We start from the raw sequence: 56,120 nt of genomic DNA on the forward strand, positions 1-56,120 counted from the left end.
GGTTACATTCCGAACCCGGAAGCTAAGCCTCACAGCGCCGATGGTACTGCAGGGGGGACCCTGTGGGAGAGTAGGACGCCGCCGAACAATTCTTCTGAAAAGGCCCACCCAGCTTATCGGGTGGGCCTTTTCGCGTTCACCGGCCGGGGTCGGCGGTCAGGGCCTCGGCGGGCTCCCAGTCGGGCGGCCGCAGCGGGAGGTTGACTGGACAACAGTTGGCCGAAAGCTCATGCGGCGTTCAGTGGAAGACTGTGGCCTGCTCGGACCCATGCATTCACGACTGGGAAGGACATCACGTGGCCTCCATCGACAGGCGCCGACTCCTCCAGCTGGGCGGCGCGTCCGTGGCCGCTGCGGGCCTCGGGGCGTTCCTGCCCGCGATCAGCAAGGCTCTGGCGTTGCCCGCGATCAGCAGGGCCCGTTCGATCGAGGACGTCGAACACATCGTCATCCTGATGCAGGAGAATCGTTCCTTCGACCATTACTTCGGCACCCTCCGCGGTGTGCGCGGGTTCGACGACCCGCGGCCCACGCTGCTGCCCGACGGCCGGCCGAACTGGCACCAGCCTGCCGCCGCCGTGAAGACCGGCCGCTACCACGACCGCGGCCTGCCGGCCTCCGAGCAGGAGGTGCTGCCCTGGTACATCGACCCCCGGAACACCACCGAGTACCAGGCCGGTACGGATCACGGGTGGAGCAGCGGCCACCTCGCCTGGAACGAGGGGCGCCACGACCAGTGGGTGAACCAGAAGCAGGACGTCATGACGATGGGTCACCTCAAGCGTCAGGATCTGCAGTACCACTTCGCCCTGGCCGACGCTTTCACCGTCTGCGACTCGTACTTCTGCTCCGTCCACGCCGACACCGCCCCCAACCGCATCCACCTCTGGACCGGCACCAGCGACCCGCGCAACGTGTACGGCCGCAAGCCCAACGGCCCCGGCCTGTGGGAGCGCAACGGCACCAACGGCTACACCTGGACGACGTACCCCGAGCGCCTGGAGGCGGCGGGCGTCAGCTGGAAGCTGTACCAGGGCGGCTCAGGCGAGCCGGGCACCCCCACGGACAACTACACCGACAACCCGCTGATGTTCTTCCAGCGGTACCAGGTCGCCGAGGGCGCGTCGGGTCCGCTCGTGGACAAGGGTGCCACCGACCACACGCTCAAGGAGTTCCGGGCCGACGTCGAGCAGGGCCGGCTGCCCCAGGTGTCGTGGATCGTGCCGCCGTACCAGTACAGCGAGCACCCCTCGGCCACGCCGACCGACGGCGCGTACTACATCAACCTCGTGCTGGACGCGCTCACGTCCAACCCCGAGGTCTGGGGCAAGACCGTCTTCCTCATCAACTACGACGAGAACGACGGCCTGTTCGACCACGTCGTCCCGCCGATGCCGCCGGTCGTCAGCCGTCCGGGCGGCCCGGGCATGGTCTCGTCCGACCTGGAGGCGAGCCTCGGCGACGAGCTGCTGGACCTCGCCAAGTACCCGGGCGAGATGGGCCCGTTGGTCCCCGGCGCCGACCCGGGCGGGCTGCAGCCGATCGGCCTCGGCCCGCGCGTGCCGCTGCTGGTCATCTCCCCGTGGTCGCGCGGCGGTTGGGTGTGCTCGGAGACCTTCGACCACACCTCCGTGCTGCGGTTCCTGGAGACCCGGTTCGGCGTCGAGGAGCCCAACATCAGCGCCTGGCGCCGATCGGTCTGCGGCGACCTCACCTCGGCGCTGGACTTCTCCGGCACGGACGGGCGGAAGGTCTCGATCCCGGTCCCGGCGCCGATCGCCTCCCGGGGCAAGCCCTACCAGGTGCCGCTGCCCCAGCGGATGCCCACCCAGGAACCGGGCACCCGTCCGGCCCGGGCCCTCCCGTACGACCTGCGGGTCAACGAGGAGGAGACCGACACCGAGGGGCAGTTCCTGCTCGAACTGGACAACCAGGGCTCGGCGGGCGCGTGGCTCTACGTCTACGACCGGACGGCGCCGACGGTGGCTCCTCGCCGCTACACGGTCTCGGCCGGTGACACCCTCGGTGACCACTGGCCGCTGACCGGTGGCGGCTACCACCTCGTCGCCCACGGACCGAACGGCTCGGTGCAGGAGTTCGAGGGCAAGGCCCGGGGCGAGCTGGTCGCACGCTTCGATCCGTCGAAGGCCCAGGTGCGCGTCACCGTCTCCAACAACGGGTCGGCGGCCCGGACGGTGACCGCCGAGAATGCCTACGCGAAGGGCTCGAAGCAGAGCCGCGTCATCCACCCCGGCGACGAGGCCCGGTTCGCCTTCGACCTGCGCGCCGAGAGCCGCTGGTACGACGTCACCGTCGCGGCCGCGGACGGACCGACCTTCCGCCGCCGTTGGGCCGGACACCTGGAGAACGGCCGCCCGGGCACCAGCGACCCCGGCCCGCGCTGACCGCTCCCGCCCCCGGCCGCACACCGGTACCGTGCGGCCGGGGGCGACGGCGCACCCGCGGCCCAAGCCTCAGGGCAGTGGTCTGCGGTCAGCCGGTCGGCTGCCAGGGGCGACCCGGGACCCACAGCGGGACGGGGCCGCCGCGCGGCATGGCGCGCGCCGCGTCCTCCTCCAGCCACCCGTCCACCCGCGCCGGATCGCCCTCGCTCAGCTCCACCAGGGCGGCCGCGGCGATGCGGGCGCAGCACAGGACGAGGGCGAGGGTGTCCTGGCGGCGGTGCCGCTCCCGGATGTAGGCCTCGCCCCGCTCCTCGATGTGCTTGCCGTGGGACGGTCCGTCCCCGCCGGCCAATGTCTGGACGCCGTGCCACACCAGGGCCAGCGCGCAGGGTTCGGCCGGGTGCGTCACATCCTCCCGGTGTGCCTGCTCGCGGGCCTCGGCCGATCGCCGCCCGAGCCACTCCAGGGCCGTCGGCCCGTCCTCCCCGCAGGAGCGGAGGAGAAGTTCGGCGGCCTGTTCCGCGACGGACCGCAGGACCGCCGAGGCCGACACCCGCAGGCCGGGCGCGGGGGCGTCGCCGAAGGACAGCCACGCGTCGGCGAACGAGGCCGCGCGCAGCCCGCCCACCCAGGCCGGGGCCTCGCCGGGCGCGCCGAGCCAGTCCCGGGTCCCCAGCCGGACCAGTCCCACCGCGACCAGGCGCGCCGCGTCCCCGTCCAGGCCGAGCAGCCGTCCACTCCGCACCACGCACCCCCACCAGCGCTCGTCACCCTGTCGGGCACATCCCACCACACCGGGATGCGAACGAACTAGACAGGGTCACGTCACGAATCGGGACCGATGCGGTGCCGGCCGCCGAACGACCCCCGCGCCGGGCGACCCGGCCTCTGCCACCGGTATCACCCGGCCGACCCCGACCCCGGTCCCTGTGCGTCCGAGGGGGCTCGGCCGCCCCGGACACCCGGAGCCTGCCGGTCGGCTCGACCGTGACGGGCCGCTGCCCGACATCGAGGGCGCCGTGATCCGCCCGACTGACGCCCGGCCCCGCGACGGACCGGGTAACTGCCGGGTCGGCTCAGGCACCTGCCTCCCCGAGAGCTCCGGCCGACACGAACCATCCCGGCCGCACCTCGACCAGCGGGTGGTTGATCCCGCGGACTGCGGAGCCGAGTCCCGTCTGACTGGCGGACAGACCTCAGCAGCCTTGACCTCAACCGGGCTTGAGCTTCTAGCGTCGGCGCATGATCTTCACCGAGACAGAGTGCGAGTACCTCGCCGCCCAGTCATTGGCCCGACTGGCCACCACCGGTCCCGACGGCGGTCCGCAGGTCCGCCCGGTGGGCTTCCGGCTCAACGGCGACGGCACCATCGACATCGGCGGGCCCGCCATGGCCCGCAGCCGGAAGTACCGCAACGTGCAGGCGCGTCCCGATGTCTCCGTGCTGGTGGACGACCTGGCTCCGGCCGACGACCCGGTCGCGGGCGGATGGGGGCGCGGCGTCGAGATCAGGGGCTGGGCCGAGGTGCTGACCGTCGACGTGCCGCCCGTGGCACCCGACCATTTCAGCAGGGACATCATCCGCGTCCACCCGCGGCGGGTGATCACCTGGAACCTGGAGTCACGGGGGGCCACCGCCCGCGCCGTCGAGTGACGCGGGGGCGGTCGGCGTGGCGGCCGGACCGCGCCGGAGGCCATCGATGCGGCCATCGCCACCCGGCGGGCGCCCCAGTGGGACCGGTCACCAGTCGGCCGAGGCCGGTCGCCAGCCGTGCGGCGGGTTTCGGACAAGCCGGCCGCCCGTCCCGGCTTTCATGGAATTTCCATCAAATTCTCACCCGATCTCCGCGTAGGGTGGCTCCCGCTCCCGTTGCCGAACCCCCGGCGGCGGGAGTCTTGCCGGTCTCCAACTCGACTGGAGTGGATGGAACATGATGGTTCGTCAACTGTGGAAGCGTGCCAAGCGCGCGACGGCCGTGGTCACCGGCCGGGGGATCGGGGCCGCCGCGGCGGCGTTCGCGCTGGTCGCGGCCGTCGTCCTGGGCGGTACGGTCTCCGGGATGTCCGTGGCGGAGGCCAAGCCCGCGTGGGGCTTCTCGGGCAAGTGGGCGTGCTCCGGGCAGCCGGTCGCGGCCGGGTGGGTCATCACGGACCACGACGGCAAGGGCTGCGGCGGCTGGGGCTCCTGGTACCAGCAGCCGGCGAAGGACGGGATCTGGACCTGCTCGGGCTCCCCGGTGGTGGCCGGCTACGTGATCACCGACCACATGACCTCCGGCTGCGGGGGCATCGGCTCGTGGCGCCACAACCTCGTCCATGACGGCATATGGACCTGTTCCGGTTCGCCGGTCGTGCCCGGGTACGTCATCAGCAACCACTTCCGGGCCGGGTGCGGCGGCATCGGCAGCTGGCAGCACAGCCTCCCGCACGACGGGATCTGGACCTGCTCGGGCTCCCCGGTGGTGGCCGGCTACGTGATCACCGGACACACCACCTGGGGCTGCGACGGCGCCGGTTCCTGGCGTCACAACACCGCCCGCGCGGGCCTGTGGGCCTGCCCGGGCTCGCCGGTCCCGCCCGGCTTCCGCTCCACCAGCTACAACGCCGGCGCCTGCGACGGCCTCGGCGGCTGGCAGCTGGCCCGCGCCTGACGGCCCGGCGGCTCCGCCCCCGCCCCCGTCCCCGCGCCCGGGTCACGCCCGGCGTGCGGGGACGGTCGGCCGAACGACCTCACCTGGGTTCGCTCTCACCTGGGTTCGGCCTCAGATGCGTTCGGCGGACCAGTGCGGGTCGCGGCCGGTGAGGGCCAGCAGCCGGTCCTGGGCGTCGGCGCCGGGGACGGTCATGAGCGGGGGGTCGAACAGGCCGGTGTCGGCCAGGTTGCGGTAGCCCTCGAACTCGGCGAGCGCGTACCGGGCGGCGCCCGGCGGCATCCGGCCGCTCTCGCCGAGCGCCCGGGCGAGGTCCCAGCAGTGGACGACGGTCTCGGCGGTCAGTTCGCGGGCGTACCCGCCGACGTCGCGCAGCCCGTACGGCAGGTGAACCAGGCGGTCGGGGGCGCCGGGCTGGTGGAGGGCGCGCACCGCGGTGTCGGCGGCCATCGCCCACACGCCGACGGGGTTGCGTCCCAGGACGTCGCCCGCGAAGCGGTGGCCGATCGCCTCGAAGGTGTAGCCGGCCACCGCATGGCAGACCCAGAGGTGTTGCGCGGCCACATGGTTCACCAGGGCGCGGACGTCCCAGTCGCGGCAGGGTGTGGGTGCCGTCCAGCGGTCCTCGGGGACGGCTCGCAGCAGGCGGGTCACCTCCGCCGCGGCGGCGATGTAGCGTTCACGGACCTCGGCGTGGAACCCGGGTGGGTGTGGACATTCCATCGGAGGGCCTCCCTCCTGCCCCGCTCACTCTCAGTAAACCGCTACTGGGAGTGACCTGCCAGGTTTACGGTGGCCGGGCCCAGTATGGGCCGGACGGCCATCAGGCGATTGCCGTGGGTGACCGTCCGCCGAGTCCTGTCAGCGGGCCGGGTCCTCCAGGACGGCCCGCGCCGCGTTGTGCCCGGGGATGCCGCTGACCCCGCCGCCCCGGACGGCTCCCGCGCCGCACAGCAGGACGTTCGGGTGGGCCGTGGCCACGCCCCAGCGGGCGGCGGCGCTGCCGGCGTCCTCGGCGCGGAACGGGCCGGACTCGGCGGCGAACGGGAAGGACAGGTCGCGGTGGAAGATGTGGCCGCCCGGCAGGCCGATCTCCCGTTCCAGCTCCGGCGGTGTCCTGGCCTCGACGCAGGGCCGGCCCTCGGAGTCCGTGGCCAGGCAGTCGGCGATCGGCTCCGCCAGCACCGCGTCCAGCTGCGCCAGGCAGGCGGCCAGGGCGCGTTCCTTGGCCGCCGGGTCGCCGAACAGCCGGGCGGGCATGTGCAGGCCGAACAGGGTCAGCGTCTGGAGCCCCTGCCGGACGGCCTCCGGGCCCAGGATCGACGGGTCGGTCAGGGTGTGGCAGTAGATCTCGGACGGCGGCGCCGAGGGCATCCGGCCGGCCAGTGCCTCGGTGTACGCGGTCTCCAACTGGCCGTAGCCCTCGGCGATGTGGAAGGTGCCGGCGAAGGCCTCGCGCGGGTCGGCGGCGGTGTCCCGCAGACGCGGCAGGCGGCGCAGCACCATGTTGACCTTCAGTTGGGCGCCCTCCGGCGCGGGCCCCGGGTCCTCGCCCAGCAGCCGGGCCAGGGCGGCCGGCGCGGCGTTCACCAGGACCCGGCGTGCCGCCGCCGTCGCCTCGCCGTCGCGGTGCCGGTACGACACCTCGGCGTCACCGCGGCCGTCGGTGGCGACGGCGGTGACCTCGCAGCCGGTCCGGATCTTCGCGCCGGCCGCCAGCGCCGCCTCGGCCAGTGCGCTCGTCACCGCGCCCATCCCGCCGACCGGGACGTCCCAGTCGCCCGTCCCGTTGCCGATCACGTGGTACAGGAAGCAGCGGTTCTGCCGCAGCGACGGGTCATGGGCGTGGGTGAAGGTGCCGATCAGCGCGTCCGTCAGGACCACGCCGCGTACCAGGTCATCGGCGAAGCCGCGCTCGATCGTCTCGCCGAGCGGCCGCTCGAACAGGTCCGTCCAGGCGGCTTCGTTCCCGACCCGGCGGTGCAGCTCGGCGCGGGTGGGCAGCGGTTCGGTGAGAGTCGGGAACACCCGCTCGGCGACCTGCGCGGTCATCCCGTAGAAGCGCTGCCAGGCCTGCCACTCCCGGTCGGCGCCGGTCAGTGCCCGGAACGACTCCCGGGTGCGGCCGGGGTCGGTGGCGTCCACCAGCAGGCCGGTGGGCTTCCCGTCCCGGACGGTGGGGGTGTACGAGGCGATCCGGCGCCGCCGCAGGTCCAGCCGCAGCCCGAGGTCCCGCACCACCTGCCGCGGCAGCAGGCTGACCAGGTAGGAGTAGCGCGACAGCCGGGCGTCCACACCGGGGAAGGCCTGGGCGGAGACCGCGGCCCCGCCGACCCGGGGCAGCCGTTCGAGGACCAGCACCCGCCGCCCGGCGCGGGCCAGGTAGGCGGCGGCGACCAGTCCGTTGTGCCCGCCGCCGACGATCACGGCGTCGTACCGGGAGGACGCGTGCGTGTTCATGCGGCCACGCTACGGCGTTTCGCGGGGGTGGGGAACAGCCCCGCACGGGGCGGCCGGCCGCCGGACCCGTCCCGCCGAGCCGGATGTCGGTGCCGCTGGCTAGGGTCTGCGCCATGGCGACAGTGACCTTCGTCGACGAGACGACATCGGGGCTGCGGTGGGATGCCTGGCGGCTGCCCGTCGACGAGGAGCGGTTGACGCTGCGCGAGCTGATCCGCCGCCGGGTGCTCCAGGAGGCGGCCGAGCACAACGCCCGCCGCCTCGAGGTGTTCCACGGCCTGGTGCAGCCGACCGAGGCCGAGCGGACCCTGAACGGGTACCGGCTGCGGGCACCGGACCACGCGATCGACCCCGAGCGGCAGTTCCTGAGCGCGGTCGAGGCGTTCGGCCGCAACGGGTTCCTGGTGCTCGTCGGCGACCGCCAGGTCGAGGAGCTGGACGCCGAGTTGGACCTGCGCACCGACACCGAGGTGTGCTTCCTGAAACTTGTTCCGCTGGTAGGTGGCTGAATGACAACGACCGAACTGCTCGACCCCGCCGTCGGGCGGCTGCTCGACGCGCTCGACACCGGGGACGTGGACGCGATCGGCAGCGCGCTGATGGAGGTCGACACCGCCGTCGGGGGCGACTGGTCCGCCGAGCGCGTGGTGCCCGTCCGCGAGCGGGTGCTGGAGCTGCACCGCAACACCCGGGGCGCGCTGGTGGCGAGTCTGGTGCGCTGGATGCTGATGCTCTGGCGGCCCGTGCTGACCGACAAGGCGGCACAGCAGCGCAGCGCGCTGATCCGGCTGGCCTCGATGGTCTCCCAGGGCTTTCCGCAGGGTCCGGCCCGCGAGCTCCGCGAGGACAGGCTCCACCTGATGGGCCGCCAGTGGCACCTCACCGAGCTGCACGAGGCCGAGCGACTGATCAGCGACGAGCTGGAGGCCGGCCGCCCGGTCGACGGTGCGGTGGTCGCCGCCGTGCGCCGGTCGGCGCTGATGGTCCGGCCCCACTACAGCCTCGTCATCGACCTCGCGGCCGCGCTGCCCGAGCCGCTGCTCAGCCCCGGCGAGGCCTGGGCCGACCAGGTCCTGGCCGCCCTTGACGAGCCTGGTTCCCCCGGGAGCACCGACCGGCCGTGGATGGACCTGGTCAAGCACGCGCTCCAGGCCAAGTCCCCGAAGCCGAACGCCCGTTGGGAACGGACCGGGCGCGCCCTGATCGACGCGGTCGGCCCCGAACGAGCCCGCGAGCGGATCGCCGAGTGGCTCTCGCTGGTCGGCCGCCCGCGCACCCTCGACCTGGTCGCGGACCCGGACGGCGAGGGAGCCGATCAGCTCGACCCGCACAACCTGGACGCGCTGCGCGGACTCGCCCTGCTGCTGGCCCTGACCCCGGCCCATCCCGACACCGCCCGGGTGCTGGCCCGGCTGGTCGAGTCCGCGCTGCGCAAGGCGCCGGGCATCGGCCCCCGGGCGCCCAAGGTGGCCAACGCCGCCGTGCATTGCCTCGCCCGTCTGGACGGCGAGGACGGTCTCGCCCAACTAGCCGTCCTCACCACCCGGGTGACGTACAAGGGCACCGTCAAGGAGCTGGACAAGGCGCTCCGGGACCGGGCCGCCGCACTCGGCCTCAGCCGGGCCGAGATCGAGGAACTCGCCGTCCCCTCCTACGGATTGACCGACATCGGCGGGCGCGTCGAGTGGTTCGGCGAGGCCCGGGTGGAGCTGGTGGTGGAGGGCTCCCGGGCCCGCCAGACCTGGTACAACGAGGTCGGCCGTGCGGTGAAGACGCCGCCCGCCGTCGTGCGCCGTGAACACGCCGATCAGCTCAAGGAGTTCAAGGCCTCGGTCAAGGACCTGGAGAAGATGCTGACCGCCCAGTCCGAGCGGCTGGACCGGCAGTTCCTGGCGCGGCGCAGCTGGCGGTACGGCCCCTGGCGGCAGCGCCTCGTGGACCACCCGCTGGTCGGCACTCTGGCCCGTCGGCTGATCTGGACCGTGGACGGTACGGCCTGCGCCTGGCTGGACGGCGCGCTGCGCACCGTGACCGGCGACGAACTCGCGCCTGCCGCGGACGCCTCGGTCGAGCTGTGGCACCCGGTCGCCTGCCCGCCCGAGAGCGTGCTCGCCTGGCGGGCCGTGCTGGAGGGCCACGGCGTCGTGCAGCCGTTCAAGCAGGCGCACCGGGAGGTGTACCTGCTCACCGCGGCCGAGGAGCACACCCGGGTGTACTCCAACCGCTTCGCTGCGCACGTCCTGCGCCAGCACCGGTTCCACGCCCTGGCCGCGGCCCGGGGCTGGCACAGCCAGCTGCAGCTCGCGGTGGACAACTCCTTCGCCGTCCCGAAGCGGCTGCTGCCGGAGTGGGGGCTGCGCGCCGAGTTCCGGGTGCACGGAATGGACGCCGACTGGGGGGAGAACTACGACCACCTGGGCACCGACCAGGTGCGGTTCTACCCGATCGACGCGCCGGAGAGCCTCACCCAGGCGGGCACCGGCCGCTACAGTCCGGTCAGGCGGGCCGGAGTGCAGGAGGCCGACCCGGTACCGCTCGCCGAGGTGCCGCCGCTGGTGCTGAGCGAGGTGCTGCGCGACGTCGACCTGTTCGTGGGCGTGACCAGCGTCGGTAACGACCCGACCTGGTCGGACGGCGGACCGGAGGGCCGGTACCGCGACTACTGGCAGTCGTACAGCTTCGGCGAGCTGTCGCAGAGCGCCCGCGAGCGCGGCGAGTTGCTGGCCCGGCTGCTGCCCCGGCTGGCGGTGGGGGACCGCTGCACGGTGGACGGCCGCTTCCTGGAGGTCCGCGGCGAGCTGCGGACGTACCGGATCCACCTGGGCTCGGGCAACATCCTGATGTCGCCGAACGACACCTACCTGTGCATCGTGCCCGGCTCCGACGGTCCGGCCGACGGGCAGCCGCAACTGCCCTTCGAGGGCGACCACATGATGGCGGTCATCCTCAGAAAGGCGCTGCTGCTGGCCCGTGACGGCGCCATCACCGACCCGACCATCACCAGTCAGATCGCCCCGTGCTGACCGCCTGAGAGGTCGGATGGAGCAGCCCCGCCGCCTGGACGATGAGCCGGACGGCGGGGCTCGGGGCGGGGGCTTCGGAAGCGGCAGTTGTGGGAATCCCGTCCGGGGGCCGGAGGCAACGGCGGTGCTGACGGCCCGCCACCCTCAACCCGTTTCCATCCGGAGGAGATCAGCCGTGTACGCACGTCCACGTCGCGCCACGCTCAGATCCCTGATAGCCGGCCTCTGCGCCGGGGTCACCGCCCTCGCCCTCGCGGTGGGACCGGCGCAGGCGGCGCCGGTCGACACCCGCAGCTCCGCCCAGTCGACCGGACATCAGAACCCCTCTGCCGGGCTGAGCGCGTCCTACGCGATCAGCACCCCGGTGAACATCTCGGCCTCGTGCGCGGGGCAGAACGCCGAGACCATCCAGGCCGTCGACCCGGCGGTGAACGCCGTGTACGACACCTGGATCGGCTGCAAGGGCATCGGATTCGCCGGCTCGCTGGACGGTGGGGCGACCTTCGGTGCGCCGGTCACGCTGCCGGGCAGCGTCGGACAGAAGGGCAGCCGCAGCTGGGACCCGGCGATCACCGTCGCGCCGGACGGCACGGTCTACGTGGCGTTCATGGTCTCCCGCTCCGGCCTGACCTACCCCGTCGTCGACGTCAGCACCGACCACGGCGCCAGCTTCAAGACCGCGGGAGCGATCACCCCGCCGGACGCCAACAACTGGGGCGACCGGGACTTCATCACCGCCGGCCCGGACGGCACGCTGTACCTGACCTGGGACTACGGGCCGAGCGCGGCGGCGGTGACGTTCATCTGCGCTCCGAGCGGCAGTTGCGCCTTCGCCACCGGCGACGTCAACGCGGTGATGCAGAAGTCCACCGACGGCGGCCGGACCTGGAGCCCGATGTCGCACATCAGCCCCGGCTACCCGAACAGCGGCGCCGACAGCGCGCCCGTCGTGGTCGAGCCGGACGGTTCGATCGACGTGCTCTACCAGGGCTACGTCGTGACCGACGTCCCCACCGACAACCTGACCGTCGCCTACACGTACGCGACCCGCTCCACCGACGGAGGCGCGACCTGGTCGCAGCCGGTGCGGATCGGCGCCGACGCCGGGACGATGAACAACGGCGAGTGGTGGATCGACGGCGCCGAGGCGCTCGGCCCGGACGGGACGCTGTACGCGACCTGGGACACCCAGGGCGCCACCACCGACACCGGATGGCTGTCGTACTCGCAGGACCACGGCGCGACCTGGTCCACCCCGGTACAGGTGCCCGCGGACACCCTGAACGCCCCGCACGTCATGCAGGTCGTCGCGGGACCGCCCGGGATCGCGTACGTCGGCTGGCTGTCGAGCAGCGACCCGCGCGGCTACGCCCAGTACCTGCGGACCTTCTCGACGACGAAGGGGTGGCTGTCCGCCCCGGTCCAGGTCTCGCAGAACTTCGGGACCGGCACGGTGTGGCCCGGTGACACCTTCGGGTTCTCCGCGATGACGCCCACCCGGCTGGTGCTGGCCTGGGGCAGTGCCGTCGCGCCCACGGCCTCGAACGACACCATCTGGGCCGCGACGGTCGGGGTGACCCTGCCGTAGCGCCCCTGACCCGACCTGCGGCGTGGTTGCCCGCGAACGCCTCTCGACGCGGGCAACCACGCCGTATTTCAAGCGAGTTACCGGATCAGGGGGCATGGCGAAGGCCCGGTCGGCGTCGGCGGACCGGGTTTGACGGCGGTTCGGAGTTCCACCACCCTTCCACTAATCGAATAGTGAAAGGGTACTTTGCCGATGCCTCTGGCCCTCTCCCCACTCCGTCCGTCCCGCCCGCCCCGACCGCTGCCGCGCGCGGTGCCCCTCCGGCGCCGACCGGCCGTGCTGGCCTGGGGCCTGGCGGCGGGGTTCGCCGCGCTGTACGCCTGCGTCGCCGTCAACCGGCACCGACGTGGCCTCACCAAGGCCTATGACCTGGGCATCTTCGAGCAGGCAGTGCGGGCGTACGCGCACGGGCAGGCGCCGATCGTGCCGCTCAAGGGGCCCGGCTACCACCTGCTCGGGGACCACTTCCACCCGCTGATCGCCGTGCTCGCCCCGGTCTACCGGGTCTTCCCGAGCGCGCTCACCCTCGTGGTCGCCCAGGCGCTGCTGATGGCGCTGGCCGTCGTCCCGCTCACCCGCTGGGCGCACGAGGTGGCCGGGCCGCGGGTGGCGCTGGTGATCGGCTGCGCCACCGGGGCCTCCTGGGGGATAGTCCGGGCGGTGGCCGACGACTTCCACGAGATCGCGTTCGCCGTCCCGCTGCTCGCCTTCGCCGCCACCGCGCTGGGGCGGCGCCGACCGCTGGCCGCCGCGCTCTGGTCGCTGCCGCTGCTGCTGGTCAAGGAGGACCTGGGGCTGACGGTGGCCGCCGTCGGACTGCTGATCGCCTGGCAGGCCCGGCGCCGCCGGGGCGGTGCGCTGCCCGGGCTCGCCCTCGCCGTCGTCGGTGCCGCCGCGACCGCGCTCACCCTGCTGGTCGTGCTGCCGTCGTTCAACCCGAGCGGGAGCTTCGACTACTGGCAGCAGCTGGACGGCGGTGCGAAGCCCTCGCTCTGGACGGTGCCCCTGCGGCTCGGGTGGCCGCCGCTCAAGTGGCTGCTGCTGTTCCTGCTCGCCGCCACCGGCGGCTTCCTCTGCCTGCGCTCGCCGCTGATCCTTCTCTGCGTACCCACCCTGGCCTGGCGGCTGTTGTCGACCAACCCGCACCACTGGGGCGTCAGTTACCACTACAGCGCGGTGCTGATGCCGATCGTGTTCGCCGCCCTGGTCGACGCGCTGCGCCGCTGCGACGCCCGCCGCGTCCGGCGCGGGCTCGGTGTCACGGTGCTGGTGGCGGCCGTGACGCTGCCGCTATACCCGCTGCACGAGGTGGTGATGCCCGAGGCCTGGAGCACCTCGCCCCGGCTCACCGAGACCCGGGCGGTGCTGCGCCTGATACCCGACGACGCCGCCGTGGCCGCCTCCAACCGGCTGGCGGCCCAGCTCACCGGCCGGGCCGAGGTCACCCTGGTGTGCCAGGTGCCGGCGGCGCCGACCCCGGAGTGGGTGGTGGTCGACCTGCGGGACCCGAGCGTGCGGTCCCCGTGCGCCACCGCCGACACCGCCCGAATGCTGGTGGCCTACCAGGACCTCGGCTACCGGCGGCTGGTCGACCAGGACGGCCTGTTGCTGCTGAAACGTCCCTGACCGCCCCCCGGGTTCAGTTTGACCCGCGCGCCACAGTGGGCCACCATTCCACTATTGAACTAGTGAAAGGCCGCAACGGGTGTGATCGAGTACCGCATCGAGCGGCGCAGCGGCGTCTCCACCTACCAGCAGATCGTGCAGCAGACCAAGCAGGCCCTGCGGCTCGGACTGCTGCAGCCCGGGGACAAGCTGCCGACCGCCCGTGAGGTGGTCGAGCTGACCGCGATCAACCCCAACACCGTGCTGAAGGCCTACCGCGAACTCGAACGCGAGGGGCTGGTCGAGCCCCGCCCGGGGCTCGGCACCTTCGTCCGGCGCTCGCTCGCCCGGCCGGAGGCGGCGGCCGACGGGCCGCTGCGGGCGGACCTGGTCGGGTGGGTGGACCGGGCCCGGGAGGCCGGGCTGGAGCGCGAGGACATCTCCGCGCTGATGGCTTCCGTACTGGAGCAGCGCTTTGACACCGGGGTCTCCCCGGCAACACCGAACTGAGAAACTCTGGGGGACCGGGTGGATGACGACCCGACGACCATGACGCCGGCGCTGGAGGCGGTCGGCCTCGGCAGGCGGTACCGGGGCGGCTGGGCCCTGCGCGACTGCGACTTCACCGTCCCGGCGGGCCGGATCTGCGGCGTGGTGGGCTCCAACGGCGCGGGCAAGAGCACCCTGCTCTCCCTCGCCGCCAGCCAACTCGACTCCACCGAGGGTGAGTTGCGGGTGCTCGGGGAGCCCGTCGGGACACCCGGGCTGCGTGCCCGGGTCGCCTACGTGGCGCAGGACAAGCCGCTCTACCCGGGCCTGACCGTCGCCGACACCCTGCGGATGGGCCGCGAGCTCAACCCGCTCTGGGACGAGGAGGCGGCCCGACGCATCGTCGATCAGGGCGAGTTGAAGCCCGGCGCGCGGATCCGCTCGCTCTCCGGCGGCCAGCGCACCCGGGTCTCCCTGGCACTCGCGATCGGCAAGCTGCCCGACCTGCTGCTGCTCGACGAGCCGATGGCCGACCTCGACCCGCTCGCCCGGCACCAGCTGATGGGCACCCTGATGTCGGTCGCCGCCGAGCGCGGCACCACCATCGTGGTGTCCTCGCACATCCTCCCCGAGCTGGACGGCGTCATCGACCACCTGCTGTTCGTCGAGCGCGGGCGGATCCGGCTGGCCGGCGACCTGGACGACATCCTGGACGGGCACCAGCTGCTCACCGGCCCCGCCGAGGCGGCCGGCCTCCCGGCCGAGCTGGTGGTCGAGCAGCGGGTCGGCGGGCGCCGGGCCACCGCGCTGGTGCGCACCGGGGAACCGCTGGACGGCCCGTGGGAGAGCGAACGCCCCAGCTTGGAGGACCTGTTGCTCGGCTACCTCCGCGCACCGGCCGACCCGGGCCCGGCCGCCACCCGCGCCGCCGAGCGCCGCAACGAGGGGGTCGCCGCATGAGCGCGGACGCCCTGACCCGCGACCGATCCGCCGCCCCCGCCGCCGCGAGCCGCCCGGCCGCTCCTCCGCTGCGCGGCCTGCTCTGGCTGTCGTTCCGTCAGAACCGTTTCCTGCTCTGGACCTTGGCCGCGCTGCTGGCCCTGACGGCGGCCGACCTGCTCTGGATCCACATCAGCAGCCAGCACACCGTCGGCGTGCTGCGGCGGACCGGCTGCTACAGCCCCGAGACCTGGTCCAGCACCCACTGCTGGACCCTCCTCGCGCCGATCAACCGGCCGACCTTCTGGTACGTCCAGATCCTCCAGCCCGCCGTCACCGCCGTCCCGCTGCTGATCGGCGTCTTCATCGGCGCGCCGCTGCTGGCCCAGGAGTACGAGCGCGGCACCATCCGGCTGATCCGCGCGCAGTCCGTCAGCCCGGTGCGCTGGCTGGCCGCCCGCCTGGCGGTGCCCGGTGCCGCCGTGCTGGCCCTCTCCGGTGTGCTCGCCGGGCTGATGAGCTGGGTGTGGTGGGTGGACATCGTGCATGGGCCGATCGCCTTCGACCCGCCGTTCCAGTTCTTCACCTACCCGGCCCTCGGGATCGCGCCGGTCGCCTGGTCGCTGTTCGCGCTGGCCCTGGGCGTGCTCATCGGCCAGTTGGTGCGCCGCACACTGCCCGCGATGTTCCTCACCGCCGCGCTGGTCGCGGGCGTCCACGGCCTGATCCGTCGGGGCCGGCCGTCCTTCTACCCCGTGGTGGACGAGGTGACCGGACTGAGGGACAAGGCGACCGGACTGGGCGCCGCGCAGCCCACCAACGCCTGGCTGATCGACCGAGGCGCCGTCATGCCCGACGGCAGCCGCATCGACAGCGACCAGTGCCTGTTCGGGCACCGGTGCGACGGGGCCACCGCCTCCTGGCTCAAGTACCACCCCGCCGATCACCTGGTGCCGATCCAACTCGTCGAGGCCGGCATCCTGTTGGGGCTCACCGCGCTGCTCCTGGTGGCCGTGTTCCGGCGGATCCGGGGCTGACCGGTCAGCTGAGCAGCGGGAGCCCGCCCACCTCGTGGACCTCCACGGCGGGCGCACGGCGCACCGGAATCCCGAGCGGCGCCCCCGACCGGGCGCCCTCGGGGTGAACTCCCGTGCGGGGAAGTCGGGGTACTGAGGCACGTCCACCGTGTCGTCGCTGTCCACCCTGGTGGGATTGCTGCGTACTGCCTGTTTCAGCCGCATGCCGGACAGCCCGGACGCCGCACCGGACCGCCGGGGCCACAAGGGCATCTTCCTGATCATCGATGAGTTCCATCTGGTCGCCGCCCACGACGATTTGCTGCAGCCCCTGGTCGAGTACCTCCCCCTCGCCCGGCAACTGGGCCTGCGCGTGATCATCGCCCGCCGTTCGTCCGGCGCCGGCCGTGCCCGCCCGGTCGGGTCGTTCCTGCGCGCCGTGTGCGACCTGGGCCCCCACGGTGTGGTGCTCTCCGGGGACGTCGGTGAGGGCGTCCTGCTGGGCACCGTCGCACCTCAACCACACACACCGGGCCGGGGCATGTACGTCACCCCGAACCGGCGCCACGGCAGGATGGTCCAGACCGGCTGGCTGCCGACCTCCTGACCGGAGGCCGACGCACGCCCCAAAGGGTTTCCGCCCGAGTACCGGCGCCGCCACAATGGGGCGGTCGGGCACGAGAGTGGGGGGACCGGGTGGAGTGGCTGCTGGGGATCGGGGGAGCGCTGCTGCTCGGGGTGGTGACCAATCTGGTGTATGACTTCGCGAAGTTCGGCGGGTCCCGGATTCCGTTGGCGCGGGTGCGGCGGGCGAGTCTGACGGCGGCGGCGCGGGCGCACGATGTGGAGGCGGACGGGCTGGTGCCGCTGATCACCTGGTCGGCGACGCGGCCGTTGACGCCGGGGACGTTGGTGACCGGGTACGAGGGGCGGCTGCAACGCCCGCACGTGCTGGACGGCGTCGGCTGGGCCGAGGAGGTGGCGCGGCAGCGGGCGGCCGGCGCGGCGGGGCGTACCGCGTACATCGCGCGGTTGACGGTCGATCACGGTGAGCACAGTGCGGCCCGGGTGTGCGAGGTGGGCATCGCCGAGAGCGACTACGCGGAGTGCATGGCCACCACCCGGCTGGGGCGGGAGGATCCGGAGTCCGGCCGGCTGTTGCGGGAGACGCTGGGGCAGGGGCTGACGGCGTTCGTCGCGGTGGCGCCGCCGACCATGGTGAGTGCCTGTGTGGCCGTGCGGGACCGGGCCGGGAGGCTGCTGCTGCTCCGGCGCTCGCTGGCCGTCAACACCTTCCCGGCGCAGTGGACGGTCGGGATCAACGAGACGATGAAGTACCGGGACGAACCGGGGGCGGCCGAGGACTTCTACGCGCTGGTGCACCGGGCGCTGGAGGAGGAGTTGGGCCTGCTGCCGGAGGATGTCGGGCCGCCGGTGATCGGCTGGCTGGGCTGGAGTGAGCCGGCCTCCTGCTACACGCTGGTCGCCACCGTCCGGGCGCGGCTCGACGCCGTCGAGGTCGACCGGCGTCGCGAGGCCTGTCACAGCACCTTCGAGCACGACATGGCGGTGTGGGTGCCGTTCACCCGCCGGGCGGTGTCGGAGCTGGTCGAGGGCGGGGTCTGTCCGGACGGTTCGCGGCGCTGGTCCTACCTGGCGCCGTTGGTGGCGCGGGAGGCCTGGCGGGCGGCGCAGCGGGAGCGGGGGTGAAGGGCCTCAGCGGTCGTTGACCAGGGACGTCAACGCGCCGCGAGTTGCCAGTCCGCCGGGCCGGACGGGGGGAGGTGCCCGGGCAGGCCGGGCGTCCAGCGCTTCGTCCCGTCCGGCAGCACGGCCAGCGCCTCGACGCCCGGTCGCCGGGCGGCCCACGCCAGCGCGCGCTCGGGGCCCATGGCGAAGGCCGCGGTGGCCCAGGCGTCGGTACGGGCGATGCCGGTGCCCGGGGTGCCGACCAGGGTGAGCGAGGCGAGGCCGTCCGCCGGGCGGCCGGTGTGCGGGTCGAGGATGTGGGCGCCGCGTTCGGCGGTGCCGGAGGTGGCCACCGCGAGGTCGCTGCCGCTCAGGACGGCGGCGAGCCGGCCCGGCTGCCGGGGGTCGGCGACGCCGATCCGCCACGGTCCGCCGGAGGTCTGCACGTCCCCGCCGCCGCTGACGCAGTACTGCCGGGCGCCGGAGGTGCGCAGCAGCGCGGCCGCCTCCTCGACCGCCCACCCCTTGACCCAGCCGCTGGGATCGAGCCGCCCGCCGGGCCGTTCGGTGAAGTAGCCGTCCGTCTGAGCGGCTACTTCACGGCAGGCCGCGAGTACGGGACGGACCTCCGGGTCGCAGTCGTCCAGGGCGAGTTCACCGCGCCCGAGCCGGCTGATGTCGCTCTGCGGCCGGTACGTCGAGAACACCGCGTCGATCCGGTGCAGCCGCTGGGCGATCCGCCGCAGCACCTCGGGTGTGTCCGGGACGGGGTCGCGGACGACGATCGAGAAGACGGTGCCCATCACGGGCTCGGCGTGGCGCAGCACCGGGCCTCAGCTCTTCGCCCGGTCGAGCGCGCTCTGCAGCGAGCGGACGTAGCCGTCGCTGGTGTAGGTCGCGCCGCTGACCACGTCGATCTGGGCGCTCTGCGCGGAGATCGCCTCCTGGTTGAGCATCGGCAGGGCGCTGCTGTTGATCTCGCGGTCCCTGCGGTCCTGGGTGGGGTACTTGACCACGTCGACGGTGGTGATCCGGCTCCCGGCGAGGGTGACCTGCACCTGGACCGGGCCGTAGCGGGTGTTCACGGTGTCCCCGCTGACCTTCCGGGTGGCGCCGCCGGAGGAGGCGGGCGCGGGGGAGGCGGAGGGAGCCGAGGGGGCCGGGGAGGAACCGGCGGAGCCGGAATCGGTGGACCCCGACCCCGAGCTGATCACCGGTGCGGGCCCGGCCGCCTCGTGCGGTTTGAGGGAGAGCAACAGCACCACCCCGGCTGCGGTGGCGGCACCGGTGACGACGGCTCGGCGCATGAGCGGTACAACTCCTCAGGTACGTAGGAAGATTCAGAAGACGAAGGACTCGCGGTGGATGCGCCCCGGGCGCACCCCCGCCGCCCGCAGCGCGCGCACGGCCTCCTCGGCCAGCGCCTCCGGCCCGCACAGGTACACCTCGTGGTCGGCCAGGTCCGGGACGAGCCGGCCCAGTGCCGCCCCGAGGTCCCCGATCTGCTCCCGCGGGCCGAGCAGCTCGTGCACCGCCGCGCCGCGCAGGCGGGCGACCTCGGCCAGCTCGGCCCGGAACAGCACGTCCTCGGCGCGCCGGGCTCGCTGGACCAGGGTCACCTGGCCCGGCAGGGTCTCGAACAGCGCCCGCAGCGGTGTGATCCCGACGCCCGCCCCGAGCAGCAGCACCCGGCGCTCCCGCTGCTGCCGGCCGGTGAACGCCCCGTACGGCCCCTCGGCCCGTACCCGGGTGCCCGGGCGCAGCCCGGCGACCGCGGCGCTGTGCCCGCCGAGGTCCTTGACCGTGAACCGCAGGAACTCCGGGTGCGGCGGCGCGGACAGCGAGTACGGGTTGGCGGCCCAGCGCAGCCCGGGGGCCTGGAACTGCAGCCGGAAGAACTGGCCCGGCTCGGCCCGGAGCTCGTCCAGCCGCCGCCCGGACAGGAACAGCGAGACCACCCCGGGGCCCTCCGGTCGCACCTCGGCGACCCGCAGCCCGTGCCGCCGGTCGAGCAGCCACGGGCGCAGCAGCCGGTACCAGCCGAGCAGTGCCGCCGTCCCGAAGTAGAGCGCGTACCAGGCGGCCTGGCCGGGCCCGCCGCCGAGGTCGGCGCCGGTGGCCAGCTGGTGGGCGAAGGCCAGTGCCACCGCGAGGTAGGTCGCCAGGTGCAGGTAGTACCAGGTCTCGTAGGAGAGGCGGCGCCGCGCGGCCCGGGCGGAGACGGCGCCGGTGACGAGCATCAGCAGGGTGCCGAAGGTCGCCTTGAGCATCTCGGGGTAGTGGAAGACGATCTCCACGCCCTCGCCGACCAGCCCGCGCCCGTCGGTGAGCGCGTAGCCCCAGATGACGGTCAGCAGGTGGACCGAGACCAGGGCGACCAGCCACCGCCCGCCGAAGGCGTGCCAGCGGGCCAGCCGGTCGGCGCCGACTCCGCGTTCCACCGGCGGCAGCCGGGCCATCAGCAGGAGCAGGACCGGCGCCGCGTACCCGGCGAGCAGCCCGGTGATCCGCCCGGCGCCGGTCAGCCAGCCGGCCGCGCCGACCACGGCCGTCGTGTTCACCCACCACAGCCCGAGCGCGCCGAGCGCCCCGGCGGCGATCAGGCCGAGGGCGGCGCGCGGCGGCAGCGCGAGCGGGGGGTACGGCGCCGCCCGGTGGCGCGGGCCGGCGGCACCCGGCCGGGGCTTCGGCACGGTGGCAGTGGTCATCGGGGATCCTCCTCAACTCCCGGCGGCGGCGCGGCCCCGGCGAGGCGGTCCACGATCGCACCGCAAGCTCTGAACCACCTCTGAAAGACCCCGGTGCCGACGGCCGCCGGAAGCGGAATCGCCGCAGGTCAGAGCCGATGTGCCGGCCTACGAACCGTCTCCGGCGATCTCACGGCTTTCTCATGGCGGCAGGCCAGAATGAACGCCGCCCGCCGCCGAACCGAGGAGCACCATGGACGACACCGCCAACGACCGCCCGGACTGGCGCGTCCTGGTCGTCGACGACGAACCGGACCTGGTGGAGGTGGTCTGCGGCGCCGTCCGCTACGAGGGCTGGCAGGCGCGCGGCGCGACCACCGGCCTGGAGGCCGTCGAGGCGGCGACCCGGTGGCGACCCCACGCCGTGGTGCTGGACATGATGCTGCCCGACCTCGACGGCCTGGAGGTGCTGCGCCGTGTGCACGCCGAGCAGCCCGAGGTGCGGGTGCTCTTCCTCACCGCCCGGGACGCGGTCGAGGAGCGGATCGCGGGTATCGCGGCGGGCGGCGACGACTACGTGACCAAGCCGTTCAGCCTGGCCGAGGTGGTGGTCCGGCTGCGCGGGCTGCTGCGCCGCGCCGCCGCGCCCGCCGGGCCGCGCGAACTGCCCGCGCACGCGCTGGTGCTCGGCGACCTGGTGCTGGACGACCGGGCCCGCGAGGTGACCCGGGGCGGTGAGACCGTCGAGCTCAGCCCGACCGAGTACGCGCTGCTCGCCCACCTGATGCGCCATCCCCGGCAGGTGCTCAGCAAGGCGCAGATCCTGGACGCGGTCTGGTCGTACGACTTCGGCGGGCAGGCGCACATCGTGGAGCTGTACATCAGCTATCTGCGCAAGAAGCTGGACGCGGGCCGCAGCCCGATGATCCACACCGTGCGCGGTGCGGGCTACCTGATCAAGGCGGCGCAGTGAGCCTCGTCAGCCCGGTGAGCCTCGTCCGAAGGATCCTCCCCCGCACCCTGCGCGCCCGTCTGATCGCCGGCCTGCTGGTGCTGCTGGTGGTCACGTGCGCCGCCGTCGGCCTCGCCACCGCGGCCGCCCTGCGCCACTTCCTGGTCGACCGCCTGGACCAGCAGCTCGCCGAGGCCGGCGGCCGCTACGCCGCGAGCCTGGAGCACACCGGTAGCGGCGCCGGCCCCGACACCCGGGCCCAGACCCCCGGCACCCTGGGCGTGCGGCTGCTGGACGGCCGGGTCACCGCCGCCGGTGTGGTCGACGGGGACGCCGACGACGCCGACAACCCCGACGACGAGGACGACCGGGTCGCCTTCTCGCCCGCCCAGCAGCACGCGCTGGCCGCTCTCCCGGTCGGCGGCCCGGCCGACACCCTGGACCTCGGCCGCACGCTGGGCCGCTACCGGGTCCGCGCGGTGCCCGGGCGGGACGGCGATGTGCTGGTCAGCGGGCTGCCGCTGCGCCCGGCCGAGGAGACCGTGGAACGGCTGGAGACCCTGGAACTGACGGTCTTCGCGATCGCGGTCGCGGCGGCCGGCGCCGCCGGGGCGGTCTGGGTCGGCTGGTCGCTGCGGCCGCTGCGGCGGGTGGTGGGCATGGCGGAGCGGGTGAGCGCCCTGCCGCTCGCCAGCGGCGCCGTGATGCTGGCCGAGCGGGTGCCGGACGCGGACCCGCGCACCGAGGTCGGCCGGGTCGGCGCGGCGCTCAACCGGATGCTCGGGCACGTCGGCGACGCCCTGGCCCGCCGTCACGCGGTGGAGGAGCGGCTGCGCGCCTTCGCCGCCGATGCCAGCCATGAGCTGCGCACCCCGGTGGCGACCGTGCGCGGCCACGCCGAGCTGGCGCTGCGTCATCCCGGGGAGGTGCCCGCGCCGGTGCGGCACTCGTTGGAGCGGATCGACGCCGAGGCGCTGCGGATGGGTGCGATCGTAGAGGACCTGCTGCTGCTCGCCCGCCTGGACGCCGGGCGCCCGCTGGCCGACGCGGAAGTGGACCTCACCCGGATCGCGCTCAACGCCGTCGCCGACGCCCGCGCGGCCGGTCCCGGGCACCGCTGGCGCCTCGCCCTGCCCGAGGAACCGGTGCTGGTGGCCGGGGACGAGTACCGGCTGAGCCAGGTGGTGGCCAACCTGCTGGCCAACGCCCGCACCCACACCCCGCCCGGCACCGGGGTCGAGCTGAGCCTCGAACCGGCGGCGGATCAGGTCGAGTTGTGCGTCACCGACGAGGGCCCGGGGATCGCCCCGGAACTGCTGGACCGGGTCTTCGAGCGCTTCGTGCGGGGCGACCGGGCCCGCTCGCGCGCCACCGGCTCGACCGGGCTCGGCTTGGCCATCGTCCACGCCGTCGTCCAGGCGCACGGTGGCACGGTGTCGGCGGTGAGCCGGCCCGGCCGCACGAGGTTCACCGTACGGCTGCCGGGGGCGTGACCGTACGGAAGCGCTGCCGATCCGGTCCGTCACCCGGACGTCCCCTCCGAGCCCGGCCGGCCCCCGCGCCACCCGCAAACGATTCGGTCCTCGCCGAACAGTCTTGCGGCCGGGGCGGTTTCGGGGTGACGATCGCGTTCGTGCTGCGAATCTTCTTCGGTAAGGACGACCTGGAGCGGCTGCGGGTGGCCGCGCGTCCGGACATGTCGATGGAGCTGTCCCTGAGCGTGCACGCCCTGGTCAGCGGGCACCGCGATCCGCGCTTCAAGCCCTGGCGGGACCGCCTGCGGGCGTCCTGGAACCCGCGCACCGCGCTGCTCTTCGACCTCTACACCCGCTCGGCCATCCCCGAGTTCCTCACCGTCCGCCGCGACCCGGGCGCCACCGAGAGCGCCACCGCCGAGGCGCCCGAGGAGCCGCTCCGCGAGCACCTGCGATCGGTGGGCGGGGAACGGCAGTTGAGCGCCTTCGCACGCGGGGTGGCGGCGGGGGACCGGCAGGCCAGGAAGCTGCTCGGCAACGTCACCGCCGAGTACCAGACCCGGGCGATCGACCCCTACCGGCGGCAGATCGAGACCATCGTCACCACCGAGCACGGCCGCCGCGGCGGGCTCACCGAGCCGGACCAGGTGCTGCGTTCCCTGCACCCGGCGCTCTCCTGGCACCGCCCGGTGCTCGCCGTGCCGCTGGCCGGCGGCTGCCGGCACGACCTGCGGCTGGACGGGCGCGGACTGCTGCTCCAGCCCTGTGTGTTCGGCGTCCGCCGCCCCGTCATCGCCCGCTTCGAGGACCCGGGGCAGCAGCCCGTCCTCCTCTACCCCGCCAGGATCAACGGCCCCTTGCTCGCCGAACCCGAACCCACCCCCAGTCGCACCCTCACCGCCCTGCTCGGCCAGACCCGGGCCGCCGCCCTGGAGGTCATCGCCGACCACGGGCCCTGCTCCACCAAGGACTTGGCCGCGCTGCTCGGCATCTCCACGGCCTCGGCCAGCGAACACGCCACCGTCCTCGCCGACTCCGGCCTCACCGCCAAGGACCGCGCCGGCCGTACCGTCACCCACCGCCCCACCCCGCTCGGCCACGCCCTGCTGGCGGGCCACCTGCCCGCACCGCCCACGGGGGGCGTCTCCCAGTGAGCCGGTTCGGATCCGGCCCCCCTGCTCACGCGCCACTGCGGCCTCAGCGCCCACCACGCCGACACCTACGGCCGGTCGACCCACGCTGAACCGACCGTCGCCCCGTCTCAGACGTTCGCCGGCAGCTCCGGCGCCACCCGGGGCTGGCGGGGCAGCGCCAGGGTGAGTGCCTCCTGCGAAGCGGGCGGCAGCGCCAGCGCCGAGGCCGTCTCCGCCGGCAAGGGGCGCAGGCCCAGCAGAGCGGTGGCGAGCCGGGTGGTGGCCCGGTGCCAGTCGGGGATGCGCTGGAGCATGGCGTGGCCGCTGCCGGTGACGGTGTAGCCGCAGACACGGGCACCGGCGGCGCGGCTGCGGGCGGCGAAGGCGCGGGTGTCGGCGGGCGGGGTGACGGTGTCGCGGTCGCCGTGCAGCAGCAGGACGTCGCGGCCGGCGAGGTGGTCGCAGGGGTCCTCGGCGGGGCACCAGGGGGCGAGGGCGACCAGCCCGGTGACGGAGGGGTGGCCGCCGGCCCGCAGGGCGGCGCGGCCGCCCATGGAGTGGCCGATCAGGACGGTCGGCACCGGCCCGAGCAGCGCGGCCGCCTCGTCGAGGGCGGCCAGGGCGTCCCGGGCGGCGTCGGCGCGCTCGCCGTTCCAGCCGCGGTGGCGGTAGCGGACGGTGCCGACGGCGATCCCGGCGCCCGCGGTGTCCCGGCCCAGCGAGCGCAGGAAGCCGTGCATCCGCAGCAACGGCAGGTTGAGGCGGCGCGGGCGGGCGAGGTTGTGTTCCTCGCCGCCGTGCAGGACGAGGACGGCGGCCCGGATCTCCGCGGGGCGCGCCCGCCAGTGCAGCACCCGGTGCGCGGCGGTCCCGCCGGCCGTGCCGCTGCCGTCCGCACCGCTTCCGATCACCGTCGCACCGTCCCGCTCCGTGGCCCGTTCCTCCGGACCGCCACTGTACGCGTGCGGACTGCCGGAGCGTTCACCCGACGGAACCATCCCGGACAACCGGACACGCGGTGGGGGCGGGGTGCCGCTCTCCACGAAGAGTGGGGGGCCGCGCCGGCCGACCAGCCGGTTCGGCCGACCACCCGGACCGGCCCGGGCAAGCCGCCGGCCCGGGCATCGACCCCGGTCAGGGCGGGTGGCTCAGACCTCCAGCAGGCCCTGCTCCCGCACCAGCCAGCAGATCGCGGTCAGCCGGGTGACGGCGTAGTCGTATCCCACCGGCTCCCGCCAGCCGATCTCGGCGAGCGCGTCCAAGAAGCCCAGTGCGTAGTCCGCCAGTTCCTCTCGGTCCAGGGGCCAGGGCGCCAGCTCCGGTCCCTGCGCGTACAGCAGCTCCCGCACCATCGCCGCGTGCTGGTCCACCGCCGCGACGAAGCCGGGCTCGAAGGCGAACTCGGCCAGCCGGGGCGTGAAAGCGGCCACGATGCCGGGCAGCGGGCAGCCGGTCCGCCCGTCGGGGGAGGGCTGGAACGATTCGTCGGGGGTCGCGAACATCCGTCCACGGTAGGCGAACCACCGAGTGGGGAAGCGGGCCCGTGACGGTTCCGTGCTGAGACCTTGGCCACCTTCGGAACGTTCCGTGGCATGGCCGGTTCCCTGCGCTCACGACCGGGTGGTCTGTACCAGAATGGGCCGCATGGATCTCCGCATCTTCACCGAGCCCCAGCAGGGTGCGAGCTACGACACCCTCCTGAAGGTCGCCCGTACCGCCGAGGACCTCGGAGTCTTCAGCGCCTTCTTCCGCTCCGACCACTACCTGAAGATGGGCGACGTCGACGGCCTGCCCGGCCCCACCGACGCCTGGATCACCCTGGCCGGCCTCGCCCGCGACACCCGCAGCATCCGCCTCGGCACCCTGATGACCGCAGCCACCTTCCGGCTGCCGGGCGTCACCGCGATCCAGGTCGCCCAGGTGGACGCGATGAGCGGCGGCCGGGTCGAGTTCGGCCTCGGCGCCGGCTGGTACGAGGCCGAGCACGCCGCCTACGGCATCCCTTTCCCCAAGGAGAAGTTCGGTCGGCTGGAGGAGCAGCTGGAGATCATCACCGGGCTCTGGAAGACCAAGCTCGGCGACACCTTCGACTTCGCCGGCGAGTACTACACCCTCACCGACTCGCCCGCGCTGCCCAAGCCCGCCCAGGAGCGCATCCCGGTGCTGGTCGGCGGCCACGGCCCGAAGCGCACCCCGGCGCTGGCCGCCCGCTTCGCCGATGAGTTCAACCTGCCGTTCGCCTCGGCCGAGGACACCGCCGCCCAGTTCGGCCGGGTCCGGGACGCCGTCGAACGGGCCGGACGCCCGGCCGACGAGCTGGTCTACTCCAACGCCCTGGTCGCCTGCGTCGGCCGGGACGACGCCGAGGTGGCCCGCCGGGCCGCCACGATCGGCCGCGAGGTGGACGAGCTGAAGGCCAACGGCCTGGCCGGCACCCCGGACGAGGTCGTGGAGAGGATCGGCCGGTACGCGGCGGTCGGCAGCCGGCGGGTCTACCTCCAGGTGCTCGATCTGGACGACCTGGACCACCTGGAGCTGATCGCCTCCCGGGTCGCCCCGCAGCTGGGATAGGGCCTGCCCGGCGGATCTTGCCGGGCAGCCACTGGGACCCGCACCGGCCCTCCGTACCCGCCCTGACCACGGGTCTTTACTCATTCTTGGGAATGCGCCATGCTCCTGGGGGGAGGAACCAGGAAACGGTGGGGGGTGGGCCGGTGGCCGGAACACGAACAGCGCGGGCGGCGGAGCCGCGGGTACCGTCGCCCCGCCCCGCCGACGGCCGGGTCATCCGCACCGGCCTGCACGAACTGCGCGGCCCCGGCCCGGCCGCCCTGCACTACCCCGCCGGTGACCTGCTGGTGGTCACCGGCCTGCCCGGCAGCGGCAAGAGCACCCTGATGCGCCGCAGCGTCCGCGCCCCGCTGGTCGACTCCCAGCAGGTCCGCGAGGAGTACGCGGCCCGGCTGCCCGGCCGCCTCCCGTACGCCCTCTACCGCCCGCTCGCCAGGCTCGCCCACTACCGGCGGCTGCGCCGCGCCGTCCTCGACGGCGGACCGCTCGCCGTGCACGACTGCGGCACGCTCCCCTTCGTCCGCACCTGGCTCACCCGCGCCGCCGCCCGGCAGGGCCGCGGCGTGCACCTGCTGCTGCTCGACGTCGACCCGGCCGAGGCCCGGGCGGGCCAGCGGCGACGCGGGCGCGGCGTCTCGCACTACGCCTTCGCCCGGCACCGCGGCGCCGCCGCCCGACTGCGCCGACTGCTGCTCGGGGCGGGGCGGCCGCCGGCCGGCTGTGCGTCGGCCGTGGTAGTCGACCGGGCCGCCGCGCGCGCCCTCCGGGAGATCGACTTCAAGGCGTCGTAGTCTCGGCGAATCCGCGCCGGGCACCGCCGGCGGCTCTTCGTCGGTCACCGCGCCCGGTCGCCGACGGGCGGGCCCGTGGCGCGGGCGACACCCCGTCACCTCCTTTCCCGTCAGGAGCGCTGATGCGCCGTACCGCCCGGGTGCGCTCGCGTGCCCCCCGCCTGTTCCCCTGCGCCGCCGCGCTGGTCGCCGCCGCCGGACTCAGCCAGCTCGCGACCCCGGTCCCGCACCACGCCGCGGCCGCCACGGTCTGCGACGGCACCGACGCCGCCGCCCGCAAGCCGGCCGGCGGCCGGGCCGGGAAGGACCCGAACGCCGTCAGCGCCGCCCAGGCCCAGGCCATGCAGGCGGACCTGGACGACCGGCTCGCCAAGCTGGGCACCACCCGCGTCCCGCTCGTCGGCGTCCCGACCACCGTCCCGGTGTACGTCCACGTGATCCACGCCGGGGGTGCCGGACGGGTCGACGCGGGCGTCATCGCCGCCCAGATGGACCACCTCAACGCCACCTACGGCGGCCAGGGCAAGGGCAACACCGCCAGCCAGTTCCGCTTCCAGCTGGCCGGCACCGACTGGACCGACAACGCCGGCTGGTACACCGGCATGACCCCCGGCTCCGCCGCCGAGCAGGCGATGAAGACCGCCCTGCGCAAGGGCGACCAGGGCACCCTCAACCTCTACATCGCCCACCTCGGGCAGTCCCTGCTCGGCTGGTCGACCTTCCCCAACGCCTACCGCTCGAACCCCATCGACGACGGCGTGGTGATCAGGGACGACTCGCTGCCCGGCGGCCACGCCACCCACTACAACGAGGGCAACACCGCCACCCACGAGATCGGCCACTGGCTCGGCCTCTTCCACACCTTCCAGGGCGGCTGCCTGCCCCCGGGCGACTACGTGGACGACACCCCGCCCGAGCGCAGCCCCGGCTACGGCTGCCCCGAGGGTCGCCACACCTGTCCGGGCCTCGGACTCGACCCGATCCACAACTTCATGGACTACAGCTACGACTCCTGCATGAGCCAGTTCACGGCTGGACAGGTCCAGCGGATGGCGAACTCGTGGGCGGCGTACCGCCGTTGAGGCAGTAGCGGACGTCGGGGCAGAGCATCGCCCGGCTGCGTGCGGCGTGGCAAACGCCGACCATTTGTCCGATTTGATCTATGTTTGGCGGACTGGGGCCGAGCAGGAGCAACCGAAGGAGACACGGCATGAGCGCCAACCCCCGGATCGTCGTCGGTGTGGACGGCTCGCCCGCCTCGGAGCAGGCGCTGCGCTGGGCGATCGACTACGCCAAGGCCGTCGGCGGGAGCGTCAACGCGGTCGCCGCCTGGGAGTACCCCGCCTTCTACGGCTGGGGCGGGACGAGCGCGCCGGCCGAGGTCTACAACCCCGAGGAGCTCGCCGGCAAGACGCTCTCCGAAAGCGTCACCAGGGTGGTCGGCGACGACCCCGGCGTGCGGATCAGCAAGAGCGTGATGCCCGGCAACGCGGCCGGGGCCCTGCTGCAGGCCGCCAAGGGCGCCGCCCTGCTGGTCGTCGGCAGCCGCGGCCTCGGCGGTTTCTCCGGCGTGCTGCTCGGCTCGGTCAGCCGCCACCTCACCGAGCACGCGCCCTGCCCGGTCGTCGTGGTCCGCGCGGGCCAGGTCGAGTCCTCGACCGCGTCCCAGACCGAGTCGGAGTAACGCCCAGGGGGGTGGCGTCCCGTCGGGCCGTCGCGCGGACCAGAATGGAGTCATGCCAGAAGGTGACTCCATCTATCGTGTGGCGGCCCGGCTACACGACGCCCTCGCCGGGCAGCTGCTGACCGGCGCCGAGCTGCGGGTGCCCGCGCACGCCACCGCCGCGCTCGCCGGCCGCCGGGTGCTGGAGGTCCGCCCGCGCGGCAAGCACCTGCTCACCCGCCTCGAAGGCGGCCTCACCCTGCACACCCACCTGCGGATGGACGGCCGCTGGGAGGTCTACCGCCCCGGCGAGCGCTGGACCGGCGGCCCCGCCTGGCAGATCCGCGCCGTCCTCGACACCGAGCAGGGCACCGCCGTCGGCTACCGGCTCCCCGTCGTCGAGCTGCTGCGCACCACCGACGAGCAGCGGGTCGTGGGCCACCTCGGCCCGGACCTGCTCGGCCCCGACTGGGATCCGGTCGAGGCCGTCCGCCGACTGCTCGCCCACCCGGGCCGCCCGCTCGTCGAGGCGCTGCTCGACCAGCGCAACCTGGCCGGGATCGGCAACGTCTACGCCAACGAGCTGTGCTTCGTGGCCGGGGTGACGCCGTGGACCGCGGTCGGCGAACTCCCGCACCCCGACCGGCTGGTGGAGCGCGCCCGGCAGATGCTGGACGCCAACAAGCTACGCCCCGGCCACATCACCACCGGTGACACCCGGCCCGGCTACCAGCACTGGGTCTACGGCCGGGCCGGACGGCCCTGCCCGCGCTGCGTCACCCCGGTCATGTCGGGGCGTCAGGGCGGTCCCCCGCGGGACCGGATGGTGTTCTGGTGCCCTTACTGCCAGCGCGGCCCGGCTCCGGCGGGCAGGGCCTGACCGGCGGATCCCTGCCGGGGCCGCGACGAAATCCGCCGATCAGGCCCTACGGCCGCTCGACCAGCGCAGGGTGGCGCGGGTCGTCCACCCGGACGGTGACGTCGGCGGCCTCGGCGGGCCCGGTCTCCGCCTCGTAGCGGGCGAAGGCGGGCAGCGTCCACTGCTGGTCGGCGGGGGTGCGGCGGGCCAGCGCGGCCGGGGTGAGCGCGAGGTGGACGGTCAGCTCCAGCGGCAGCCAGCGGCCCAGCAGCAGCGCGCCGTCCAGCACCAGCACACCACCGGGCGGGAGCCGGGTGTACGGGGCGCGGGTGGAGCGGTCGGTGACCGGGTCGCGCAGCGAGGGCAGCACCCGGCCGCTGCCGCCCGGCTCCAGCGGGTCCAGCACCTCGCGCAGCAGGGCGCCGTCGTCCAGCCAGAGGCCGTGGAAGGCGTCCGCGTCGCGGTGGCCGTACTCCAGCCGGATCGAGGCCGGGCGCAGGAAGTCCGCCGCCGACACCCGTAGCGCGGGACGCCCGCGCAGCCGCAGCGGCTCCACCAGGGCGTCGGCGAGCAGCTCGGGGCGGGCGGGCCCGGCGCCGTCCACGGCGACCCGCAGCCACCGCTCACCGGCGCCGGGCAGTGCGGCGATCCGGTCGGCGAGCAGTTCGGCCAGCTTGTCGGGGGAGATCGGGCGTACCTGCATCGGGCCATCCTTCCGCTTCGCCGGTTGTTCCGCGAGGGAGTTGTTCGGCGAGCGGGTCACTCAGCTCAGCGGGAGGGCGTGCAGGACGTCGTCGTGGCCCGCGTAGAGGTGGCTCCCGTCGGCGGCGACGGTCCAGACGTCCCGGCCCGGGCCGGAGTCGTGGAAGGTCCACCCCAGTACGCCAGTCGCGGTGTCGATCGCGCTGACCCCGGCTGCCGCCGGACCCGGGACGTACAGCGTGCCGCCGACGACCAGCGGACGGCTGCGCCGGTCCAGCAGGAACGGCAGCCGGCAGGACCAGAGCACCGCGCCGGTGCCCGTGTCGTGGCAGGTGACGACGCCGTTGTCGCGCGGGACGAACACCCGGACACCGTCCGGGACGGGCGGCAACGCCCGCCAGGACTCGCCCCGGGCGGGGGAGTGGGTCCAGCGCGGCTCGCCGCCGGGGCCCAGCCCGCGCACGCCGCCGTTGCCGTCGGGCACGAGGAAGTTCTCCCAAGCGGCAGCGCACCAGCGCAGGTCCTCGTCGCCGGGGGCGGTCCACAGCTCGCGGCCGGTGGTGGCGTCCCGGACCACCAGCTCGGTGCGGTCGCCGAGGGAGCGGGCGCAGGCCACCAGGCGGGCAGTGCCCCTGGTGGCGGGGGCGACCGGCTGTTCCTGGTGGTCGCAGGCGACGGACCAGAGCAGGGAACGGCCGTCGAGCCGCAGCGCGAAGACCCGGCTGCTCGGCGCGGTGCCGTCCGCGCGGGGCCGGCCCCAGACGTAGCCGTAGAGGACGCCGCCGCCCATGCAGGTGAACAGGAGCCGGCCCTGCAGCTCATCGGGCAGCGGCAGGCTCCAGTCGCCGGCGGGGTCGGTGAGGTGGCGGGCGTCCAGGTGTCCTTGGGAGGTGGCGGTGAAGAGGTGCTCGGGCCCGACCGCGACCTTCCCGATGGGCGGCTCGAGGTCGCTCGGCCAGCCCGGGGGCGGCGGCGGGTCGAACACCAGCAGTCGTCGGGGGTCACCGCTGGCCGGGTCGAGGACCTGCAGCCCGGCCTTGGACAGGAACACCGGGCGGTCCGGCGGGGCGACCAGCCGCTCGGGGGTCATCGCCTCCGCGCCCCGGTACGTCCACAGCGGCGTCGGCCCGGACAGCGCGGTCGGCTGCGGCTTCGTCGGCTCCGGCACCGGCCGGTCGCCACCCGAGCGCCCGAACGCCCACACCGCCCCGGCCGCCGCCAGCACCCCGGCGCCGGCCAGCATCCCGCGCCGGCTCAGCCGCGGTCCGTCCCCGCCCCCGCCGACCACGTCATCGGGCGCCTCGCCGCCACCCTCCGGGTCCCCATCCCACTGCCACGAAGCCTCCCGCGCGGCCCCCTCGGACGACGGCGACTGCATCCCGCTCCCGCTTCCACCCCCGGCGGCCTTGGCGCCACCACTCGCTGGGGAGGATATCGAACAGTCCCCGAACCATCCGAAGCCGTCGCAGCGCTGTACTACGCTGTGCCTCACAGCACAGGCCCGCACCCAGGAGACCGGGGGTGGTACGCCGTGACGGCCGAGATGATCGCACCCGAGTGGATGCACCGGCAGATCACCGGTGAGCAGTACGACTCCTGGACCGAGGAGCAGTGCGCGGGCATCGAGATCGTCGACGGGATGGTCGTCGTGAGTCCGAGCGTCTCGAAACGCCACAACCGCCTCGCGCGCCTTCTGGCGAACGCCCTGGACGCGGCGGGCGGCGAGGACTGGAACGCCGACACAGACTTCGACGTGCGGCTGCAGGACGTGCCGCTCAACAACCGGCGTCCCGACGTGGTGGTGTATCGCGCGGACACCCTCGACGAGTCGCCGACCAGACCGGACCACGTACTGTTGCTGGTCGAGGTCGTCTCGCCGGGCTCGGAGACCACGGACCGGGTGGTCAAGCTGGACCAGTACGCCAAGGCGGGCATCCCCTTCTACTGGCGGGTCGAGCAGGCGGCCGGTCGGGTGCCGATCGTCCACACGTACGTGCTGGACGCGGCGAGCCGGTCGTACGTGGCGGGCGAGCTGTGCACCGGGCTGGTGAAGGCCGTGGTGCCGTACCCGGTGGAGATCGACCTCGCCGGGCTCTAGGCGCTGACTCCATCGGCGGGTGGGCCGGTCGGGGCCGCAGGGGCTCGCCTTGACACGGTTCCGGGGCGGACGTAGCAAGGGAGCATGCGCCATCCGCATGCGACCGGCGGGGCCGCCGAGCCGGTCCGCGAGGCGGTCCCGGAAACGCTGTCGGAACCGGTCCTGGACCCGGTTCCGGACGCGGCCTCGGGCGCGGGCCCGGAGGTGGTCCCCGAGGCGGTGCGCGAGCGGGACGAACTGCTGGCGGCGGCCGTCCGGCGGGTGCTCGGGTCGACCGGGGCGTACGGGGCGATGGTGTACCTGCGCTCGCGTGACCGTCGGTCACTGGTGCTGCTGACCCTGGCGGGGGTGCCGCTGTCGATCATGAGCCCGTTCCGGCGGGTCGCAGCCGCCGGGCCGCTGCCGGTAGCGGTCTGCTTCCGGACCGGCCGGACCATCGCGCTGGCCGACACCGAGGACACCATGCGGCGCTTCCCGCAGCTGGCGGTCGGCCTGCCGTACGACTTCGTGTCCGCCTGCGTGCCGGTGGGGCAGGGCGGGGAGCGGTTCGGGGTGCTCAGCGTGCTGTGGCCGGCCTCGGACGAGGGGGTGCCGGACCAGGGAGTCGGCGAGTTGGTCGCGATCGCCTCCCGACTCGGTTCCGGCCTGGCCGAGTTGGTGGCGTCCGGCCGGCCGGTCGAGCCGCCGGAGGACGCCGCCGCGGTGGAGCTGCCGCCGCCGTCGGTGCCCACCACCCGGGTCGGGCTGTTCGACTGGAACACGGCCACCGGTGCGATCGCCGCCGATGCGCTGTTCCGGGAGATCTTCGGCTTCGCACCGGGCGAGTTCGACGGCACGGTGAGCTGCCTGACCCGCCGGATCGCCCCCGGGGACATACCCGAGTTCCGGGCCGCCGCGCGCACCGCCCTGGAGCGCGGCGAGGTGCGGGCCGCCCGGGTGCGGGTGCTCGGGCCGGACGGCCACCCGTACCCGGTGGAGCTGTGGGCCCGGGTGCCAAGCGTGATCGTCGACGGCCGGACCCACCTGGTCGGCGCCGTCCTGGACGTGCGGACGCTCACCGCCGCCGCGGCCGCCGTCGAGCGGCTTCGCGAGGGCGTCTTCTCGCTCGACCCGGACGGCCTGATCACCTACGCCAACCGCGCCACCGAACCGCTGCTGCGGACGAGCCGGGAGCAGCTGGTCGGCCACCACCCCTGGGAGGTGCTGTCCTGGCTCGCCGCCCCCTTCTACGAGAACCGCTACCGCGCGGCCCTCCTCTCCCAGCAGCCCACCGCCTTCCTGGCCGCCCGCCCGCCGGACGGCTGGCTGGCCTTCTCGCTCTACCCCGACAGCCAAGGCGTCACCGGTCGGGTGGTGGCCGCCGAGGCCCCGCCGGGTGCGGCCGAGCCGGCCGCCGCCCCGCCGCCGTCCGCGGCCACCACCGGCGTGGGCGGTACCCACCACCTGCTCCAGCTCGCCAGCGCGCTCACCGAGGCGGTCACCGTGTGCGACGTGTGCCGGGCGGTGGCCGAGGAGATCCTCCCGGCCTTCGGCGGCCAGGAGCTCGCCATCTACGGGATGCGCGAGAAGCAGCTGTACCTGGTGTTCCAGTCCGGCTACCCCGACGGCTTCCTGGACGGCTTCGAGGGCACCCCGGTGGACGCCCTCGTGCCCGGCGCCGAGACGCTCAGCACCGGCACCCCGATCTTCTTCGAGTCGGTGCACGAGCTCGCCGCCGCCTACCCCGGCCTGGCCCTGGACGAGATGGACGCCTGGGCCTTCCTGCCGCTGATCGCCTCCGGCCGCCCGGTCGGCAGCTGCATCCTCGGCTTCGACCGCCCGCGCCCCTTCACCGCCGAGGAGCGCGGCCTGCTCACCGGCCTCGGCGGCTTCATCGCCCAGGCCCTGGAGCGTGCCCGGCTCTACGACGCCGAGTTCGCGCTGGCCCGCGGCCTGCAGCAGGCCCTGCTGCCGCACCGGCTCCCGCAGGTGCCCGGCATCGGGATCACCGCCCGCTACCTGCCCGGCACCCAGGGCATGGAGATCGGCGGGGACTGGTACGACGCCATCGTCACCGGCGCGGACCTCACCCTGGTGATCGGCGACGTCGAGGGCCACAGCGTCGGCGCCGCCGCCGCGATGGGCCAGCTGCGCAGCGCCGTCCGGGCCTTCGCCAGCGGCGGCGAGCCGCCAGACCAGGTGCTCGCCCGGACCAACCGGCTGTTGCTGGACCTCGACCCGGGGCTGCTCGCCAGCTGCTGCCTGGTCCGCATCACCCCCGCCGACGGCACCGTCCGGATCGCCCGTGCCGGGCACCTGCCGCCGGTGCTGCGCCATCCGGACGGGCGGGCCGAGGCGCTGTACGTGCCGGGTGGGGCGCTGTTGGGTGTGGACGAGGAGGCCGCGTACCCGGTCAGCGAGCTGCGGCTGCGGCCCGGCTCCGTGCTCGCCCTCTACACCGACGGGCTGGTGGAGGACCCGGCGCTGGCGATCGACGACGGGGTGGACCGGCTGCGCGCCGCACTGGACCGCGGCCGGGCCGGGGAGGAACTGGAGGAGCTGGCCGAGCGGCTGCTGCGCGAGGTCGGCTCGACCGGGCGGGTGGACGACGTGGCGCTGCTGCTGACCGCGTACGGATCGGAGACTTTCGTCGGTGCGGAGGGCGACGAAGGGTGACCGCGGCGGCGGTGCCCGCCCGGTTAGCCTCGACGGGTGGAAACGATCGCACGGGCCTGGTCGAAGGCGGTACTGACGGCGCTGCCGGGGCCCTGGCCCCGGCGGCGGGTGGTGGGCGAGGCCGTGCTGGCCGTGTTCATGGGCGTGCTCGCCGGCCTGCTGGAGGTGATCAGCCGCACCGGCCTGGAGGTGCCCTTCGGGCTCGCGGTCGCTGGACTGTGGGTGCTGCGGCGGGGGTTCCCGGGCACCGTGCTGGTGCTGACCGGGGCCATCACCGGCTGGTCGCTCGGGCCGTTGCCGATGCTGGTCTGCGCGGGCTGGGCCGCCGGGGCGCGGATCCGCCGGGTCTGGCGGCTGCTGGGCTCCTTCGTCCTGAGCTATCTGCTGTTCTCCGTGACCGGGACGTTGAAGGACGGGGCCTCGGGCGCGCCCAAGCTGATCATCGGACTGTCGCTCGGCATGTTCCTGGTCTTCGTCGTCCTGCCCGCGCTGTACGGCCGCTACCGGGCGCAGCGCCGGGCACTGCTGGACGCGCTGCGCGAGCGCAACGACCAGCTGGTCCGCGAGCGGGTCATGGTGGTGCACCAGGCACGGCTGCGGGAGCGGCACCGGATCGCTCAGGACATGCACGACAGCCTGGGGCACCAGCTCGCGCTGATCTCCGTGCACTCGGGTGCGCTGGAGGTGGACCGCACGCTCAGCGACCGGCAGCGGGAGGCGGTCGGTGTGCTGCGGCAGGCGGCGGTCGCGGCGATGCGCGAGCTGCGCGAGGTGGTCGGCGTGCTGCACGACGAGTCGACGGCGCTGCCGCCGGTGGCCGGGGCGCCGGGCGCGGCGCCGGTCCGCGGCGGGGTGGACGGGATCGCGGGGCTGCTGGAGTCCTCCCGGGCGGCCGGGACGCAGGTGGCGTACTCGACGGAGGGTGAGCAGCGCCCACTGGCGGCCGCGGTCGACAACGCGGCGTACCGGATCGTGCAGGAGGCGCTCACCAACGCGCACAAGCACGCCCCCGGCGCGCCGATCGCGGTCGCGCTCCGGTACGAGCCGGACGCGCTGGTGGTCGAGGTCACCAACCCCCGCGCGCCGGAGCTCGTCGGCGCACACACCGGCGCGGGGGCGGTGGTCAGCGGCGGACAGGGGCTGACCGGGCTGCGGGAGCGCGCCCGGCTGGTCGGCGGCATGGTGCATGCCGGGGCGACGCCCGAGGAGGGCTTCCGGCTGGCGGCCGTCCTCCCCTACGAGGGGGTGGAGTCCGACGGCGCCGCCGCCCTGGTCGGGGAGGAGGACTGGGTGTTCGAGGGCCTGTCCCCGGACGAGGGGACGGGCGGCGGGCGACGCAGCCCGGCGATCGGCTGCGCGGCCGGGGTGGGCGCGGTCACGCTGGTCGTCGTGGGCCTGCTGATCTGGGGCGTGATGGCCTTCGTCCGGGGCAGCAGCGACTCGACGGTGCGGCAGTCGCTCTACGACCAGGTCCGGGTGGGTGAGTCCAAGGCCGAGGTGATGCGCCGGCTGCCGCCCGGCAACGACTTCTTCACCTCCGACTTCCAGAAGGACGGGCCGGCCCGGCCGGAGGGCTCGCACTGCCGCTGGTACGCCCTGGCGAACGGCGATTCGGACGACTCCTGGTCGGACAGCCACGTGGCGCGCTTCTGCTTCAAGGGCGGGGTGCTAGTGGACAAGGTGGAGTACATCAGCAAGAACTGACCGCCCCGGCCGGCCACTGCCCGGCTCCGGTGGCCCGGTCGGGGTACGGGGCGGCCGGGATGTGAGGATGGTGCCGCAATCGCATCATCGTTCGAGGGGAATGACCAGCAGTGATCCGAGTCCTCGTCGCCGACGACGAGCCGCTCATCCGGGCCGGGATCAGGATGATCCTGGGTTCGGCCGACGACATCGAGGTGGTCGCGGAGGCCGCCGACGGCCGGGAGGCGCTGGAGCTGGCCCGCGCGCACCGGGTGGACGTGGTGCTGCTGGACATCCAGATGCCGGTGATGGACGGGCTGACGGCGCTCGGGGAGCTGGGGAGGGTCGCACCCGGCGCACGGGCGATCATCCTCACCACCTTCGGGGAGCGCGAGAACGTCCTGCGCGCCGTGACCGAGGGCGGCGCCGGATTCCTGCTCAAGGACACCGCGCCGAACGAGCTGATCCAGGCCGTCCGGGCGGCCGCCAGCGGCAACGCCTTCCTCTCCCCGGCCGCCACCCGGCACATCGTCGACTCGCTGGCCTCCGGCCGCAGCGCTTCGACGGCCGCCCGCAGCGCGCTGGCCAGGCGCCGGCTGGAGGTGCTCACCGGGCGCGAGCTGGAGGTGTTGGCGCTGCTCGGTGAGGGTCTGTCGAACGCGGATGCGGGGGCGAGGATCCACATGAGCGAGGCGACGGTGAAGACGTACGTCAGCCGGATCCTGGCCAAGCTGGGCTGCGAGAACCGGGTGCAGGCGGCGCTGCTGGCGCGGGACGCGGAGCTCGACGGGCGTAGCTGAGTGCGTTCGCATGGACGCGTCGGGTGATGGGTGTGGTGGATCCCACCTGATCGGGCTCCCGAATCGGGAACTCCGGATTCGCCGGTGACGGTATGTCAATTCCCGGTCGCGGTGGGTGGATGGCATGCCGGAGTTCACGGCTGGACAGATGTGAGTGAGGGCACGGGAATTGATCGTTTGATTGCGAAAATGCGGTCAAACTCGGTCGAACCGGGCGCAGTTTCTTGATCGATACCGCCGGTAACAGTCAACTGACCTGCGAAGACCAAGAATTGCTTGCTGCGCCCCGGACATGCCCCCTAGCTTTCTTGGCGGCGCAACGAGCGCCACCCGGGTTCACCCCGACGCACCGCCCGCCGACTGACCCGCGGCGCTAGGGCGGTGCCCGCCGAGCAGGCCGGCTCGTACAGGCCGTCGGCGAGCGGAGGTGGCCGGGGCGGCACGGCACGTCCGACACGTGTGCGGCCGCCCGTCGAGTGAGGCAAGCGCGACCGACCGGCCCATGTCCCGGGCCTGGTTCCCGCTGCCCGCCCGGGGCTTGTCGAGAGGACTTTCATGACTTCCCGTCACGAGACCGCCGCTGCCACCGACACCACCGTCAGCACCAAGCGCAACCGCGTTCGGATGGCGGTCGTCGCGGGTGCCGCCGTCGCGGCCCTGCCGGTGGCCGGCCTCGTCACGGCCACCTCGGCCTCCGCCGCGCCTTCCTCCGCCTGGGACGCCGTCGCCCAGTGCGAGAGCGGCGGCAACTGGAGCATCAGCACCGGCAACGGCTTCCACGGCGGACTGCAGTTCACCCCGTCCACCTGGGCCGCGTACGGCGGGACCGCGTACGCCCCCCAGGCCAACCAGGCGACCAAGGCGCAGCAGATCTCCGTCGCCGAGAAGGTGCTCGCCTCGCAGGGGCCGGGCGCCTGGCCCGTCTGCTCCAAGAAGGCGGGCCTGAGCAAGGGCGGCGCCCCGGCCGTCGTCGACACCTCGGCGGACACGAGCGCCCCCGCCGCGAAGCCCACCACGCGGGCCGCGAAGCCCGCCGCGGCCCCGAAGGCCGCCCAGCCGGCCGCATCCAAGGCGAAGCAGCCGGCCGCGCCCAAGACGAAGCAGCAGGCGCCGAAGGCCGCGCCAGGCCAGCCGTCGGCCAAGCCGGCCCACTCGGCGCCGGTCACGGAGAAGAACACCTCCGGCGGCGGCTACACCGTCCGGAGCGGTGACACGCTGAGCGACATCGCCGCCAAGTTCGGCGTCGACACCGACAGCCTGTACAGCAAGAACGCCCGCACCATCGGCGGCAACCCGGACCTGATCTTCCCGGGTCAGACCCTGACGATCTGACGCCTCATCACCTCCGCGTCGAGTGGCCACCCCTGCGCGGGGTGGCCGTTCGACGCGTTCGCGGTTCCCGCGCACGGCTCCCGGGACGGATTTCCGCGCCGGTAGGGTCGAATGATGGTTCGACTGATCGGCGACAGTGAACTCATCGGCGGCTCCCTGGACCGGGCAGCCGGCGGTCGGGTCGTACGACCGGGGGCGTGCGGAGTCGTAGTTGAAGGTTGAACGCGACGTCTGAATACCGCTGGAGTCGAGGGGCGTTGCGGCCGAGGATGGAGTCATGTCCCAGACCGGAACAAGGAGTTCTGCAGATATGACGATGAACGGTGCGGTGGCGCTCGACGGCAAGGTGGCCCTGGTGACCGGCGGCAGTCGGGGGATCGGGGCGGCGGTCGCGCTGCGGCTGGCCGAGGACGGCGCCGATGTGGCGCTGACCTACCAGGGCGAGGCCGAGCGCGCCGAGGAGGTGGTCGCGAAGATCACCGCGATGGGGCGGACCGGCTGGGCCGTCCGGGCGGACAGCGCCGACCCGGAGGCGGTGCGCGCCGCGGTGGCGGCGGTCGCCGAGCGGTTCGGCCGCCTGGACATCCTGGTGAACAACGCGGGCGTCGGCGCCGGAGGTCCAATCGAGGAGATGGCGCTGGACGAGATCGACCGGGTGCTGGAGGTGAACGTCCGGGCGCCCTACCTGTACGCGCAGGCGGCAGCCGCCCACCTGGCGGACGGCGGACGGATCGTCAGCATCGGCAGCTGCATCGCGCAGCGCGTCGTCTTCTCCGGCGGCACGCTCTACGCGACCAGCAAGGCCGCGCTGATCGGCCTGACCAAGGCGCTGGCCAGGGAACTCGGCCCGCGCGGGATCACCGCCAACCTGGTCCACCCGGGCCCCATCGACACCGACATGAACCCGGCTGACGGCGAGTCCGCCGACTTCCAGCGCGGCTTCACCGCGCTCGGCCGCTACGGCACGGCGGCGGAGGTGGCGGCTGCCGTCGCCTACCTGGTCGGCGAGGACGGTCGGTACGTCACCGGCGCCGAGCTGGCGGTGGACGGCGGGTTCGCGGCCTGACCGTTCGTCGGGGGCGGTGTCGTGCCGAGCGGTTGTCGGCGCTCGCGCTTACGATCGCCCGGCACGACCCCGTGCGCCCCCGACCGAGAGGTGTGCCATGACCGCAGCGGACGACCCGATCGAGCTGCTCGCCCGGGCCCTCGCGCAGACCGCCGGGCTGATCGACGGCACCGGCATCGAGCTGGCCGGCCACTCGACGCCCTGCCGCTCCTGGGACGTCGGCGACCTGATCAGCCATCTCCTGTTCGACCTCCGGCAGTTCACCATCCGGGCCGAGGGAGGGCAGCCGGACTGGTCGCAGTCCTTCGAGCGGGTGGAGGAGGACTGGCTGCACGCCTTCGAGGCCGGTGCGGAGCAGCTGGTCGAGGCCTGGCGGTCGGCCGGCGACCTCACCGGGGCCGTGGAGCTCCCCGGCGGCGGGTCCGCGCCGGCGCGCTTCCCGGTGGACCAGCAGATCGTCGAATTCGCCGTCCACGCATGGGACTTGGCGCACGCCACTGGTCAGTCCGCCGACGGCCTGGACCACGAGGTCGCGTCCGCCGCCCTCGCCTGGGCCCGCGGCGCGCTCAAGCCCGAGTACCGCGGCGAGGAATCGGACCACCGCGCCTTCGGGCCGGAGGTGTCCGTTCCCGCGGACGCCCCGGCGTACGACCGGCTCGCCGCCTTCTTCGGCCGCGACCCCGGGGCGGGTGGGACGACCGGGTGACCGTCGCGGACGACCTGCAGCCGCTGTCGAACCCGGGGGCGGTGCCGGTGTCGCTGCCGACCGCGCCCACCAGAAGGCCGCTGGATCGCACGTGACGGCGTTGGCCGTGGTGGTGACGGTGGTGCCACCGGCGCGCGGGGGCGCACCCGCGTCAGCGCGCCTGCCGGGCCGCCGCGGCCCGCTTGATCGCCTCGCGGATGCGCGGGTAGCTGCCGCAGCGGCAGATGTTCTGGATCTGGTCGATGTCCGCGTCCGTCGGCTCGGGCGTGCGGCGCAGCAGGGCGACCGCGGTCATGATCTGGCCCGGCTGGCAGAAGCCGCACTGGGCGACGTCGCAGTCGATCCAGGCCTCCTGCACCGGGTGCAGGGTGTCGCCGTCGGCCAGGCCCTCGATGGTGGTGACGGCGCGGCCCCCGCAGTCCTTGACGGAGCGGGTGCAGGGCTGGAACTCCTGGCCGTCGAGGTGGCTGGTGCAGGCCCGGCAGACGCCCACCCCGCAGCCGTACTTGGGGCCGGTGACGCCGAGCTTGTCGCGCAGTACCCAGAGCAGCGGCATGTCGTCCGGGGCATCGACGGTGACGGGCTGCCCGTTCAGGACGAAGGTGTGGGTGGGCATGGGGAGTCGAGGTCCTCGGTTCGGTCGGTCGGCGGCGGTCAGAAGTTGATCGGGAAGGAGCGGGGGCTGGTGCCGGTCGCGCGCGCATAGGCGTTGGCGACGGCGGCCGAGGCCGCCGGGACGCCCAACTCGCCCGCGCCGCCCGGGGCTCCGCTCGGCGGCATCAGGTGGATCTCGACCACCGGCGGGGAGTGGCGCTGTCGGGCGTAGTGGAAGTCGGCGTAACTTCCCTCCCGTACCGCGCCGTTGTCGATGTGGTTGCCGGCCTGCAGGATGACCGAGATGCCGTCGATCAGCGCGCCGGTCAACTGGGCTTCCAGGCCGCGGGGGTTGATGACCTGGCCGACGTCGGCGGCGATCACCGCCTTGGTGACCCGGGGGTCGGCCCGGTCGGAGGCGTCCAGTTCGACCAGGTAGGCGACCCGGCCGCCGTTCTCGTCGTGGTAGCCGACGCCCTGGGCCTGGCCGGGCGGCATCGCGCGGCCCCAGTCGCCGGCGGTGGCGACGGTGTCCAGGAGCGCCTTCCCGGCGGCGTCGCGCAGTCGGGCACGGCGGAAGGCGAGCTCGTCCTGGCCCATCCGGCGGGCGAGTTCGTCCATCGTGATCTCGTCGGCGACCCGGACCATGCCGGAGTAGACCGAGCGCCAGCTGCCGGTGTGCATGGCCAGCGGCAGTTCGGCGAGCAGCTGGGTGGGGATGCCGACGTTGTACGGGTTCTTCTCGGTGAGCAGGAAGAAGGCCTGGGCGAGGCTGAGTCCGGCCAGTGACAGGTTGAAGCCGGCCCCGGTGAACGCCTCGCCGAGGCCGTGGCTGAGGTCGGTCCTGACGGTGGCGGCGCGGTGCTCCCAGGTGAGGACCTGGCCGAGGCCGTAGGTGGCGCGGATCCGGTGGTGGCTGGCGGGGCGCATCCGGCCGTGGCGCATGTCGTCGTTGCGGGTCCACATCAGCTTGACCGGGCGGCCGGCGGCCTTGGAGATCTGGGCGGCCTCCAGGGCGGCGTCGAAGAACAGCCGGCGCCCGAAGGAGCCGCCGCCGCGTACGACGTGGACGGTGACGGCGTGCTGCGGCAGGCCGAGTTCGGCGGCGATGGTCTGCTGGGCGATGATCGGGCTCTGCGCGGCGAACCACAGCTCGGCGCGGCCCGGCCGCACGTCGGCGACGGCGGTCAGCACCTCCATCGGTGCGTGGTTGACGAAGGCGAAGTCGAACTCGGCGTCCAGGTAGTGGGTGAGCAGCGGCGGGAGCGGGAACGGTGCGTGGGCGGCGCGCAGTCGGGCCTGGATGTCGGAGGTGGAGAGGTCCGCCACCGGGCCCGGGTTCCAGGTGGTGCGCAGGGCGTCGCGGGCCTTGAGCGCCTGGTCGAAGGTCTCGGCGAGGACGGCGACGCCGCTGGGGATCCGCACCACGGCGAGCACCCCGGGCATGGCGCGGGCGACCGAGGCGTCCAGGGACTTGAGGGTGCCGTTGATGGTGGTCGGGCGGGCGACCACGGTCGGCACGGCGCCCGGGATCCGCAGGTCCCCGGCGTACTCGGCGCGCCCGGTGACGATGTCACGGGCGTCGATCCGGCCGGTCGGCTTGCCGACCAGGCGCCGCTGGTCGGCGGGCTTGGGCGTGCCGGGCACGGCGGGCAGCGCCACCGCGGCGGCGTCGGCGGCGAGTTCGCCGTAGCCGAGGCGGCGGCCGTCGGGGGCGAGGACGGCGGAGTCGGCGGTGCGCAGGGTGTCCGCCGGAACGTTCCAGCGGTTGGCCGCGGCGGTCACCAGTCGGGCACGGGCGGCGGCGGCCGCGGCGCGCACCGGGTCGTACAGCGAGCGCACCGAGGTGGAGCCGCCGGTCATCTGGTTGAAGAGCAGTTCGGGGCGGCTGTCGGAGAGTGGGACGTCCACGTCGGTGAGCTTGGCGTCGAGCTCCTCGGCGACCAGCATGGCGATAGCGGTGGTCAGGCCCTGGCCGACCTCCAGCCGGGGGAGGTGGAGCGCGGCACGCCCGGCGGGGGTGATTTCGAGTACCAGCAGGTGCGAGGTCGGCAGCCCGGCGAGGATCATCGCGTCGCCGAGGTCGAGGACGTCCGGGATGCCCGGCAGGCCGAGCAACTGCGGCGGTGCGGAGGCGCCCTGGGCAGCGGCGGCGGCTCGTACGGCGGCCTGCGCGGTGGCGGGAGCGGCGGCGTCCAGGCCGAGCCGGGCGGCGACGGTGAGGGTCGGTGCGGCCAGCAGGTAGGTGAGGAAGCGGCGCCGGCCGGTGGCCTCGGCGGCGGCCGGTCCGGCCGCCTCGTCCGGGGGGCCGGTGGAGTCCGAAGGCGCGATGGGGGTGCTGATGGGAGGAACCCTTCCGGCCGAGACGGCGCCGGATCGGGCGGGCACGGACGGCCCTGGCCCCGGTGCCGGATCGCGGACGCCGTTGAGCATAAGAGGGCACTACTGACGGGTCAACACGGCCAATCTTGGCCCTGCGGCCGGGTGGTGGAGGTGCTTCGTCCGGTTCGGGCGGGGGAGTCGGAGCGGATACGGACGGCGCTTCGGCCGTGCGGGCGGGACCGGTCGCGCCGGGGTCGAAGCGCCTGAGGGGATCAACCGGGCGCTGTCGTACGGGAGTTCACCGCTCGTCCGATGGTGCGGCGGGGAGCGGAAGTGGCCCAGGAAATTTCAAGATCAATGGACCTATCGGGCGGTCCATTCGCTCACTAGGGTGGGTCTCAGGACACAGAGGCCCGCCGGCATCGTTGGTGAACGCCGGTCCCGCGTGCCGCCCGTCCACCCGTCCGCGAGTCCGTCAGCCCGCAGTCCGCCCGTCGGATGGTCGGCCGGTCAGTCAGGAGAGAAGTGCCGAACAGGAGAGACGTGCCGAACCGCAGCGCCGCCCGGTTTGCCCTGCTGCCGCCCGCCGGACCTCAACGGACGCTCGCCGCCGCCCAGTTGGCGAGCGCCGTGGGCGACGGTGCCTATTACACCTGCTCCGCGCTCTACTTCACCCGGGTCGTCGGCATGTCGGCCACCGCCCTCGGCGTCGGCCTCGCCGTCGCCTGGGCGCTCGGCTCGCTGGCCGGCGTCCCGCTCGGCCACCTCGCCGACCGCCGGGGCCCGCGCCGTACGGCGGTGGCGCTCGCGCTCGGCACGGCGGTCGTGGTCGCCGGTTTCCTGGTGATCCGTTCCTACGGGCTGTTCCTGCTCGCCGTCTGCCTCTACGCCACCGCGCAGTCCGGGCTCACCGCCGCCCGGCAGGCGCTGGTCGCCGGCCTGGTGCCGCGCGAGGAGCGGACCGGACTGCTCGCCCATCTGCAGTCAACCCTCAACGGCGGCTTGGCGGTTGGCGCAGCCGTCGGTGGCATCGCGCTCACCCTCGGCACCCGGACCGCCTACCTGGGCGCTTTCACCGTCACCGCCATCGGCTTCCTGGCCGGCGCGCTGGTCCTCCGCCGGCTGCCCGAAGTCCCGCCCGCGGCACCGGAGTCGGGCACCGGCCCGCGGCTGGCCGTGCTGCGCGACCGGCGCTATGCCGCCGTGACCCTGGTCAACACCGTGCTGCTGCTGCGGATGCCGCTGCTCAGCCTGGTGCTGCCGCTGTGGATCGCCGAGCGCGCCCCCGGGATCGGCTGGCTCGGCTCGGCGCTCTTCGTACTGAACACCGTGGCGGTGCTGGCCTTCCAGGTCCGGGCGGCGCGCGGCGTCACCGGGCTGGACTCGGCGGTGAAGGCGGTCCGCTCGGCCGGGGTGCTGCTGCTCGCCTCCTGCGCGGTCTGCGGCCTGTCCGCGCTGGACGTCCCGGTCTGGGCGGTCGGGGCGCTGCTGACGGCCGCGGCCGTCCTCCAGGTCGCGGGGGAGATGCGGCAGTCGGCCGGCTCCTGGCAGCTCGGCTTCGACCTCGCGCCACCGGAGCGGATCGGCCAGTACCAGGGCTTCTTCGGCACCGGCGTGGCCGTCGCCCGCACCCTCGGGCCGCTGCTGCTCACCACGCTGCTGCTGGACGGCGGCCTCGCGGGCTGGCTGGTGCTCGGCGGGGTTTTCCTCGCCGCCGGGTGCGCGATGGGGCCGGTCGCCCGCTGGGCGGCGAGCGACCGCCGCACCGCACCGGCCCCGGCGGTCGCGGCGTCGCGGGGGTAGCCGGAGAAACGGGGCACCCGGGGGCGGGGCGCACGGAACACGGGCGGCCCCGGGAATCAGGCCGCCCCGACTACAGGCCGCCCGGAAAACGGTGGCCCCCGCCCGCCGCGCGCTGGCATGCTGGCCGCGTGGACAGACCCCAGATCTGGTTCGACTTCGCCCCTGAGCTGCACCTCTTCGTCTCCGCGCCCCGGCGGGCCGGTCGCACTTCGCTGCGCACCGACGGCACCTCCACCCTTGGCCACGTGGTCGAGTCGCTGGGCGTCCCGCTCACCGAGGTCGGGGCCCTGCTGGTGGACGGACGGCCCGTCGCCGACTCGTACGTCCCGGTCGACGCCGAGCACGTCAGTGTCGAGGCCGTGACCAGGCCGCAGCCCTCGCCCGCCCCGCCGCGCTTCCTGCTGGACGTCCACCTCGGCACCCTCGCCCGCCGACTGCGCCTGCTCGGCGTCGACGCCGCCTACGAGAACCCGGACATCGGCGACGCCGCCCTGGCCGCCCGCTCCGCCGCCGAGCAGCGCGTCATGCTCTCCCGCGACCGCGGCCTGCTGCGCCGCCGCGAACTGTGGGCCGGCGCCTACGTCTACAGCCACCGCCCCGCCGAGCAACTGCGCGACGTGCTCTCCCGCTTCGCCCCGCCGCTCGCCCCGTGGAGTCGCTGCACCACCTGCAACGGCACGCTGCGCACCGTCACCAAGACCTCGGTGCGCGAGCAGCTCCAGGACGGCACCGAGCGCTCCTACGACGCCTTCGCCCAGTGCGTCGACTGCGGACAGGCCTACTGGCGCGGCGCCCACCACGCCCGGCTGGAGGCCATCGTCACCGACGCGGTACGCGAGTTCGGGGGCGTCTCGGGGTAGCGGCTCGGGGTCGGCTCAGGGGCGGGGACGCATCGGCGCGCATGGCGGGTCCTCGGGCGGCCGTGGGGGGCGGTGCTGGAGCTGCCGGTGGTGCGGTGAGCAGCTACGGCGCGTGCAGGCCTAGGGTCCAGGCGTGGGTGGTGTAACCGCCCATCCGGGTCGGATGGCGCTCGACGAGCGTCACGTCCAGGCCCTCGGCCGTCCGGCGCAGCGAACCGGTGAAGCGGTGCCGCTCGTCCGGGCCCAACGGGTGCAGCTCGGCCAGCACGGCGTCGTCCAGCTCCCGCCCGACCGCGCGCAGCACCCCCGCGTCCAGCACCAGCAGGGTGCCGTCCGGCAGGACCAGCGGCGCCGGGGCCTGGGCGTCGGCCAGCAGCGGGCCGCGCTCGATCCGTCCGCCGGGCAGCAGCCGCACCACCCGGCTCTCGGTGGGGTGGCGGCGGTCCGTCTCGACGACGCGCAGGCCGCTGCCGACCACGTAGTGGCCGTAGCTGCGCCAGGAGTCGACGACGGTGCCGTCCCGGTCGTGGGCCCAGGTGTCGAACGGCGGGTGTCGTTTCGGTGGCCGCCTACGGGGCCCTGACGGCGGACAATCCCCCCAGGACCATCTCCCCAGGATCCGAGGAGGAGGCGACGGTGGAGTCCGTGGAGTTCGAGGTCGTGATCGAGGTCCCCCAGGGGGCCCGGAACAAGTATGTGATGGACTTCGACGCGGGCCGCATCCGCCTCGACCGCACCCTCTTCACGGCCACCCGCTACCCCACCGACTACGGCTACGTCGAAGGCACCCTCGGCGGCGACGGCGAACCCCTCGACGCGCTCGTCCTCGGCGGCGAGCCGGCCGTCCCCGGTTGCGTGCTCACCTGCCGGGCGGTCGGCATGTGGGTGATGCGGGACGAGCGCGGCCCGGATCAGAAGGTGCTCTGCGTCCCGGCCCGCGACCCGCGCTACGCCGACCTGCGGGACGTCGGCGACCTGCCGGAGTTCGACCTGCTGGAGATCACCCACTTCTTCGAGGTGTACAAGGACCTCGAACGCGGCAAGTCGGTCGAGGGCTCGCACTGGGCGGGGCGGGAGGCGGCGTACGCGGAGATCGCGTGCTCGCGCGCCCGGGCGGCGGGGACGCGCTTCGCCTTCCCGGCGTAGGCGCACCCCATCGTCGTCCGCTCCTCAGAGCCTCGCGTTGCGCAGGATCACCCCCACCTGGTCCGAGATCGCCGCCTCGTTCCGCTCGAACTCCGGCGACGTGACCCGCGCCTGGTCCGCCGGGAGCCCGGTGAGGACCGGGGTGTGCAGGTGCCCGCCGGGGAGGTCGGGGGCGAGGTCGAGGCGGAGGCGGTTGGAGCGGTAGGCGACCTCGTTGGAGAGGTAGCCTCCGCCGCCTCCGGCGACGGCGCGGGAGCCGGGGGTCGGGCCGTCGGGGCGGACGACGGGGGTGGTGGAGCCCTCGGGGATCTCGGTGACGGGGGTGTTGAGCAGGACCGGATAGGGCTGCTGGACGGCCGTCATGGCGTCCGTGGGCAGGGTGGTGTGGATGAACTCGGGGCCGTCGGCCAGGCCCGGGGCGTCGACCGGGTGGTCGCGGGTGCCGCCGGAGAGCGCGCCCACGTTGTCGGTGGCCGGGTCGGCGGAGCGGGCTCGGCCGGCCCAGGCCTCCAGGGTGAACGTGCCGGGGTAGCCCTGGCTGATGCTGGTGATCAGGTCGGCGGACTGCGGGCCGGGCACCAGGTGCGGGCCGAAGGCGCGTTCCACGATGCCGGCGTCGAAGTCCCCGTAGCGCACCGGCAGGACGACGGCCCGGACTTCGGCGGTGCTGCCGTCGGCGAGGGTGATCCGCTGTCCGTGGAGTCGTAGGACGGCCGCGCCGGAGGGGTTGGCGCGGCGTGCTTCGGTGTCCAGACCGTACGGGTCGAAGCCGCTGACGAAGATCCGCCGGATGCCGGGGTCGCCGGTGAAGCCGTCGTCCAGGCCGCGTGAGGCGTCCTCGAAGCGGGCCCGCAGGTGGGCCTGGTCGACGTCGAACTTCGGTTGCCAGCGGGCGAGTTGGGTGGTCATGGCGAGCCTGGTCCAGTACAGCGGGCGGTCGTCGCGGGCGGGCAGGTCGCCGCTCGGCCGACGGTCCTGGGCGCGGTCGACGCCGGCCTGCCAGAGCGCCCGGCCCCAGGCGTCCACGACCCGCTCGGCCCGGTGGGCGTTGCGGGCGGCGCAGAGCGCGGCGGGGAAGCCCGCGAGCAGGTCGTCGAGGCCGGAGCGCTCGGTGAAGGCGGCGGTCCGGGTGTCCTGGAGGCGGGCCTGTTCGGCGTCCAGGGGTGCGGTGGTGACGGGCCGGCAGTCGGCCCGGTCGGCGTGGGCGGTGGCGGGGACCAGCAGGGCGGCGAGCGTCCCGGCGAGGGCGGCGGCCAGAGCGGCGGCGCGGCCGACGGTACGTCTGGTGGCACGGCGAAGCTGTGTCATGTCCACCGACAATAGGTGTCGGGCTGATGCCCCGCCAGAGCGCCCGCTCCGTACCCGTAGGCTGACCGGGTGACACCCCTCGACCCGACCGTGAAGTCCCTGATCGCCGACCCGTACGGCGCCTACGTCAAGCTGCGCGCCGAGGCGCCGGTGCAACGGGTCGTCGGCCCGGACGGGCTGCCCGTCTGGCTGGTGACCCGCTACCCGGACGTCCGCCAGGCGCTCGCCGACCCCAGGCTCGCCCTCGACAGGGCGCATGCCGCACCCGGCAACTACAAGGGCTTCTCGCTGCCGCCCGCGCTGGACGCCAACCTGCTCAACATGGACCCGCCGGACCACACGCGGATCCGCCGCCTGGTCGCGCAGGCCTTCACCCCGCGCCGGGTCAGCGCCCTGCACGCGCCGATCGAACGGGTCGCCGAGCGACTCCTCGACGCCATCGAGCCGTTGGGTCGCACCGACCTGCTGGCGAACTATGCCGCGCCGCTGCCGATCACGGTCATCTGCGACCTGCTCGGCGTCCCCGAGGACGACCGGCTGGACTTCCGTTCCTGGACCGACACCCTGATCACCCCGGACCCGGCCCGACCCGAGCAGGCCCGCGCGGCCGTCTCGTCGATGCTCGGCTTCTTCACCGGCCTGATCGAGCGCAAGCGCAGCGAACCGGCCGACGACCTGCTCTCCGACCTGATCGCGGTCCGGGACGAACAGGACCGCCTGAGCGAGGACGAGCTGACCTCGCTCGCCTTCCTGATCCTGTTCGCCGGGTACGAGAACACCGTCCACCTGATCGCCAACGCCGTCCTCGCCCTGCTCACCCACCCCGAGCAGCTCGCCGCCCTGCGCGCCGAGCCGGAGCTGATCGCGGGCGCCGTCGAGGAGTTCGCCCGCTTCGACGGCCCCGCTCCGCTAGCCATCCGCCGCTTCCCCCGCGAGGACGTCGCCATCGGCGGCGTCACCGTCCCGGTCGGCGAGACCGTGCTGCTCTCGCTGGCCTCCGCCAACCGCGACCCCGAGCAGTTCACCGACCCCGACCGGCTCGACCTGCGCCGCCGCGAGAACGGTCACCTCGCCCTAGGCCACGGCATCCACTACTGCCTGGGCGCCCCGCTGGCCCGGCTGGAGACCTCCCTCGCGCTGGCCGCGCTGCTGCGCCGCTTCCCCGGCCTCGCCCTGGACGTCCCGGTCGGGGAGCTGCGCCACCGGCCCACCATGCGGGCCCGTGGCCTGCTGGAACTCCCGGTGCGGTACTGACTCCGATGCCGGGAACCGGCGCGACGTCTACAGCGTTGTCGTGGTCGAACAGCGTGTTTCGGACGGTGGTGGAGGAAACCCCATGAGTGTGGCCCTGACGAAGGGCGGCAACGTCTCCCTGGGCAAGCAGGCCCCCGGGTTGCGGGTGGCCCGGGTGGGCCTGGGCTGGACGGTCGGCGGCGAGTACGACCTGGACGCCAGCGCGCTGCTCTGCGGGGCGTCCGGGAAGGTCCTCACGGACCAGCACTTCGTCTTCTTCAACAACCTGCAGAGCCCGGACGGCTCGGTCCGCCACCAGGGCGGCACCGGCACCGGTGACGACCGCGAGCGGATCGAGGTCCGGCTCGCGGACGTCGCCGCCGACGTGGAGAAGATCGTCTTCGCGGTGGCGATCTACGACGCGGCCCAGCGGCGGCAGACCTTCGGGCAGGTCCGCGGCGCCTACATCCGGATCGCCGACGCGGACGGCGGCGCCGAGGTGGCCCGCTACGACGTGCGGCCGGAGGCCGGCAGCGAGACGGCGATGGTCTTCGGCGAGCTCTACCGGCACGGCGCGGACTGGAAGTTCCGGGCCGTCGGGCAGGGGTACGCCTCGGGGCTCGGGGGCATCGCCACGGACTTCGGCGTCGACGTGCTGCAGCCCGCGCCCGCCGCGCCGACGCCCGCCCCGGCTCCCGTGCCCGCCGTCCCAGCTGCCCCCGCGGTGGCGCCCGCCGTTCCGAAGGCCCAGCCAGCAACAGGGAGTTCACCCGTGACGTGTTTCTTCGACCCCTCGCACGGCTACGGCTCGACCGCCGTGCTGTGGCAGCCGCAGTGGGGCGTGCCGCGCCAGGTCGAGGCCTGCGCCGCCTGCGCCCAGCGGGTGCAGACCACCGTCCCGCCGTTCTACACCCCGCCGCAGGCCGGCTACCCGCAGCAGATCCAGCAGGTCCAGCAGGGCCACCCGCAGGTGCCCGGCCAGCAGGACCAGGGCCGGCGCTTCGGCACCGGCGCGATGATCGGTGCCGGCGCGGCCGGCCTGGTCGGCGGCATGCTGCTGAACGAGGCGCTGAGCGACGACGAGCCCCACGTGGTCGTCAACAACTACTACGAGGACGACGACGACTCCTTCTTCTAGGCGTTCGCCTGCGGCCGGCCGGAACCGCGGTGCCGGTTCCGGCCGGTCAGCCGATGACGACCGCCATGTGGCCGTAGGTGGCGTAGCCGTTGTCGAAGTCCTTCTCGGAGACCGTCGTGCGGCCGCGCGCGGGGTCGTTGACCGACACCGTGCCGTCACCGAAGCCGGTGACGACGACGGTGTGCTCGGCGGGCCCCGCGTACGGGATGCTCCTGCCGTCGTAGGCCGTGTAGGTGGTCGTCGCCAGGTGCCGCCACAGGTAGTCCACCCAGACGATCGCCGGGTGGCCGGCCGCCAGGTGGTCCTTCAGCGCCGAGGTGGAGATGCCCTGGCCGTCGGCGAGCACGGTGAGCCCGAAGGAGCGGGCGGCCTTCGCCACCGGCGGGGAGTAGACGCCGTAGCCGGTGCCGTCCGTCTCCGAGCCGTCCGGGTCGCCGACGAAGGCCTCGAAGGGGTCTCCGGAGAGCGGGCCGGAGTGGCCGAACTCGTCGTGCACCCGGTCGACGCCGATCCGGTCCAGGATCTGCTGGTCGTCCGCCCGCACACCCCGCGCGGCGAGGACCATGCGCAGTGCGGTCGCCTCGCAGTCGTCGGCGAGCTGCTGGTGGTAGTACGGGACGCCGGCGGCCTCGGCGGCCGCGGTACCCATGGCGGGGCCGGCGCCCATGGCCGGGTTGGCGCCCGCTGCCAGGAACGCGCCGACCAGGGCGGTGAGCCAGGACGCCCGTGCTCGTGATGTGGTCATCATGCCGATGACGCTATGAAGGTCGGTTGCCCTCCGCAGCCGCTGAGCGGCGATCAGGTGACGGAGCGTTCCCGTCGGCGGTGAGGGTCGGCGATGGCCCGCGCCGCGCCGACGCCCGGGCCGCCCCGGAGGAGCTGACCCGGTGACACCTGCTGTCGGTGCGGTGCGCTTGAATGGGGCCCTGCACCGCTCTGACCGGGGGAGACGTAGCGATGACCGCGACCGATGTGACTGGCGCGACCGACGCGACCGACGCGAGCGGCGCCACCGATGGCGCGGATGTGGCCGCCGGGCCGCGCGCCGAGCTGCTGGCCGCCGCCAGGAACCCCACCGCGGCCTGGCTGGAGTCCTGCTTCGGCGAGGGCACGTTGTGGCGGCCCGAGTCGCTGCCCGAGGGGCTGGAGTCGGGCACGGCCCGGGCGTTCCTGACCGAGGTCGGCATTCCGGCCGTCGAGCTGGACTTCGTCGGCTACGACTCGGCGGACCTGCCCGAGCGCGGCATGTGGGAGGCGGACACCGACGAGCTGTATGCCCGTGACCCCGAGGACGACTCCCCGGCGGGCCTGGCCTACTGCGTCGGCAAGTTCGACGACTGGCACCTGATGGTGGACGCCGAGTGCGGCGTCGTCGAGATCTACAACTCGGACGGCTGGACCACCGGACGCGGCCACGGCGGCTGGGCGGCCGACTCGCTGCCCGAGGTGATCGGCGCGCTGGGGCTGCTGGCCGGCTTCGAGGAGCGGATCGTCAACGGCGACACTCAGACCGCGCTGGACGAATTCGAGGCGCTGGTGGCGCAGTTGGGTCAGGGGCCGGACAAGTCCGACCTCTGGGTGGGGCTGCTGGAGAACCTGCGCGAGGAGTACGAGGAGTTCGACGAGGACTGACCGGCGTCCATGAACCGGCGGCCGCACAACGCAAGCGCGTTGTGCGGCCGTTCGCGTTCTCAGGCATCCTGCCGCCGGTACGCCCCGGCCCGGGCGGCGGCTTCGGCGGCGGTCGCGGCGCGGTCGGCGGCGGGTTCGTCGAGCGGCTCGGCGGTGGTCAGCATCCGATAGTAGAGCGGCGCCGAGACGGCTCGGATCACCTCCGACGGGTCGGTGTCCGGCGGGAGTTCGCCGCGCTCCACGGCCTCGGTGACGCACGGCGCCCACTCCTCGACCCGGCGCCGGTAGAACAGCCGCAACGCCTCGGCCGTCCCCGGGTCGCCGTCGGCCGCCGCGATCACCGCGCGGAACAGCGCGCCCTGCCGGGGGTCGGCCAGGGTGCGCTGGACCAGGCGGGCGTTGGCCCGGAGGTCCTCGGCGAGCGTGCCGCTGTGGGTGCGCGGCAGCGACTGCTCGGCCATGTCGGTGAGCAGGTCGGCGACCAGGGCCGTGGTGCTGCCCCAGCGGCGGTAGACGGTGGTGCGGCCGACCTCGGCCCGCTGGGCGATGTCGCCGAGGTCGAGGCCGCCGAAGCCGTGCTCGACCAGGGCGTCCTCGGCGGCCCGCAGGACGGCGGCACGGACCCGGGCGGTCCGGCCGCCGGGGCGGACGGTGCCGGGTGTGGAGGGCTCAACGGGCTCTGGGGCCATTAACGGGATTCCTGTTCCATTAGCCGGGTGGAGTCTGCTAGTTTCTAGACATCCTAACGGAACGGGAGTCCCATTATGGGCTTCGAGGGGAGTACTGTCATGGCAACCGCAGACACGGCCGACACCGGCACGGCCACCACCGACATGGGCGGCACCGACATGGAGTGGCGCCGGCTCGGCGCCTCCGGACTCAAGGTCCCCGCGCTCAGTCTCGGCACCGGCACCTTCGGCGGCCGCGGCCCGCTGTTCGGCGCCTGGGGCACCACCGACGTCCAGGAGGCCCGCCGCCTGCTCGACATCGCCATCGACGCCGGGGTCACCCTCTTCGACACCGCCGACGTCTACTCCGACGGCGCCTCCGAGGAGGTGCTCGGCCAGGCCGTCCGCGGCCGCCGCGACCAGGTGCTGATCTCCACCAAGGCCGGACTGCCGCTCGGTGACGGCCCCCAGGACGCCGGCACCTCCCGCGCCCGGCTCACCCGGTCGGTGGACGACGCGCTGCGCCGCCTCGGCACCGACTACCTGGACCTCTTCCAGCTGCACGCCTACGACGCCGGCACCCCGATCGAGGAGGTGCTGGCCACCCTAAAGGACCTGGTCCGCGCGGGCAAGATCCGCTACACCGGCGTCTCCAACTTCTCCGGCTGGCAGCTGATGAAGTCCCTCGCCCTCGCCGACCGCCACGGCCGCCCCCGCTACGCCGCCCACCAGGTCTACTACTCCCTGGTCGGCCGTGACTACGAGTGGGAGCTGATGCCGCTCGCCCAGGAGGAGGGCGTCGGCGCCCTGGTCTGGAGCCCGCTCGGCTGGGGACGCCTCACCGGCCGCATCCGCCGCGGACAGCCGCTCCCGGCCGGCAGTCGCCTGCACGACACCGCCGACTACGGCCCGCCGGTCGAGGACGAGCTGCTCCACCGGGTGGTGGACGCGCTCGACGAGGTCGCCGCCGAGACCGGCCGCACCGTCCCGCAGGTGGCGATCAACTGGCTGCTGCGCCGCCCGACCGTCTCCTCGGTCATCATCGGGGCCCGCAACGAGGAACAGCTGCGGCAGAACCTCGGCGCGGTCGGTTGGTCGCTGACGCAGGAGCAGGTCGCCCGCCTGGACGCCGCCAGCACCCGCACCGCGCCGTACCCGTACTTCCCGTACCGCCGTCAGGCCGCCTTCGCCCGGCTGAATCCGCCGATGGTCGGCTGACCCGCGACAACCGTGCTCACCGGTTTTCACCGGCCAGCAGCCTCTTTCACCCCCCGTGTGCCCTGAACCTGCCCACTGCGGGCCTCCCGGGGCGCGGACTGAGGGCAGTCGTCCTGGCGCAGACGGCCGCGTGAGGCCCGCCGTGGTCCCCCGAGGAGGAGTGTCGCCCCTACTCGGCTCGCCGACGCGCGAGATGGACGATGATGTCGGCGGCGATCTCGACTGTCTCGGGCAGGACCCGCGTGATCGCGTCGTACGTCTGCCGGCGCCTCGATCGCGGCAGTTGGAGATACGCCGAGACGGTCGACAGGTAGCCGACGTAGTCAGGGGCGTTCATCGTCAAGCGCCGCTTGATGACGGCCTGCTGAACGTCGAGGAACAACGGAGACCGTTGCAGCTCCGTACCCGGCCACTGCATCTCCTCACCCGGAGCAGTCCCGTCGGGAGACGGAACCTCGTCGCTTTCCAGGAACGGAGCCCGTGCCGCACGCACGGACTCCTCGACTGCCGGGTCAGCCAGCTGAACCGGGCCACCGAAGGAGGCGAACACACCCTCCGGTTCCAGGAGTGCGGCCACTCTTGACCACCGCCCCTCCGGGCGCGTCCAGTGCAGGGCTGCCGCCGCATAGACCAACCCGTAGGTTTCACCCGGCCGCAGGTCCTCGAACGCGGCCCGCACGGTCGTCACGTTCGCGGGGACGGTCTTGTTCAGCTCGGCGAGCATGGCGGCGTCGGGCTCCGTCGCCGTGACCATGACCCCGTGTTCGGCGAACAGGCGGGTTGCTTTGCCCGTCCCCGCACCGATCTCCAGGGCCGTCCGAACCGGCCGGCCCGCGTACGTCATCACCGAGTCGAGGAGCTCTGCGGGATACCCCGGCCGGAATCTTTCATAGGCTTCCGCGATCGCGCCGAAGCTCAGTGCACGAGCAGACATGCCGAGCATCCTGGCACGACCGGGTTGGACAGCGCCCGGCGGTCGGCGACCGCGTATATGAGATGTAGATGGAGCCCTGCGATAGTCGGTCACAGAACAACTCGCAAGCCAGGTGTCACCCACGGGCTCCTGGACGAACAGACAGGGGTCTCCCGTGCAGCGCATCCAGAAGTCCGTCACGCACCGTCTGGCCTTCCTCGTTCCCGCCGTCCTGGCCCTCTCCCTGG

Annotated in this window: 52 protein-coding genes and 1 rRNA gene (1 of these 53 running past the window's edge); 36 read left to right on the forward strand and 17 right to left on the reverse strand. The window is 73.9% G+C overall.

Features of this window, described 5'->3' with window-relative positions:
• Positions 1 to 87: ribosomal RNA gene (rrf, locus tag ACH4E7_RS34065) — 5S ribosomal RNA — on the forward strand; the annotation flags it as partial.
• A gap of 209 nt (positions 88 to 296) precedes the next feature.
• On the forward strand, positions 297 to 2,405 hold the full coding sequence (locus tag ACH4E7_RS34070; protein ID WP_396253019.1) for a phosphocholine-specific phospholipase C: 2,109 nt from the start codon (positions 297 to 299) through the stop codon (positions 2,403 to 2,405).
• A gap of 88 nt (positions 2,406 to 2,493) precedes the next feature.
• On the opposite strand, the gene ACH4E7_RS34075 is transcribed toward ACH4E7_RS34070, so the two are convergent.
• Positions 2,494 to 3,153 carry a hypothetical protein gene (locus ACH4E7_RS34075; protein WP_396253020.1) on the reverse strand — a complete coding sequence of 220 codons (660 nt, stop codon included), beginning with the start codon at positions 3,151 to 3,153 and terminating at the stop codon, positions 2,494 to 2,496.
• 494 nt (positions 3,154 to 3,647) lie between these two features.
• Between ACH4E7_RS34075 and ACH4E7_RS34080 the strand changes: the two genes are divergently transcribed.
• Together ACH4E7_RS34080 and ACH4E7_RS34085 are read left to right on the forward strand one after the other, a co-directional pair.
• Positions 3,648 to 4,058 carry a PPOX class F420-dependent oxidoreductase gene (locus ACH4E7_RS34080; RefSeq protein WP_396253021.1) on the forward strand — a complete coding sequence of 137 codons (411 nt, stop codon included), beginning with the start codon at positions 3,648 to 3,650 and terminating at the stop codon, positions 4,056 to 4,058.
• Between the two features lie 277 nt (positions 4,059 to 4,335).
• Positions 4,336 to 5,055, forward strand: a complete 720-nt coding sequence (locus ACH4E7_RS34085; protein WP_396253022.1) for a hypothetical protein — start codon at positions 4,336 to 4,338, stop codon at positions 5,053 to 5,055.
• 111 nt (positions 5,056 to 5,166) lie between these two features.
• On the opposite strand, the gene ACH4E7_RS34090 is transcribed toward ACH4E7_RS34085, so the two are convergent.
• Both ACH4E7_RS34090 and ACH4E7_RS34095 read right to left on the reverse strand, forming a co-directional pair.
• Positions 5,167 to 5,778 carry a TIGR03086 family metal-binding protein gene (locus ACH4E7_RS34090; protein ID WP_396253023.1) on the reverse strand — a complete coding sequence of 204 codons (612 nt, stop codon included), beginning with the start codon at positions 5,776 to 5,778 and terminating at the stop codon, positions 5,167 to 5,169.
• 138 nt (positions 5,779 to 5,916) lie between these two features.
• Complete coding sequence (locus ACH4E7_RS34095; RefSeq protein ID WP_396253024.1) at positions 5,917 to 7,515, reverse strand: phytoene desaturase family protein; 1,599 nt, start codon at positions 7,513 to 7,515, stop codon at positions 5,917 to 5,919.
• A gap of 113 nt (positions 7,516 to 7,628) precedes the next feature.
• Here ACH4E7_RS34095 and ACH4E7_RS34100 point away from each other — a divergent pair, with 113 nt between their 5' ends.
• The 9 genes from ACH4E7_RS34100 to ACH4E7_RS34140 all read left to right on the forward strand — a co-directional run bounded on the left by ACH4E7_RS34100 (position 7,629) and on the right by ACH4E7_RS34140 (position 17,885).
• The gene (locus ACH4E7_RS34100) at positions 7,629 to 8,024 is read left to right on the forward strand and encodes a hypothetical protein (protein WP_396253025.1); all 396 of its coding nucleotides are present in this window, start codon (positions 7,629 to 7,631) and stop codon (positions 8,022 to 8,024) included.
• Positions 8,025 to 10,538 (forward strand): DUF4132 domain-containing protein, encoded by a 2,514-nt coding sequence (locus ACH4E7_RS34105; protein WP_396253026.1) that lies wholly within the window; start codon positions 8,025 to 8,027, stop codon positions 10,536 to 10,538.
• A gap of 175 nt (positions 10,539 to 10,713) precedes the next feature.
• A complete protein-coding gene (locus ACH4E7_RS34110) occupies positions 10,714 to 12,126 on the forward strand; it encodes a hypothetical protein (RefSeq protein ID WP_396253027.1) in 1,413 nt (470 codons plus the stop codon).
• Positions 12,127 to 12,318: 192 nt separating this feature from the next.
• Positions 12,319 to 13,752, forward strand: coding sequence for a DUF2079 domain-containing protein (locus ACH4E7_RS34115; RefSeq protein WP_396253028.1), 1,434 nt, complete (start codon positions 12,319 to 12,321; stop codon positions 13,750 to 13,752).
• Positions 13,753 to 13,833: 81 nt separating this feature from the next.
• Positions 13,834 to 14,241 (forward strand): GntR family transcriptional regulator, encoded by a 408-nt coding sequence (locus ACH4E7_RS34120; RefSeq protein WP_189922557.1) that lies wholly within the window; start codon positions 13,834 to 13,836, stop codon positions 14,239 to 14,241.
• Between the two features lie 18 nt (positions 14,242 to 14,259).
• On the forward strand, positions 14,260 to 15,180 hold the full coding sequence (locus ACH4E7_RS34125; RefSeq protein WP_396253029.1) for an ATP-binding cassette domain-containing protein: 921 nt from the start codon (positions 14,260 to 14,262) through the stop codon (positions 15,178 to 15,180).
• Positions 15,177 to 16,196: an ABC transporter permease gene (locus ACH4E7_RS34130; protein WP_396253030.1), complete on the forward strand. Its 1,020-nt coding sequence runs from the start codon at positions 15,177 to 15,179 to the stop codon at positions 16,194 to 16,196. Before ACH4E7_RS34125 ends, ACH4E7_RS34130 begins: the two co-directional genes overlap by 4 nt.
• Positions 16,197 to 16,398: 202 nt before the next feature.
• Complete coding sequence (locus tag ACH4E7_RS34135) at positions 16,399 to 16,782, forward strand: hypothetical protein (RefSeq protein ID WP_396253031.1); 384 nt, start codon at positions 16,399 to 16,401, stop codon at positions 16,780 to 16,782.
• 89 nt (positions 16,783 to 16,871) lie between these two features.
• Complete coding sequence (locus ACH4E7_RS34140; RefSeq protein WP_396253032.1) at positions 16,872 to 17,885, forward strand: NUDIX domain-containing protein; 1,014 nt, start codon at positions 16,872 to 16,874, stop codon at positions 17,883 to 17,885.
• A gap of 29 nt (positions 17,886 to 17,914) precedes the next feature.
• Here the strand turns inward: ACH4E7_RS34140 and ACH4E7_RS34145 are convergent, their stop codons facing one another.
• From ACH4E7_RS34145 to ACH4E7_RS34155, 3 genes are read right to left on the reverse strand one after another with little or no spacing between them, the layout of a single operon-like run.
• Positions 17,915 to 18,667, reverse strand: coding sequence for an FAD:protein FMN transferase (locus ACH4E7_RS34145; protein WP_396253084.1), 753 nt, complete (start codon positions 18,665 to 18,667; stop codon positions 17,915 to 17,917).
• 30 nt (positions 18,668 to 18,697) lie between these two features.
• Positions 18,698 to 19,171, reverse strand: coding sequence for an FMN-binding protein (locus ACH4E7_RS34150; RefSeq protein WP_396253033.1), 474 nt, complete (start codon positions 19,169 to 19,171; stop codon positions 18,698 to 18,700).
• A gap of 33 nt (positions 19,172 to 19,204) precedes the next feature.
• Positions 19,205 to 20,572 carry a ferric reductase-like transmembrane domain-containing protein gene (locus ACH4E7_RS34155; protein ID WP_396253034.1) on the reverse strand — a complete coding sequence of 456 codons (1,368 nt, stop codon included), beginning with the start codon at positions 20,570 to 20,572 and terminating at the stop codon, positions 19,205 to 19,207.
• Between the two features lie 232 nt (positions 20,573 to 20,804).
• On the opposite strand from ACH4E7_RS34155, the gene ACH4E7_RS34160 reads away from it, so the two are divergent.
• The 3 genes from ACH4E7_RS34160 to ACH4E7_RS34170 all read left to right on the forward strand — a co-directional run bounded on the left by ACH4E7_RS34160 (position 20,805) and on the right by ACH4E7_RS34170 (position 24,132).
• Complete coding sequence (locus ACH4E7_RS34160) at positions 20,805 to 21,524, forward strand: response regulator transcription factor (RefSeq protein ID WP_396253035.1); 720 nt, start codon at positions 20,805 to 20,807, stop codon at positions 21,522 to 21,524.
• Entirely contained in the window at positions 21,521 to 22,996 is a 1,476-nt protein-coding gene (locus tag ACH4E7_RS34165; RefSeq protein ID WP_396253036.1) for a sensor histidine kinase, read from the forward strand. Before ACH4E7_RS34160 ends, ACH4E7_RS34165 begins: the two co-directional genes overlap by 4 nt.
• 140 nt (positions 22,997 to 23,136) lie before the next feature.
• Entirely contained in the window at positions 23,137 to 24,132 is a 996-nt protein-coding gene (locus ACH4E7_RS34170) for an ArsR/SmtB family transcription factor (protein WP_396253037.1), read from the forward strand.
• Between the two features lie 107 nt (positions 24,133 to 24,239).
• Here ACH4E7_RS34170 and ACH4E7_RS34175 read toward each other — a convergent pair whose 3' ends face one another.
• Together ACH4E7_RS34175 and ACH4E7_RS34180 are read right to left on the reverse strand one after the other, a co-directional pair.
• A complete protein-coding gene (locus ACH4E7_RS34175; protein WP_396253038.1) occupies positions 24,240 to 25,022 on the reverse strand; it encodes an alpha/beta hydrolase in 783 nt (260 codons plus the stop codon).
• A gap of 237 nt (positions 25,023 to 25,259) precedes the next feature.
• The gene (locus ACH4E7_RS34180) at positions 25,260 to 25,613 is read right to left on the reverse strand and encodes a DUF6401 family natural product biosynthesis protein (protein WP_396253039.1); all 354 of its coding nucleotides are present in this window, start codon (positions 25,611 to 25,613) and stop codon (positions 25,260 to 25,262) included.
• A 142-nt stretch (positions 25,614 to 25,755) separates the two neighbouring features.
• On the opposite strand from ACH4E7_RS34180, the gene ACH4E7_RS34185 reads away from it, so the two are divergent.
• The 5 genes from ACH4E7_RS34185 (at position 25,756) to ACH4E7_RS34205 (ending at position 30,016) form a co-directional block, all read left to right on the forward strand.
• Positions 25,756 to 26,682 (forward strand): LLM class F420-dependent oxidoreductase, encoded by a 927-nt coding sequence (locus tag ACH4E7_RS34185; protein ID WP_396253040.1) that lies wholly within the window; start codon positions 25,756 to 25,758, stop codon positions 26,680 to 26,682.
• Positions 26,683 to 26,825: 143 nt separating this feature from the next.
• A complete protein-coding gene (locus tag ACH4E7_RS34190; protein ID WP_396253041.1) occupies positions 26,826 to 27,473 on the forward strand; it encodes an AAA family ATPase in 648 nt (215 codons plus the stop codon).
• A 122-nt stretch (positions 27,474 to 27,595) separates the two neighbouring features.
• Positions 27,596 to 28,555 carry a zinc metalloprotease gene (locus tag ACH4E7_RS34195; RefSeq protein WP_396253042.1) on the forward strand — a complete coding sequence of 320 codons (960 nt, stop codon included), beginning with the start codon at positions 27,596 to 27,598 and terminating at the stop codon, positions 28,553 to 28,555.
• A gap of 128 nt (positions 28,556 to 28,683) precedes the next feature.
• Positions 28,684 to 29,157 carry a universal stress protein gene (locus ACH4E7_RS34200; RefSeq protein WP_396253043.1) on the forward strand — a complete coding sequence of 158 codons (474 nt, stop codon included), beginning with the start codon at positions 28,684 to 28,686 and terminating at the stop codon, positions 29,155 to 29,157.
• 52 nt (positions 29,158 to 29,209) lie between these two features.
• A complete protein-coding gene (locus ACH4E7_RS34205; protein WP_396253044.1) occupies positions 29,210 to 30,016 on the forward strand; it encodes a DNA-formamidopyrimidine glycosylase family protein in 807 nt (268 codons plus the stop codon).
• Between the two features lie 46 nt (positions 30,017 to 30,062).
• On the opposite strand, the gene ACH4E7_RS34210 is transcribed toward ACH4E7_RS34205, so the two are convergent.
• Together ACH4E7_RS34210 and ACH4E7_RS34215 are read right to left on the reverse strand one after the other, a co-directional pair.
• Positions 30,063 to 30,698 (reverse strand): uridine kinase, encoded by a 636-nt coding sequence (locus tag ACH4E7_RS34210; protein ID WP_396253045.1) that lies wholly within the window; start codon positions 30,696 to 30,698, stop codon positions 30,063 to 30,065.
• A gap of 60 nt (positions 30,699 to 30,758) precedes the next feature.
• The gene (locus tag ACH4E7_RS34215; RefSeq protein ID WP_396253046.1) at positions 30,759 to 32,075 is read right to left on the reverse strand and encodes a PQQ-binding-like beta-propeller repeat protein; all 1,317 of its coding nucleotides are present in this window, start codon (positions 32,073 to 32,075) and stop codon (positions 30,759 to 30,761) included.
• A 153-nt stretch (positions 32,076 to 32,228) separates the two neighbouring features.
• Here ACH4E7_RS34215 and ACH4E7_RS34220 point away from each other — a divergent pair, with 153 nt between their 5' ends.
• From ACH4E7_RS34220 to ACH4E7_RS34250, 7 genes are all read left to right on the forward strand, one after another.
• A complete protein-coding gene (locus ACH4E7_RS34220; protein ID WP_396253047.1) occupies positions 32,229 to 32,795 on the forward strand; it encodes a Uma2 family endonuclease in 567 nt (188 codons plus the stop codon).
• Positions 32,796 to 32,879: 84 nt separating this feature from the next.
• Positions 32,880 to 35,450 carry a SpoIIE family protein phosphatase gene (locus ACH4E7_RS34225; protein WP_396253048.1) on the forward strand — a complete coding sequence of 857 codons (2,571 nt, stop codon included), beginning with the start codon at positions 32,880 to 32,882 and terminating at the stop codon, positions 35,448 to 35,450.
• 36 nt (positions 35,451 to 35,486) lie between these two features.
• Complete coding sequence (locus ACH4E7_RS34230; RefSeq protein ID WP_396253049.1) at positions 35,487 to 37,154, forward strand: sensor histidine kinase; 1,668 nt, start codon at positions 35,487 to 35,489, stop codon at positions 37,152 to 37,154.
• A gap of 110 nt (positions 37,155 to 37,264) precedes the next feature.
• On the forward strand, positions 37,265 to 37,933 hold the full coding sequence (locus ACH4E7_RS34235) for a response regulator (protein ID WP_396253050.1): 669 nt from the start codon (positions 37,265 to 37,267) through the stop codon (positions 37,931 to 37,933).
• Between the two features lie 555 nt (positions 37,934 to 38,488).
• Entirely contained in the window at positions 38,489 to 39,265 is a 777-nt protein-coding gene (locus ACH4E7_RS34240) for a transglycosylase family protein (RefSeq protein ID WP_396253052.1), read from the forward strand.
• Positions 39,266 to 39,575: 310 nt separating this feature from the next.
• A complete protein-coding gene (locus ACH4E7_RS34245; RefSeq protein ID WP_396253053.1) occupies positions 39,576 to 40,331 on the forward strand; it encodes an SDR family oxidoreductase in 756 nt (251 codons plus the stop codon).
• A 97-nt stretch (positions 40,332 to 40,428) separates the two neighbouring features.
• Positions 40,429 to 41,037, forward strand: a complete 609-nt coding sequence (locus tag ACH4E7_RS34250) for a TIGR03086 family metal-binding protein (protein ID WP_396253054.1) — start codon at positions 40,429 to 40,431, stop codon at positions 41,035 to 41,037.
• 151 nt (positions 41,038 to 41,188) lie between these two features.
• Here ACH4E7_RS34250 and ACH4E7_RS34255 read toward each other — a convergent pair whose 3' ends face one another.
• Both ACH4E7_RS34255 and ACH4E7_RS34260 read right to left on the reverse strand, forming a co-directional pair.
• Positions 41,189 to 41,653 (reverse strand): (2Fe-2S)-binding protein, encoded by a 465-nt coding sequence (locus ACH4E7_RS34255; protein ID WP_396253055.1) that lies wholly within the window; start codon positions 41,651 to 41,653, stop codon positions 41,189 to 41,191.
• A gap of 38 nt (positions 41,654 to 41,691) precedes the next feature.
• Positions 41,692 to 44,019, reverse strand: a complete 2,328-nt coding sequence (locus tag ACH4E7_RS34260) for a molybdopterin cofactor-binding domain-containing protein (RefSeq protein WP_396253056.1) — start codon at positions 44,017 to 44,019, stop codon at positions 41,692 to 41,694.
• 477 nt (positions 44,020 to 44,496) lie between these two features.
• Here ACH4E7_RS34260 and ACH4E7_RS34265 point away from each other — a divergent pair, with 477 nt between their 5' ends.
• Together ACH4E7_RS34265 and ACH4E7_RS34270 are read left to right on the forward strand one after the other, a co-directional pair.
• Positions 44,497 to 45,756, forward strand: a complete 1,260-nt coding sequence (locus ACH4E7_RS34265) for an MFS transporter (RefSeq protein ID WP_396253058.1) — start codon at positions 44,497 to 44,499, stop codon at positions 45,754 to 45,756.
• A gap of 128 nt (positions 45,757 to 45,884) precedes the next feature.
• Positions 45,885 to 46,616 (forward strand): Mut7-C RNAse domain-containing protein, encoded by a 732-nt coding sequence (locus tag ACH4E7_RS34270; protein ID WP_396253059.1) that lies wholly within the window; start codon positions 45,885 to 45,887, stop codon positions 46,614 to 46,616.
• A 103-nt stretch (positions 46,617 to 46,719) separates the two neighbouring features.
• Here the strand turns inward: ACH4E7_RS34270 and ACH4E7_RS34275 are convergent, their stop codons facing one another.
• A complete protein-coding gene (locus ACH4E7_RS34275) occupies positions 46,720 to 47,094 on the reverse strand; it encodes a hypothetical protein (RefSeq protein ID WP_396253060.1) in 375 nt (124 codons plus the stop codon).
• A 167-nt stretch (positions 47,095 to 47,261) separates the two neighbouring features.
• Here ACH4E7_RS34275 and ACH4E7_RS34280 point away from each other — a divergent pair, with 167 nt between their 5' ends.
• The gene (locus tag ACH4E7_RS34280; protein ID WP_396253085.1) at positions 47,262 to 47,762 is read left to right on the forward strand and encodes an inorganic diphosphatase; all 501 of its coding nucleotides are present in this window, start codon (positions 47,262 to 47,264) and stop codon (positions 47,760 to 47,762) included.
• 24 nt (positions 47,763 to 47,786) lie between these two features.
• On the opposite strand, the gene ACH4E7_RS34285 is transcribed toward ACH4E7_RS34280, so the two are convergent.
• Entirely contained in the window at positions 47,787 to 49,070 is a 1,284-nt protein-coding gene (locus ACH4E7_RS34285) for a pyroglutamyl peptidase (RefSeq protein WP_396253061.1), read from the reverse strand.
• Positions 49,071 to 49,139: 69 nt separating this feature from the next.
• On the opposite strand from ACH4E7_RS34285, the gene ACH4E7_RS34290 reads away from it, so the two are divergent.
• Together ACH4E7_RS34290 and ACH4E7_RS34295 are read left to right on the forward strand one after the other, a co-directional pair.
• Positions 49,140 to 50,324 carry a cytochrome P450 gene (locus tag ACH4E7_RS34290; protein WP_396253062.1) on the forward strand — a complete coding sequence of 395 codons (1,185 nt, stop codon included), beginning with the start codon at positions 49,140 to 49,142 and terminating at the stop codon, positions 50,322 to 50,324.
• 82 nt (positions 50,325 to 50,406) lie between these two features.
• A complete protein-coding gene (locus ACH4E7_RS34295) occupies positions 50,407 to 51,441 on the forward strand; it encodes a TerD family protein (protein WP_396253063.1) in 1,035 nt (344 codons plus the stop codon).
• A 46-nt stretch (positions 51,442 to 51,487) separates the two neighbouring features.
• On the opposite strand, the gene ACH4E7_RS34300 is transcribed toward ACH4E7_RS34295, so the two are convergent.
• On the reverse strand, positions 51,488 to 52,189 hold the full coding sequence (locus tag ACH4E7_RS34300) for a C39 family peptidase (protein ID WP_396253064.1): 702 nt from the start codon (positions 52,187 to 52,189) through the stop codon (positions 51,488 to 51,490).
• 209 nt (positions 52,190 to 52,398) lie between these two features.
• On the opposite strand from ACH4E7_RS34300, the gene ACH4E7_RS34305 reads away from it, so the two are divergent.
• Positions 52,399 to 53,073, forward strand: coding sequence for a hypothetical protein (locus tag ACH4E7_RS34305; RefSeq protein WP_396253065.1), 675 nt, complete (start codon positions 52,399 to 52,401; stop codon positions 53,071 to 53,073).
• A gap of 59 nt (positions 53,074 to 53,132) precedes the next feature.
• Here the strand turns inward: ACH4E7_RS34305 and ACH4E7_RS34310 are convergent, their stop codons facing one another.
• Positions 53,133 to 53,762 (reverse strand): TetR/AcrR family transcriptional regulator, encoded by a 630-nt coding sequence (locus ACH4E7_RS34310; protein ID WP_396253066.1) that lies wholly within the window; start codon positions 53,760 to 53,762, stop codon positions 53,133 to 53,135.
• Between the two features lie 159 nt (positions 53,763 to 53,921).
• Here ACH4E7_RS34310 and ACH4E7_RS34315 point away from each other — a divergent pair, with 159 nt between their 5' ends.
• Positions 53,922 to 54,959, forward strand: a complete 1,038-nt coding sequence (locus ACH4E7_RS34315; RefSeq protein ID WP_396253086.1) for an aldo/keto reductase — start codon at positions 53,922 to 53,924, stop codon at positions 54,957 to 54,959.
• A gap of 169 nt (positions 54,960 to 55,128) precedes the next feature.
• Here ACH4E7_RS34315 and ACH4E7_RS34320 read toward each other — a convergent pair whose 3' ends face one another.
• Positions 55,129 to 55,893: a class I SAM-dependent methyltransferase gene (locus ACH4E7_RS34320; protein ID WP_396253067.1), complete on the reverse strand. Its 765-nt coding sequence runs from the start codon at positions 55,891 to 55,893 to the stop codon at positions 55,129 to 55,131.
• A gap of 154 nt (positions 55,894 to 56,047) precedes the next feature.
• Between ACH4E7_RS34320 and ACH4E7_RS34325 the strand changes: the two genes are divergently transcribed.
• On the forward strand, positions 56,048 to 56,120 hold the start of the coding sequence (locus ACH4E7_RS34325) for a hypothetical protein (RefSeq protein WP_396253068.1). It continues 116 nt past the right edge of the window; the window shows 73 of its 189 coding nt (coding positions 1-73); the start codon lies at positions 56,048 to 56,050; its stop codon lies off the right edge, out of view.

The sequence above is a fragment of the Kitasatospora sp. NPDC018058 genome (assembly GCF_044327205.1).
Taxonomy (GTDB): Bacteria; Actinomycetota; Actinomycetes; order Streptomycetales; family Streptomycetaceae; genus Kitasatospora.

Coding starts and splice junctions, on each gene's coding strand:
- ACH4E7_RS34285 (WP_396253061.1), bottom strand. CDS start 49,070: ATGACACAGCTTCGCCGTGCCACCAGACGTACCGTCGGCCGCGCCGCC.
- ACH4E7_RS34255 (WP_396253055.1), bottom strand. CDS start 41,653: ATGCCCACCCACACCTTCGTCCTGAACGGGCAGCCCGTCACCGTCGAT.
- ACH4E7_RS34250 (WP_396253054.1), top strand. CDS start 40,429: ATGACCGCAGCGGACGACCCGATCGAGCTGCTCGCCCGGGCCCTCGCG.
- ACH4E7_RS34295 (WP_396253063.1), top strand. CDS start 50,407: ATGAGTGTGGCCCTGACGAAGGGCGGCAACGTCTCCCTGGGCAAGCAG.
- ACH4E7_RS34185 (WP_396253040.1), top strand. CDS start 25,756: ATGGATCTCCGCATCTTCACCGAGCCCCAGCAGGGTGCGAGCTACGAC.
- ACH4E7_RS34095 (WP_396253024.1), bottom strand. CDS start 7,515: ATGAACACGCACGCGTCCTCCCGGTACGACGCCGTGATCGTCGGCGGC.
- ACH4E7_RS34160 (WP_396253035.1), top strand. CDS start 20,805: ATGGACGACACCGCCAACGACCGCCCGGACTGGCGCGTCCTGGTCGTC.
- ACH4E7_RS34215 (WP_396253046.1), bottom strand. CDS start 32,075: ATGCAGTCGCCGTCGTCCGAGGGGGCCGCGCGGGAGGCTTCGTGGCAG.
- ACH4E7_RS34245 (WP_396253053.1), top strand. CDS start 39,576: ATGACGATGAACGGTGCGGTGGCGCTCGACGGCAAGGTGGCCCTGGTG.
- ACH4E7_RS34240 (WP_396253052.1), top strand. CDS start 38,489: ATGACTTCCCGTCACGAGACCGCCGCTGCCACCGACACCACCGTCAGC.
- ACH4E7_RS34155 (WP_396253034.1), bottom strand. CDS start 20,572: ATGACCACTGCCACCGTGCCGAAGCCCCGGCCGGGTGCCGCCGGCCCG.
- ACH4E7_RS34320 (WP_396253067.1), bottom strand. CDS start 55,893: ATGTCTGCTCGTGCACTGAGCTTCGGCGCGATCGCGGAAGCCTATGAA.
- ACH4E7_RS34205 (WP_396253044.1), top strand. CDS start 29,210: ATGCCAGAAGGTGACTCCATCTATCGTGTGGCGGCCCGGCTACACGAC.
- ACH4E7_RS34090 (WP_396253023.1), bottom strand. CDS start 5,778: ATGGAATGTCCACACCCACCCGGGTTCCACGCCGAGGTCCGTGAACGC.
- ACH4E7_RS34305 (WP_396253065.1), top strand. CDS start 52,399: ATGACCGCGACCGATGTGACTGGCGCGACCGACGCGACCGACGCGAGC.
- ACH4E7_RS34115 (WP_396253028.1), top strand. CDS start 12,319: ATGCCTCTGGCCCTCTCCCCACTCCGTCCGTCCCGCCCGCCCCGACCG.
- ACH4E7_RS34135 (WP_396253031.1), top strand. CDS start 16,399: ATGCCGGACAGCCCGGACGCCGCACCGGACCGCCGGGGCCACAAGGGC.
- ACH4E7_RS34130 (WP_396253030.1), top strand. CDS start 15,177: ATGAGCGCGGACGCCCTGACCCGCGACCGATCCGCCGCCCCCGCCGCC.
- ACH4E7_RS34225 (WP_396253048.1), top strand. CDS start 32,880: ATGCGCCATCCGCATGCGACCGGCGGGGCCGCCGAGCCGGTCCGCGAG.
- ACH4E7_RS34310 (WP_396253066.1), bottom strand. CDS start 53,762: ATGGCCCCAGAGCCCGTTGAGCCCTCCACACCCGGCACCGTCCGCCCC.
- ACH4E7_RS34105 (WP_396253026.1), top strand. CDS start 8,025: ATGACAACGACCGAACTGCTCGACCCCGCCGTCGGGCGGCTGCTCGAC.
- ACH4E7_RS34210 (WP_396253045.1), bottom strand. CDS start 30,698: ATGCAGGTACGCCCGATCTCCCCCGACAAGCTGGCCGAACTGCTCGCC.
- ACH4E7_RS34195 (WP_396253042.1), top strand. CDS start 27,596: ATGCGCCGTACCGCCCGGGTGCGCTCGCGTGCCCCCCGCCTGTTCCCC.
- ACH4E7_RS34150 (WP_396253033.1), bottom strand. CDS start 19,171: ATGCGCCGAGCCGTCGTCACCGGTGCCGCCACCGCAGCCGGGGTGGTG.
- ACH4E7_RS34100 (WP_396253025.1), top strand. CDS start 7,629: ATGGCGACAGTGACCTTCGTCGACGAGACGACATCGGGGCTGCGGTGG.
- ACH4E7_RS34315 (WP_396253086.1), top strand. CDS start 53,922: ATGGAGTGGCGCCGGCTCGGCGCCTCCGGACTCAAGGTCCCCGCGCTC.
- ACH4E7_RS34080 (WP_396253021.1), top strand. CDS start 3,648: ATGATCTTCACCGAGACAGAGTGCGAGTACCTCGCCGCCCAGTCATTG.
- ACH4E7_RS34180 (WP_396253039.1), bottom strand. CDS start 25,613: ATGTTCGCGACCCCCGACGAATCGTTCCAGCCCTCCCCCGACGGGCGG.
- ACH4E7_RS34200 (WP_396253043.1), top strand. CDS start 28,684: ATGAGCGCCAACCCCCGGATCGTCGTCGGTGTGGACGGCTCGCCCGCC.
- ACH4E7_RS34300 (WP_396253064.1), bottom strand. CDS start 52,189: ATGATGACCACATCACGAGCACGGGCGTCCTGGCTCACCGCCCTGGTC.
- ACH4E7_RS34085 (WP_396253022.1), top strand. CDS start 4,336: ATGATGGTTCGTCAACTGTGGAAGCGTGCCAAGCGCGCGACGGCCGTG.
- ACH4E7_RS34145 (WP_396253084.1), bottom strand. CDS start 18,667: ATGGGCACCGTCTTCTCGATCGTCGTCCGCGACCCCGTCCCGGACACA.